Consider the following 57671-nt stretch of genomic DNA (forward strand, 5'->3'; position numbering starts at 1 on the left):
CCCGTTTTTAAACGCCCAACTGGCAAGAGAGCGTAGCAGGCGCATTACTCCCTTCTAACATTCACCCAACAACCTCTGGCAGGATGCCCAAATCCATATTAAAACGCTGTTTTTATTTTCCTTTTAGTTTGTAACATCGTATAATGCGCACCGTTTCTTAATTGAATGGTTTCAGCGCCTTGAACTATCTACTCAAACGCGTATATCTTCATTTAATCTCCTGGGCTGAACCACCAGCGCACATTCCTCTGCACGCTTTTTTGATGTCACCTATCCTTATCACGTGGCATCGCAGTTTTCGTATCACAGGTTTGACTCCGTGCTTGTACCGTTCCGGAGCGTTACCTCCATATTCTTCTCAACTTAAAGACTAAGACTGTCATGAAAAAGACCAAAATTGTTTGCACCATCGGCCCGAAAACCGAATCTGAAGAGATGCTGACCAAAATGCTCGACGCGGGCATGAACGTTATGCGTCTTAACTTCTCCCACGGTGACTATGCTGAACATGGTCAGCGCATCCAGAACCTGCGCAACGTGATGAGCAAAACCGGTAAAAAAGCGGCGATCTTGCTGGACACCAAAGGTCCGGAAATTCGTACCATCAAACTTGAAGGTGGAAATGACGTCTCCCTGAAAGCGGGTCAGACTTTTACTTTCACCACGGATAAAACCGTCGTGGGTAACACCGACACCGTTGCGGTTACTTATGAAGGCTTCACTTCTGACCTGTCCGTCGGCAACACCGTTCTGGTAGACGATGGTCTGATCGGCATGGAAGTTACCGCTATTGAAGGTAACAAAGTCATCTGTAAAGTGCTGAACAACGGCGACCTAGGCGAGAACAAAGGCGTTAACCTGCCGGGCGTTTCTATCGCTCTGCCAGCACTGGCTGAAAAAGACAAACAGGACCTGATCTTCGGTTGCGAACAGGGCGTAGACTTTGTTGCTGCCTCGTTCATCCGTAAGCGCTCTGACGTTGTTGAAATTCGCGAGCACCTGAAAGCCCACGGTGGCGAACACATCCAGATCATCTCCAAAATTGAAAACCAGGAAGGTCTGAACAATTTCGACGAAATCCTTGAAGCCTCTGATGGCATCATGGTTGCGCGTGGCGACCTGGGCGTAGAAATCCCGGTTGAAGAAGTGATTTTCGCGCAGAAAATGATGATCGAAAAATGTATTCGCGCACGTAAAGTGGTCATCACTGCTACCCAGATGCTCGATTCCATGATCAAAAACCCACGCCCGACCCGTGCTGAAGCTGGCGACGTGGCAAACGCCATCCTGGACGGTACCGATGCAGTCATGCTGTCAGGCGAATCGGCAAAAGGTAAATACCCGCTGGAAGCCGTATCTATCATGGCCACCATCTGCCAGCGTACCGACCGCGTAATGACCAGCCGTCTGGATGATAACCACGACAGCCGTAAACTGCGTATCACTGAAGCCGTATGCCGTGGCGCGGTGGAAACCGCCGAGAAACTTGAAGCTCCGCTGATCGTAGTGGCAACCAACGGCGGTAAATCTGCGCGTGCAGTCCGTAAATACTTCCCGGATGCCACTATCCTGGCACTGACCACCAACGAAGTGACCGCACGTCAGCTCGTTCTGAGCAAAGGCGTTGTGGCGCAGCTGGTGAAAGAAATCAACTCTACGGATGATTTCTACCGCCTGGGTAAAGAAGTTGCGGTAGAGAGCGGTCTGGCGCAGAAAGGCGACGTTGTCGTGATGGTTTCTGGTGCGCTGGTCCCGAGCGGCACAACAAATACGGCCTCTGTGCACGTACTGTAATTATTAACAGATATGTTAATTTGTTTAAAAAGCGTCCTCCGGGGCGCTTTTTTTATTTGCATCGTGGAAGGCTCCATTCGAAATGCAAATCGTATTTTACTATTTAAATTGCCAATTATCTAAGATGAATCCGATGGAAGCCTCCTGTTTTAACACAGTTTTTTTGATGTAACGAGGCCAGTCGATGCTTCTTTGAGCGAACGATCAAAAATAAGCGCATTCCCATCAAAAAAATATTCTCAATATAAAAAACTTTGTGTAATACTTGTAACGCTACATGGAGATTAACTCAATCTAGAGGGTATTAATAATGAATCGTACTAAACTGGTACTGGGCGCGGTAATCCTGGGTTCTACTCTGCTGGCAGGTTGCTCCAGCAACGCTAAAATCGATCAGCTGTCTTCTGACGTTCAGACTCTGAACGCTAAAGTTGACCAGCTGAGCAACGACGTGAACGCAATCCGTTCCGACGTTCAGGCTGCTAAAGATGACGCAGCTCGTGCTAACCAGCGTCTGGACAACCAGACTCGCACTTACAAAAAATAAGTGTTACTGGTCTAATAAAATGGCGCACAGTGTGCGCCATTTTTTTTGCCCTTTTTCTCCCCCTTGCTACTGCACGACCAGGCTGTTTGCCGTTACCAGCGTTCCTTCTGCCTGAGTAATGGGCGCAGGAGCCACTCTCACGCTCTGTACGGGCGTTACAGGCACCGGTTGACCCATTGTTGCATTCACCTGCACCGGATACCCTGCGCGGCGCGTAATGGCGCTGTTGATGCTGTTGCTGTCACTTCCCGCATCATCGGCAAAACGACCAAAGCTTGCGGTCACGGCAATTGGCACCGTCTGAGGATCTTCCCAGTCATTTTGTGACAGCGGCTGGTGCACTTCCACGTAACGCCGGCCATCGGGTTCAACCGAGAATTTGATCGGCTCATTGATGATTTGTACGCGTGTTCCCCATGATGCCTGTGAAAAGAGCGTCTGAATATCGGCGGCACGCATTCGCATACAGCCAGAGCTGGCGCGTAAACCCACGCTGTTACGTGCGTTGGTGCCATGAATGAGGTATTCCCCTCCTCCCTGTTCCAGACGCAGTGCAAAGCGTCCCAGCGGGTTATTTGGCCCGGCGGGGATCACTGCGGGCAGCTTAATCCCCTGCGCCAGCGAACGGGCGCGGATATTGGCCGTTGGTGTCCAGGTGGGATTGGGGATTTTCTGGATAATACGGGTGGTCATAACCGGCGTTTCTCGCCCCTGTTGGCCAATGCCAATCGGGAACACCTGCACGATATTTTTGCCCGGCGGATAATAGTACAGCCGTAGCTCAGCCAGGTTAATGACGATACCTTCTCGCGGCGCGTCAGGAAGCAGCATTTGCGAAGGAATGGTCAGCTCGCTGCCCGGCATCGGCAAAAACGGATCGACCGTGTTATTGGCCTCCAGCAACAGCAATATGCCGGTATCAAAACGCTGGGCAATCGACTCCAGATTTTTACCATCGGTCGGCACGCTATAAATCTGGTTTTGCCCGATAATCCGGCTGCCCGGAGCAGGCAACAGATAATCCACCGCCAAGGCGCTTTGTGCAGCGCTGAGCGAGCCGATAAGACTTAGCGTAATAAGAGACGCGCGTTTCATACTGGAATTCCTTAATCACTGGCTGAACGCCAGAAAGCTGAAAACCAGCGAGGCGTATAAAACGCCTCGCGTAACAGAATGAAAGCTGTTTTTTGAGTTTAGCTGAGATTTGCAGCTTTAGCGCGAATGGCGCGGATCATCGCTTCAAGTCCCTGTGAACGGGACGGGGTAAGATGCTGTGTGAGGGCCATTTTTTCAAACCAGGGGCGGACATCGAACGCGACGATATCCTGTGCGGTCATGCGATCGTAGAGGATAAACACCACGGCAATAAGGCCTTTGACAATGGCCGCATCGCTGTCACCCTGTAGTTCAATAATGCCCTCATCATTACGCTCAATGACAATCCACACCTGGCTTTGACAGCCCTGAATGGTATTTGCCGGGTTATGAGCATCTTCGCTAAGGGGAGGCAGACGCTGCCCCAGCTCAATAATATAGAGATACTTCTCTTCCCAGTTGTCACAGCGCTGGAAATTTTTCAGCAACTTTTCTCTGTCCGGTAATGCAGCCATAAAATCTCCCTGTTAACCGAGTAGCTGATGAATGCGTTTTAACCCCGCCACCAGCCGATCCACTTCTTCATGGGTATTGTACATGGCTAACGACGCCCGGCACATCGCCGGCACCTGATAATGCGCCATCAGCGGCATCGCGCAGTGGTGCCCGGTACGGACGGCAATGCCGTAGTTATCCAGAAAGCTGCCGACATCGTAAGCGTGATGCTGCCCGAGATTAAAGGCAATCACTCCCAGACGCGCCTGCGGGCCATACAACGTCAGATCGGGCACGGTCGCAAGTTCACGAAGCGCATACTGCATCAGTGCCTGCTCATAATCATGAATATTCTCAAGCCCCAGGGCGCTGACGTAATCCAGTGCCGCGCCGAGGGCGATGATCCCGCCTGTGTTGGGCGTGCCGGCTTCAAAGCGCCACGGCGCTTTAGCGAACGTCGTCCCCTGAGTCAGGCTGACGGTCGCAATCATCGAACCGCCGCCTTCCCAGGGCGGCATATCCTGAAGGATCGCTTCTTTCACGTACAGCACGCCGATACCGGTCGGCCCATAAAGCTTATGCGCCGAGAAGAGGTAAAAATCGCAGTCCAGCGCCTGGACGTCAACCGCATGATGCATCACCGCCTGTGCGCCATCGACCAGCACTTTTGCCCCGTGCTGATGCGCAGTGCGGATGATTTCCGCTACCGGATTTTCGGTGCCCAGTACGTTTGAGACATGCGTCACGGCCACTAACCGGGTTCTGGCGTCGAGAAGTCCGGGAAGCGCGTCCAGCGCAAGGGTACCCTCCGCGGTGAGCGGGATAACCCGCAGCTCGGCATTTTTACGCGCACAGAGCATCTGCCACGGCACGATATTCGCGTGATGCTCCATCTCCGTGATGATAATGTTATCACCCGCCTGAATCTGACTTTCGCCCCAGCTATTCGCGACGAGGTTAATACCCTCTGTGGTGCCGCGAACAAACACCAGTTCTTCCGGAGAACGGGCATTCAGGAAGGTCGCTGCCTTAAGCCGTACCTCCTCCATACGCTGTGTAGCTTCCGCGCTGAGCGTGTGAATGCCACGATGCACCGCCGCATAGCCGTGGCGGTAGAATTCACTTTCGGCGTCAATGACCTGGCTGGGTTTTTGTGCGCTGGCCGCGCTGTCCAGATACGCCAGCGTCTGACCGTTAACTTCACGCGACAGTACCGGGAAATCTTCCCGCACCCGCTGAACGGAAAATGTCATGCTTTGCCCCCAGGAAGACGCTGACCGATACGGGCCAGCACCTGTTGTTTTAGCGCTTCGTCGCTAATGGCTTCCGTCAGTTCAGCGGCAAAGGCATAGATAATCATCTGCTGTGCGGCCTGTTCATTAATGCCGCGCGAGCGTAAATAAAACAGTTGCTCATCGTCGATACGCCCAATCGTGGCCCCGTGGCTACACTTGACGTCATCGGCATAGATTTCCAGCTGTGGTTTGGTATCCACTTCTGACAGACGCCCCAACAGCAAGTTATTGTTGGTCATCTGACCGTCAGTTTTGATCGCATGTTGCGCCACGTTAATCAGACCGTTAAACACCGCGCGGCCTTTGTCATTAACAATAGTTTTATGCAACTGACGACTGTTACAGTAACCCTTGTTGTGTTCAAGCCAGGTACGGCTATCGCAAACCTCAGATTTTACCGGCATGGCCAGGCTGTTCAGGCGCAGCGTGGTATTTTCGCCATTCAGCTGGCTGCTGGTGTTGTGGCGCAATACGGCACTGCCCAGCAAGAAGCTGTGGCTGAAGGCTGCCGCATCCTGGCCGAGAACAATGTCATTATGCGCAAAGTGATAGCTGACCGGGGCTTCAAACGCCAGTTTCATATGATGTAACTGCGCATTCGCCGCGACGTTCATAGTGATCCTGGAGCCGGTAAAATGACGTTCGTCATTCAGGCTGACATAGTGTTCAATCAGCGTCGCCTCAGCGCCTTCAGCCAGTTCAATATGATGGCGGTAATGCGCCGTATTCATCTCTTCGCCAGAGACGCCCCGGGTAATATGCATCAGCAGTAAAGGCTTAGCCGGACGCTGATTGCGGGCGACGCGGATGGTCGTCACGCTGGCGGCCAGGCTTTCCGTCAGATGCAAAAACACCTCCGGCTGGATAGCGGCGGGCAACACAGGGCTTTCCTGACCAATACTAACGTCAAAGCCGCTATTCTCCACGCTGCCGCTCAGCGCTGCGCTAAATTGCCCGTCAATAAACACCAGCCTGAGCGCATCCACCTCCAGCGCCAGCCCGTCACGCTGAGCGGCGGTCACTTCAGAGGAAGGCAGCGTGACGAAGGTGCTGCCCAAAAGCCCATCCAGCGGCGTATATTTCCAGTTTTCATGCTTACGCGTTGGTAAACCAAGACGCAGCATCTGCTGAAGATGCTGTTGCGCCTGCGGGGAACGCTGCGCACCCTGCGCTTCAAAGAGATGATGCCACTGTTGCAGCGCGTTACTGTTGTTCGGTAAGCCAGCCATAGCCCTGCTCCTCCAGCTGTTTGACCAGGGTAAAATCACCCGATTTCACAATCCGTCCCTGATACAGGACGTGGACGTAATCCGGCTTGATATAGTCCAGAATACGCTGGTAGTGAGTGACGATAACAAAGGCCCGCTTGCCGTCACGCAGGGCATTCACCCCCTCTGAAACGATTTTCAGCGCATCGATATCCAGCCCCGAATCAGATTCGTCAAGAATGCACAGTTCCGGCTCCAGTACTGCCATCTGCAGAATGTCATTGCGCTTTTTCTCGCCGCCGGAGAAGCCTACGTTCACCGAGCGGGTCAATAAATCTTCCGGCATCTTCAGTAACTGAATTTTTTCTTCCATCAGATCCTGAAAATCAAAGCGGTCGAGCGTCTCCTGACCACGGTAGGTACGCACCGCATTCAGTGCCGTTTGCAGGAAAAACTGATTGCTGACGCCGGGGATCTCTACCGGATACTGGAAGGCCATAAAAATGCCCTCGCCCGCACGATCTTCCGGTGCCAGCTCCAGCAGATCTTTGCCCTTGAATTCCACGCTGCCGCCGGTGACTTCATAATCTTCACGCCCGGCCAGCGTCGCCGACAGCGTACTTTTACCGGAACCATTGGGTCCCATGATGGCGTGCACTTCCCCTGGCCGAACTTCAAGGTTCAGCCCGCGCAGGATTTCTTTATCTTCTACCGATACCTGTAAATCTTTAATGCTTAACATGGTTGTTCCCTTAGATACTTAACCGACGCTGTGTTCGAGACTAATAGCCAGCAGTTTTTGCGCTTCAACGGCAAATTCCAGCGGCAGTTCAGAGAAGACGTCCTTACAGAACCCGTTGACGATCATCGAGATAGCGTCATCCTCACTGATCCCACGTTGCAGACAGTAAAAAAGCTGATCCTCGCCAATCCGCGAAGTGGTCGCCTCATGCTCGAGCTGAGCACTGTTATTACGGCATTCGACATACGGGAAAGTATGCGCCCCGCTGTCCGGTCCAATGAGCATGGAATCACACTGGGTAAAGTTGCGCGCATTGGTGGCGGTCGGCATGATTTTAACCAGTCCACGGTAGCTGTTCTGGCTGTGTCCGGCAGAAATCCCTTTAGAGATAATGGTCGATTTGGTGTTTTTACCAATATGGATCATCTTAGTGCCGGTATCGGCCTGCTGATGGCCGCTGGTCAGGGCGACGGAGAAAAACTCGCCGATGGAGTTATCACCCCGCAGAATACAGCTTGGGTATTTCCAGGTTATCGCTGACCCCGTCTCGGACTGGGTCCAGGACATTTTACTGTTCTCACCTTCACACAGCGCGCGCTTGGTCACGAAATTCAGGATCCCGCCGGTATGGTTATCGCCAGGGAACCAGTTCTGCACCGTAGAGTATTTCACTTCGGCATCTTTATGGATGATCACTTCGACCACCGCCGCATGAAGCTGATAGCTGTCGCGTACCGGCGCCGAGCAGCCCTCGATATAGCTCACATAGCTACCTTCGTCAGCAACCAGAATAGTCCGCTCAAACTGACCGGTTTTTTCCGCGTTAATACGAAAATAGGTTGAGAGCTCCATCGGACAGGTGACCCCTTTAGGTACGTAGATAAACGTACCGTCCGATGCCACTGCCGCGTTCAGGGCGGCGAAAAAATTATCATTACTCGGGACAACGGTCCCCAGATATTTTTTCACCAGCTCAGCATGATCGTGGATCGCCTCACCAAATGAGCAAAAAATAATGCCCTGCTCGGCCAGTTTTTCGCGGTAGGTGGTCGCGACGGAGACCGAGTCGAAAATAGCATCCACCGCCACTTCACGGCCTTCACGAACCGGTACGCCAAGCTGGTTGAACGCCGCTTCGACTTCATCGGTCAAAAATGACGCCGGGCCGGTTTGCTGTAAGGCACCGGGCTGGGAGGCGCAGGTATCGTCACAGTTGCCGCAGGACGGCGCGGAGTAATAGCTGTAATCCTGATAATTCAGCTTATCGTAATGGGCTTTTAACCAGTGCGGCTCTTCCATTTCAAGCCAGGCCTTATAAGCGCTAAGCCGAAACTCCAGCATCCAGTCGGGCTCGTTACGTTTTGCGGAGATCGCGCGTACGACCTCTTCGCTGATACCGTGGGCCAGCTCATCTGTTTGCAGTTGAGTAAAGAAGCCCTCTTTATAATTCAGCGGGCCGGACCACATTTTGACATCGTCAGTTGCTTCAGTATTACGTGACATAGTTATTCCGCCTGCACCCCAAAACTTTCACCACAGCCACACTCGTGCTGAGCTTTTGGGTTATGAAATTTAAAGATTTGGTTTAAGCCTTCACGGACATAATCGACTTCGGTGCCATCAATAAACGGCATCGCCTGTAAGGGTACCCACAGGCGTGCGCCATCAACCTCAAAAAGAAGATCGTCTTTTTGTGGTTCACTCACCGTATCCAGCACGTAACCGAAGCCTGCGCAGCCGGTCTGCTTTACGCCCAGCCGCAACCCTTGCACGCCAGGCTGTTTGCTGACCAACTGACGAATATGCCCGGCAGCCGCCGAGGTCATCGTCAGACCATGCCAGGCAAACTCATTGGGATCAAAAGTCCCTGCTTGTAAATCCATAGGTCCACCTCACGTTAAGAGACTGAAAAGTTAACACTATGTTAGTGATAATGATTATCACTTCAACCCACTTGCAGTACGGGTATTGTTTATAGCGGCCTTTTCATTGCCCATCCATTAAGCATAGACCCTGACAGTAATCTGATAAAAGGGATTCGGGAGGAATTATCTTGCTGATTTTTATTGCCTTTTACGCTCAACGCATCGTCAGAAACGGGCAATGGAAAAGATGCATAGGCAATACCTATTTTTGAAATCAAAAAAGGCGATTATGCGATGTGGAGTAATAATTTCGTTTTAATATGCGTGCGTGATGGATAAGAAAGTGTAACATTGGCTCGTTGTAAATCATTAGAGCCGTTGTGCCTTTAAATAGTCGCCACCTTTGCAGGGGCAATGTTTGCCGTTAGCATTGATGCTAACAGGGAGAAAAAGATGACCAATATTATTTTAGGCATGATTGCCAAGATATCAAGAATGGACGCGGAAACTAAGCAACTTAGTGCGCGAATTGAAGCCCAGTCTCTTCTCCTCAGCGCCTTTTTGTTGGCCGCAGGAAAGGAAGGAGGCGCGATGGAAATGGTTGATGCGGTTAAAAAAGCCATTAACGCCGCTGTAGAACTGGCCGACAATCCGCTCAAATCAGATGCGGAAATTTTACTTAATGAGTTCAATGACATTCTTTCGATGGCTCAGTTGCTGACGAAAGTAGGTGCTGAACTGGATATTGAGGCAATGAAATCCGTCACGTCCGAGGATAATGACAAGACATGAGGTATCGGGGCCGTTGCCCCGATACACGCTACTCTTGATTAGACGTAAAGCGACGCTTCGCCCGTTGGACGGGTTTTAAACCGGCGATGGATCCACAAATACTGCTCGGGAGCACGTAAAATTTCATGCTCAATCATTTTATTGATGTAGCTTGCCGCTTCATATTCACTCCCGCGCGGAAAATCTTCCATCTTTTGTCCGATATGCAGGGCGTAACCGCGAGCGTTGTCTTTACGTACCATTGAGATCGTCAGCATTTCCGCGCCTGAAAGCCGCGAAATCACGTATGTTCCGTTGGTCGTTGCCGCATTTTCGACTGAGAAGAAAGGCGCGAAGGTGCTGCCTTTGGGACCATAATCCTGATCCGGCGCGAACCACACGGCCTCGCCGCCTTTCAGTGCATTAACCAGTCCCTTCAGATTATGTCTGTCAATCATCGACTTATTGGAGCGCAGACGACCACGCGTTTGCACCCATTCCATGACCGGGCTGTTGTGCGGACGATAGGTGGCCATCATTGGCTGGCAAAGCCCCATGACCCGACCGCCCAGTTCAAGTGACATAAAATGAACGCCAACCACCATAACGCCCTTCTGCTTGCGCTGTGCTTCCAGCAGATAATGATAACCTTCGACATCAAACCATTTGCGCACCCGGCGATCCGACCAGAACCAGGCCATCCCGGTTTCAAGCAGGGCCATTCCCAGCGAGGCAAAATTTTTCTCTATCATCATTTTGCGCTGCTGTGCATTCATGCCCGGAAAACAAAGTTCAATATTGCGGTTGGCAATAGTCGCCCGCCGCTGGAGAAAACGTTGTGACGTGCGGCCCAGTGCAGAGCCAAACCAGAACAAAAAAGGATAAGGAAGCTGGACCAGCAGCCAGAGAATGCCTAAACCAAACCAGGTCAGCCAGTGACGCGGGTGCAGGAATGCGAGTTCAAACGTGGGACGGGCCATATTTTGTCCTTAAGCGGGAGTGATGTAGCGCTTAAAGGAGAAACGAAAGTATTCATTAGTCATTACGCGATACGGTTTTAACTGAGACAATCAGAGGGGAAAACAAATCCGTCGGCGGAGAATATCACAGGCGATTTAAAGTAAAAGGATATTACAGGCGGGCACGCTTCTTTTCAGAAATGTGCCCGAGGCGTTATAGCACGGCGGTGGTGAGCCGGGATGAACAGCATAGCCGTCCCTGCTCATCCACGATCTCAATCTGCCAGACCTGATGTCTGTTGCCGAGGTGTAAGGCTTTGCATATGCCGCGTACCCGGCCGCTTCGCACGGAACGAAGGTGATTGGCATTGACCTCCACGCCAACCACCTTTTGTTCGCCGGCGGTGCACAGGTAGCCCGCCACAGAACCCAATGTCTCGGTCAGTACCACCGACGCACCGCCGTGGAGTAAACCGAATGGCTGATGGGTTCGGCCGTCTACCGGCATCGTGGCTTCCAGACTATCATCCGTGATTTTTTCAAAACGAATATCCAGCAGCCCCACCATATTATTCGTTCCCATGGCGTTCAGCGCTTCCATAGTCACCGCCCGTTTCCAGATCATCCCACGATCTCCAGCAGTGCCTGAAGCGGATGGCGCACGCCATTCCCTTCAATACGTTTTACCTGGCTGCGGCAGGAGTAGCCGGTCGCCAGACAGCGATTGCGCGGCAGGCGCTGCATCGCCTGCTGCCAGGAAAGCGCATAAATCCCCAGTGAATTCGCATGATTTTTGACTTCATGGCCGTAGGTTCCCGCCATACCGCAGCAGCCGACGTTAACGCTTTCCAGTTTTGCGCCATAGTGAGCGAAAATAGCGGCCCACTGGTTTGGCGCGCCAGGTAACGCTGTCACTTCCGTACAGTGGCCAAACAGATACCATGATTCCCCGCTTACCTCCTGGCGAGTGCCGCCGTCCAGCGCCAGCGGTAGCCATTCGTGGACCAGCATGACGTGAAAATCACCCCGCGCGTTGCCCAGCACCTGTTTATATTCATCGCGATAACAAAGTACCAGCGCCGGGTCGACGCCCACCATGGGGATCTCAAGTTGCGCGACGCGGTTAAGAAAATCTGACGTCTTACGCGCCGTTTTCGCAAAGCGGGTCATAAAGCCTTTGATGTGCTGCGCTTTACCGTTAGGGGAAAACGGCAGGAGCACCGGCTGGTAACCGAGCTTTTCCACCAGCCGGACAAAATCCTCCACCACCTGCGCATCGTAATAGCTGGTGAACGGATCCTGCACCACCAGTACTATCCGCGCCTTTTGCCCGGCATCCAGCGCTTCAAGCTCCTCAAGCGTCATATTCGCTGAACGGTGCGCCACCATTTTCTGCTGAAGCGATGGCGATGAAAGCAGAGGTAAATCAACCATTCCAATGTGGGTTTCTGAAAGCCTGCGCACCCACGGCTGGCTCATAAAAAAGTTGAAGGTCTTTGGCGCCCGCGCCATTAGCGGCGCATAGCTTTCCACCGACGCCACCAGATGATCGCGCAGCGGGCGCAGGTAGCGGGAGTGATAAAGTTGCAGGAACCGCGAGCGAAACTCCGGCACGTCGATCTTCACAGGACACTGAGTTGAACAGGCCTTACAGGCCAGGCAACCCGACATCGCCTCTTTCACCTCGTGGGAAAAATCATATTCGCCTTTACGCGCATGCCAGCTGTTGCGCGTGCGCTCAATAAGCGTGCGCAGACTGGCGCGTTGCTCAGGCAACTCTTTTTCGAGCTGGTTTGGATCGATTCCCCTGTCCGCCAGCAAGCGCAGCCATTCTCTGACCAGCGTTGCGCGGCCTTTCGGCGAATGAATGCGGTTACTGGTGATTTTCATTGACGGACACATCGGGCTTTTCACGTCAAAATTAAAGCACAGACCGTTGCCGTTACATTCCATCGCCCCGCGCCAGGCTCCGCGCACCGCAATCGGGATTTGCCGATCCCAGGTCCCGCGTTTAACCGCGTCCACTTTCATCATCGGCGCATCCACGCCTTCCGGCGGACAAATTTTTCCCGGATTTAAACGGTTATCGGGATCAAACGCGGCTTTAATTTTACGCAGCTCATCATAGAGCTGTTCGCCAAAAAACGCCGGGCTGTACTCGGCGCGAAATCCTTTACCGTGTTCCCCCCACAGCAGTCCGCCATATTTCGCCGTCAGCGCTACCACCTCATCAGAAATCTGCTTCATCAGCATTTCCTGTTGCGGATCGCACATATCCAGCGCAGGACGCACGTGCAATACGCCTGCGTCCACGTGACCAAACATCCCGTAGCTCAGCCCGTGGCCGTCCAGCAGCGCGCGAAACTCGGTAATATAGTCGGCCAGATGCTCCGGCGGTACGCAGGTGTCTTCGGCAAAAGGAATCGGTTTTGCCATCCCTTTTGCGTTCCCCAGTAGCCCCACCGCTTTCTTACGCATGGCGTAGATGCGTTCAATCCCTGCGAGATCGTCACATACCTGCCAGCCGATAACCCCTCCGGCTCCTTGCGCCATTAAGGCGTCCAGACCGGCACAGAGCCCGTCAACCTGACGGGTAATCAGCTCGTCATCATCGCCGGCAAATTCAACGATATTCAACCCGAGCATCTCTTTATCCGGCACGCTGGTGATCAGCTCGCTGACCGAATGCCAGACAATATCTTCCCGCGCCAGGTTCAGCACTTTCGAATCGACGGTTTCGACAGACAGCGCCTTCGCTTCCACCATAAACGGCGCGTTGCGCAGCGCTGAATCAAAAGAGTCATATTTCACATTGACCAGACGACGCACTTTCGGCAGCCGGGTGATATCCAGCCGTGCTTCCGTAATAAACGCAAGCGTGCCTTCCGAACCGGTCAATATGCGGGTCAAATCAAACTCGGTCATCGCGTCATTAAAGACGTGACGCAGGTCATAACCGGTGAGAAAGCGATTCAGTCTGGGGAATTTATCCAGTATCAACTGGCGATTCTCCAGACAGCGCTGATACACCGTGCGGTAAATACGTCCGGATGCGGACTGTTCTTTCGCCAGCGTTTCCGCCAGCGCCACCGGCATCGGTTGGGTATCCAGAATATCGCCGCCGGTTAATACCGCGCGTACGCCCAGGACGTGGTCGGAGGTTTTGCCATAGGCCAGCGATCCCTGCCCTGAAGCATCGGTATTAATCATGCCGCCCAGCGTGGCGCGGTTACTGGTCGATAATTCCGGAGCAAAAAAGTAGCCGTAGGATTTCAGATACTGATTGAGCTGATCCTTGATCACCCCGGCTTCGACGCGCACCCACCCTTCTTCGGGGTTAATTTCAATAATGCGATTCATATAGCGGGACATATCAACAATAATGCCCTGATTCAGCGCCTGCCCGTTGGTGCCCGTCCCGCCGCCGCGCGGCGTGAAGATCAGCGTTTTGAATCGCTCCTCCGCCGCCACCCGCGCCAGCAGCGACACGTCCGCCGTAGAGCGCGGAAAAACGATGGCATCGGGAAGAAGCTGGTAAATACTGTTATCGGTCGCCATGGTTAGCCGGTCGGCATAACGGGTGGCGGTATCACCTGTAAAACCCTGTTGCTCCAGTGACTGCAAAAAATTCAGCACCAGTTGAACGACACCTGGAGCCTGAGAAATCTGTGGGATCATTACCGTTGACCCTGCCTGACTGTTGTGATGTGAGTGATTAATCGTTTGCGTTGTGCATTCATCGTTTTACCACATTTTTTTCTTACCTGCCTGACAGAATTACGGACTATAAACGCTGTCGAAATCACTGGTATCATTAATGGTCCAGCTTTATGCCGCGCCCGCATGGTGGCGAAATTAAAAAGGTAAATTTACGTTATGGTTAATCCAAACCAGCCCAGGGATGTGCCGCAAATTTTGCTGTCGGTGCTGTTTTTATCACTCATGATTGTCGCCTGCCTGTGGATTGTACGGCCTTTTATTCTTGGCTTCGCCTGGGCAGGAACCGTGGTTATTGTTACGTGGCCGGTGTTAATCCGTTTGCAGCGATTGCTGTTTGGACGGCGCGCGCTGGCGGTACTGGTAATGACGCTGCTGCTGTTTCTGCTGTTTATTATTCCGATTGCGCTGCTGGTTAACAGTATGGTTGATAGCGGCGTGCCGCTAATCCGCTCATTATCGTCGGGAGAGATGACGCTGCCGGACTTAAACTGGCTTAATAGTATACCCATGGTCGGCGAGCGCCTTTATACCGGCTGGCATAACCTGCTTGATATGGGCGGTACGGCGATTATGGCGAAAATCCGTCCCTATATCGGCACAACGACGACCTGGTTTGTAGGCCAGGCCGCGCATATTGGCCGCTTTATGATGCACTGTGCGCTGATGCTTTTATTCAGCGCGCTGCTCTACTGGCAGGGTGAAAAAGTGGCGCGTGGCATCCGTCACTTTGCCACCCGCCTTGCCGCCAGACGCGGTGACGCGGCGGTAGTTCTCGCCGCGCAAGCCATTCGTGCGGTTGCGCTAGGGGTGGTGGTGACCGCTCTGGTGCAGGCGGTGCTTGGTGGCGTTGGTCTGGCTATTTCCGGCGTTCCTTACGCGACCATCCTCACCGTGGTGATGCTTTTCTCCTGCCTGATCCAGCTTGGCCCGTTGCCAGTGCTGGTCCCGTCAATTATCTGGCTGTACTGGAGCGGAGATACCACCTGGGGAACGGTACTGCTGGTCATTAGCTGCGTCGTCGGCACGATTGACAACGTGTTGCGTCCAATCCTGATCCGCATGGGTGCCGATTTACCGATGATCCTCATCCTCTCCGGCGTGATCGGCGGGCTGGTTGCCTTCGGTATGATCGGCCTGTTTATCGGTCCGGTGCTGCTGGCCGTCACCTGGCGTCTGTTTGATGCCTGGGTGAAGGAAGTGCCGCCGCCGCAGGATACTGTTGACGAGGTGGCAGACGAAGTTACGCCACCTGAGTCGTCCAGTTGTTGATCGCAAAACAGCCTGCTTTTTAGCAGGCTGTTTTATTTAATAGTTAAGCATGGCTAATTAAAAGTTTAGCTTTTTAATATTGCTGACGGTTATTTCCCTTGTACAAAAGGAATATAGCTTTCACATTCATCACATTCATTAAACTAATGAGATGAATCTGATCGACGCGGGAGATGGCGCACTCTACTATTAGGACACGGTTATAAATCAACGCCTTGATTTATAAGCATGGAAATCCCCTGAGTGAAACAACGAATTGCTGTGTGTAGTCTTTGCCCATCTCCTATGATGGGCTTTTTTTTATGCACTTTTATTTGATGTAATAATAAAAAAATCCCCGGCATCTCTGCCAGGGATCAATAAAGCTGCCGGATATATTATTTATTCAGTTCAGCCAGACTCAGCCAGGTTTGCACCACGGTATCTGGATTCAGGGACAAACTATCAATTCCTTCTTCCATTAACCAGGCGGCAAAATCCTCGTGGTCGGAAGGCCCCTGACCGCAAATACCGACGTATTTGCCCTGTTTTTTCGCCGCGCGGATCGCCATCGAAAGCAGCGCTTTCACCGCATCATTACGCTCGTCAAACAGCTCGGAGACTACGCCCGAGTCGCGATCCAGACCCAACGCCAGCTGCGTCATGTCATTGGAACCAATCGAGAAACCATCGAAGTGCTCAAGAAACTGCTCGGCCAGCAGCGCGTTCGACGGGATTTCACACATCATGATGATTTTCAGTCCCTGCTCGCCGCGTTTCAGCCCCTGGCGTGCCAGCTCATCCACCACGGCTTTCGCCTGATCGACGGTACGCACGAAAGGCACCATAATTTCGACGTTAGTCAGGCCCATTTCATTACGCACCCGCTTGACGGCATCGCACTCCAGCGCGAAACAGTCACGGAAGCTGTCGGAGACATAACGACCCGCACCACGGAAGCCGAGCATCGGGTTTTCTTCTTCCGGTTCGTAGCGTTCGCCGCCGACCAGATTCGCGTACTCATTCGATTTGAAATCCGACAGGCGCACGATCACCCGCTTCGGCCAGAATGCCGCGCCGAGGGTGGCAATACCTTCCGCCAGACGGCCGACATAAAACTCCTTCGGCGAGTCGTAGCCCTTGATCATTTCACGAATTTCATTTTGCAACTTCGCGTCCTGATCGTCGAACTCCAGCAGCGCACGCGGGTGAACGCCAATCATACGATTGATGATAAATTCCAGACGCGCCAGGCCGACCCCCTCGTTAGGCAGACAGGCAAAATCAAACGCGCGATCCGGGTTGCCCACGTTCATCATAATTTTCAGCGGCAGATCGGGCATTTTATCGACGCTGGAGCTTTTAACGCTGAAGTCGAGTTTTTCGGCATACACATAGCCGGTATCGCCTTCGGCGCAGGAGACGGTCACTTCCTCGTCGTCCTTCATCCGCTCGGTGGCGTCGCCGCAGCCAACCACGGCCGGAATCCCCAGTTCGCGCGCAATGATCGCCGCGTGGCAGGTTCGTCCGCCACGGTTAGTGACAATAGCAGCCGCCTTCTTCATGATCGGTTCCCAGTCCGGGTCGGTCATGTCGGTGACCAGCACGTCTCCCGGCAGGATGCGGTTCATTTCACTGATATCGTGAATGACTTTTACTTTTCCGGCACCAATGCGATGACCAATGGCGCGGCCTTCAGCAATGATTTTACCCTGCGCGTGCAGCGTATAGCGTTCCATGACCTGCCCACGCGAACGCACGGTTTCCGGACGCGCCTGTACAATAAACAGCTTGCCGGTATGACCGTCTTTCGCCCACTCGATATCCATTGGCCGGCCATAGTGCTTCTCGATCTGCACCGCCTGCTGTGCCAGCGCCTGCACTTCATCATCGGTGAGGGAGAACACATCGCGCTGCGCCTGAGGCACATCTTCGATGTCGACCTGTTTGCCATGCTCCTGACTCGGCGCATACACCATGCGGATCTTTTTTGATCCCATAGTACGGCGCACGATAGCGGGACGTCCCGCCTCCAGGGTTGGCTTATGCACATAAAATTCGTCCGGATTCACCGCGCCCTGCACCACCATCTCACCCAGTCCCCAGGCAGAGGTGATAAAGACCACCTGATCAAAGCCAGATTCGGTATCGATGGAGAACATCACCCCAGAGGAGGCCAGGTCGGAACGCACCATTCGCTGTACGCCAGCGGAAAGCGCCACGCCGCGGTGATCGTATCCCTGGTGAACGCGGTATGAGATCGCTCGGTCGTTAAACAGCGACGCGAAAACATGCTTCACGGCCACCAGCACGGCGTCGTAGCCTTGCACGTTGAGAAACGTTTCCTGCTGTCCGGCAAAGGAAGCGTCCGGCATGTCTTCTGCTGTAGCGGAAGAACGCACGGCGAAAGAGGCCTCACTATCATCAGCCGAAAGCTGGTCATAGGCTTCACGAATAGCGTGTTCCAGCTCACCCTGGAACGGAGTATCGATGATCCACTGGCGGATCTGTGCCCCGGCTTTCGCCAGTTCAGAGACGTCGTCAATGTCGGTTTCATCCAGCAGTTCATAAATGCGCTGGTTGACGCCGCTTTGATCAAGAAACTGATTAAACGCATCAGCGGTTGTGGCAAACCCGTTGGGTACGGCAACACCCACAGAGGCCAGGTTTGTAATCATTTCTCCCAGGGAGGCATTTTTGCCTCCGACTCTGTCTACATCATTCATGCCGAGTTGGTTGTACCAAAGCACCAGCGGTGACGAGCCATTGTTGGACATCGATCAATCCTTTTGTGATTTATGTGCGAGAGATAAGAATCAACTGATTCGTCATTTATCCTGACATAGTTAATCCTTTAAAAAAAACGGTGAATCGTTCAAGCACCCTATTTTTTTATTTTTTAGGAGAGTTTACCCGCTTATGCTAACGCTATGATTCAGATAGATTCCCTGCAGACCAGCGGTCTATTGTTCGTCCTGAAAATGAACCAGTCATTTCACAAAATATAAAAACAGCATTTCATTTTTAGTCAGCGACAAAAAAGTCTGGAATGTGTTTAACTTAATTCATACGACTCATTGATCACGCAAAATAATCAGGATGAATAAAATGGATAGTTCTGTCGATCGCCACGTTTTTTATATTTCTGATGGTACAGCCATTACCGCTGAAGTGTTAGGGCATGCGGTAATGTCGCAGTTTCCGGTGGCAATAAACAGTATCACGCTGCCGTTTGTGGAAAGTGAAAGCCGCGCCAGGGCCGTGAAAGATCAGATAGATGCCATTTTCCAGCAGACTGGCGTTCGTCCACTGGTATTTTATTCAATTGTGATCCCTGAAATCCGCATGATTATTTTGCAAAGCGAGGGGTTTTGTCAGGACATCGTGCAGGCGCTGGTCGCCCCTTTACAGGAGGAGCTGAAGCTCGATCCGACGCCCATTGCTCACCGCACGCATGGCCTGACGCCGGGCAATCTGACCAAGTATGATGCGCGTATCGCCGCCATTGATTACACCCTGGCACATGACGACGGAATTTCGCTACGTAATCTCGACCAGGCTCAGGTGATCCTGCTTGGCGTTTCACGCTGCGGCAAAACACCTACCAGCCTGTATCTGGCAATGCAGTTTGGCGTTCGCGCCGCTAACTACCCCTTTATTGCCGATGATATGGATAATCTCGTTCTGCCGGCGGCACTCAAGCCGTTGCAGCATAAGTTATTTGGCCTGACCATTCATCCCGAGCGGCTCGCGGCGATCCGCGAGGAGCGCCGGGAAAACAGCCGCTACGCGTCTATGCGCCAGTGCCGAATGGAAGTTGCCGAGGTGGAAGCGCTGTATCGTAAAAATCAAATTCCGTTTCTCAACAGTACCAACTTTTCCGTTGAAGAAATGGCGACCAAAATTCTCGATATCATGGGGTTAAGTCGCCGGATGTACTAACGGACTAGTACGATAGCAAAAATTCAGTTATTATCTGTCTCCAGAATTCAGACGCCACACGCCCTGCACTTGAAATCGGCAGGGATTGGTTTATCGTGATGCGCATCACTTCCCGGCACTGATGTCGCGTAAGTAAAAAATTTTTGAGACATTTAATGAATAAGACAGATGAACTGCGCTCCGCGCAGATCGATAGCCTCGTAACGCCTGCTGAACTGGCGTTACGCTATCCCGTCACGCCTGACGTCGCGGAACACGTTACCGCCTCGCGCCGTGGCATTGAGAAAATCCTCAGTGGTGAAGATCGCCGATTGCTGGTGGTTATTGGCCCGTGCTCCATTCACGATCTGGATGCCGCGATGGACTACGCGCGCCGCCTGCAACCCATGCGCGAGAAATATCAGTCGCGGCTGGAAATCGTGATGCGCACGTATTTTGAGAAACCGCGCACGGTCGTCGGCTGGAAAGGGCTGATTTCCGATCCGGACCTCAACGGTAGCTATCGTGTTAATCACGGTCTCGAGCTGGCACGTAAGCTTTTACTGCAGGTTAACGAATTAGGCGTTCCCACCGCGACCGAATTTCTCGATATGGTGACCGGTCAGTTTATCGCTGATTTGATCAGCTGGGGAGCTATCGGCGCGCGAACCACGGAAAGCCAAATCCATCGTGAGATGGCTTCGGCGCTCTCCTGCCCGGTCGGTTTTAAAAACGGCACGGACGGTAATACGCGTATTGCAGTAGACGCAATCCGCGCCGCGCGCGCCAGCCATATGTTCCTTTCGCCGGATAAAAACGGTCAGATGACCATTTATCAGACCAGCGGCAACCCCTACGGCCACATCATTATGCGCGGGGGCAAAAAGCCTAACTATCAGGCGGACGATATTGCGTGCGCCTGCGACACATTGCATGAATTTGATTTACCAGAGCAGCTGGTTGTCGATTTCAGCCATGGCAACTGCCAGAAACAGCATCGTCGGCAGCTGGAGGTTTGTGATGATATCTGTCAGCAGATCCGCAATGGTTCAACCGCCATTGCCGGGATTATGGCAGAAAGTTTCCTGCGTGAGGGAACGCAAAAAATCATCGCCGGACAGCCATTGATTTATGGTCAGTCGATTACCGACCCGTGTCTGAGCTGGGAAGACAGCGAACAGCTGCTGGAAAAATTGGCCACCGCCGTGGACAGCCGCTTTTGATATGCTGAAATAACGCCATGGCGATTGCGATGGCGTTTGCACTGTTTCTGTGGGTTCTGCGGCAATATTTCTTGCCGCCAGCCAGACTATTCGTGATAATGATTATCAATACGAAATTGATAATCATTTTATATTATTACGCTATGCAATCCACAGACCTCGCTGAAACCGGTAAACGTTACGCCCCACATCCTGAGCCAGAAGATCGACGCATTGACAGTAATGAATTGCTGGGCCGCGAAGGCCGTGTCGTCATCGAACATGATGGTCAGCAGTATTTACTGCGTCAGACCCAGGCCGGTAAGTTGATCCTCACCAAATAACGCGCGTTAACTTGAACAGCTTACTTCAAGTCGCTTGCCCCAGTCCGGCGGGCGACCAGCATAATCATCGTCTCTCTCACGGAACGGTTCCCGCAACACGGCGTGTAATCGCTCAAGCTCGCTGACATCCCCGTGTTCGGCTTGCTCAATAGCGCGTTGAGCCAGCCAGTTACGCAACACCACGCAAGGATTGACGTTTTGCATCGCCTGCTGACGCTGCGCGTCGTCAATCTGTTCCGTCTGTAACCGTTCGCGATAACGTGCAAACCAGCTGTCAAAGGCACCGCGATCGATAAACTCATCGCGCAGTGGGGAAGCCGCACTGCCCTGCTCCGTATGGCTAAGCATTCGAAAGGTGCGCGTATAATCGCTGCCTTCGCGCGCCATAAGGGCAAAAAGCGTATTTAACAGTTCGTTGTCAGCCTGTTGTTCGCTAAACAACCCCAGCTTACGGCGCATTCTCAGCCCGTACTCGGTAAAAAGCGCATGCTGATAATGATCCAGCGTCGCGTTCAGGGTATCGACATCAATAAACACGGAAAGCGTTTGCGCCAGCCGCTGAAGGTTCCACAGGCCAACGGCTGGCTGGTTATCAAAGCTATATCGTCCCTGAGGATCGGAATGATTACAGATAAAGCCGGGCTGATAATCATCAAGAAACCCGTACGGGCCGTAGTCCATCGTCAGGCCAAGAATCGACATGTTATCGGTATTCATCACGCCGTGCGCAAAGCCGACCGTTTGCCAGCGGGCAATCATTATCGCCGTGCGTTCCACTACATCGCGGAACCACAGGGCATATTTATCCGCCTCATCCTGCAAATGCGGCCAGTGATGGCGGATCGCATACTCCGCCAGTTGACGCACTTTTTCCGGCTCACGACGATAATAAAAATGTTCAAAATGGCCGAACCGGATATGGCTTTCAGCGATGCGCATTAACATCGCGCCCTGCTCAGTGGTTTCACGTTGCACTGGCGTATCGCTGGTGACAATCGACAGCGCTCTGGTTGTGGGAATGTCCAGCCAGTGCATCGCTTCAGAGGCGAGACTTTCACGAATTGTCGAACGCAATACCGCCCGCCCATCCCCCATACGGGAATAAGGCGTCTTTCCGGCCCCTTTCAGGTGCCAGTCGAATGTACGTCCATCGGGCAACTGCTGTTCGCCAAGTAAAATCCCCCGACCATCGCCAAGCTGCCCGGCCCAGACGCCAAATTGATGTCCACTGTAAACCTGCGCGAGAGGTGACATGCCGGGTAACAACGTTTCCCCACCCCAGACGCCTGCCCCTTGTTCAGGGTGAAAAAGGCGTTCAGGCACACCGAGCGTCTCTGCCAGAGCCTCATTACGCCAGATGACGCGGGCATTGCGCAACGGCGTTGGGGCCAGTGCGGTGTAAAAATCTGGCAACTCATCGCGCCAGCGGGTAATAAAAGACAGGTCCATAGATCCTCCTGCCTGTAAGTGTAGTGCCTCAGGCCGGGAGTGAACACGGAGGGTTTACAGGGTTATCACTTGACCAGCGACGTAACCTCTTCTTTATTGACCATCGGCCATAAAGTGCCCTGCATCGCACTGAAGGGAAAAGCCGTCACGCGCTGATATATTTCTTCACTGTCTATGCCAGCAATCATAACGGAAGTGCAGAAAGAACTTATCTGTGCAAACAGCGCACGCATAAAGGGTTCGAAAGCAATACCTGATAATTGTCGGTGGACAAAGTTCTTATCCAGCGCAATACGTTTGAATAGCCCGGCGAATACCGCATGGGTAGTCGCGTCTCCTGCGCCAAAATTGGCTAACACCAGAGGGTAGCACTTTGACAGGCGCACCAGCGGATGACTTTCCGTTAATGTATTTAACCCTGGATAATTCTCATTTAAGGTCAATTCGAGAAAAGGAAATCGTTCAATTACGCAAGCCAATTCAGCATCCGTTAACAGCGCATCGACAATGGCCGGAGTAATTGAAATCCAGGCTAATAATTGTTGCTGAATAAAAAATATCTGACAGGTTTCCAGTAGCGCCAGCTTTTCCAGAAAAAGGCTAATTTCCTGTTCCGCACTAAGAAGAGGAGAAAGGAGTTCGACGGGGAAGCGGACGTCGGCCCTGACTGCAGAAAAGGTGGCGACGATTTCAAGACCAACCAATTCGCCACTACCATTTCTGGCAGGCAGAAATAATAGATCTGAACGATAATCATTATCCAGAGAAACTATCATTGGACCAACCCCTCATTAAGGGTAAGAACAGGCTTTTTAGTATGATAAGTTAAGTGGCTCTGCCAACAGGCTTTTAATGAAGAGTGTTGCATATTGTCCATTTTCATTACGGATTTTCCCTACCCTTTGCGTTTCAGTGTAATCTATGTCGGGTAAGTAATACAATTAAAGCATCTGGTGGAAATATCTGAATTCAACGGAGCTTTTTATTGCCACCGTGACAGTGACATTACTTAGCAGGCTCTCTTTTTCAACGTCGGTCCCGTCACCGGGAGGTGCTTATAAATTAAAGTAAAAATCAGGACGAATGCAGAGTGTTGCTGATTAACCCACCCAGGAAAACCAGAAACTGATAATACGTTCAGAATTAGTTAAGGAATTTGCGTTAAATCATCTTTTATTGCGTTGAGAGAAATCGCATATACCCTTCCCCCCGTTAAATGCGTCGCGCCTGCCAGAAATTTTTGCTCCAGTAGACGTTATCCAGCGAAGAACGCATCACCCCGCGGCTGGTGGAAGCATGGATAAAGGTATTATCGGTATCGTAGATGCCTACATGAAGTCCGCTCGCACCCGATCCGGTTTTGAAAAAAACCAGATCGCCCGGAAGAAGGTCGTCTTTATCAATTTCAGTACCTATTTTGGCCTGCTGCCGGGTTTCTCTGGGCAGCCTGAGGGCAAATTTGTCGCGAAATGTCATCAGCACAAATCCCGAACAATCGACCCCGCGATGGCTCATGCCACCATAGCGGTAAGGCGTACCTCGCCAGTCATGGAGCTGCTCGTTAAGATTAGCAATAACGATAATGGGGTCCGCGAGTCGCGGATTTGGCGGAGGTGCCCGATGCGAGCTACAACCCGCTAAAAGGAGTGCCGTAAATAAAATAAACCAGCAACGCATGTCCGTGCGATCCTTCTACGCTTTTGATGACGGAATAATTTACCCTGTTAATTATCTGACTGGCAAGAGACCAATCACACTAGCTGCCAGAAAGCAGAATACCATGGCCTTCAACGTCCAGACGACGAAACGGCACTCTGTAGGCGGTCGCAAGCCATGCTGGCGTCAGCGCCTCATCAGGCGTTCCGCAGGCGATCATTTGGCCATCACGCAGTAACCAGACGCGATGCGCATGACGCAACGTATGATTGAGGTTGTGACTGCTCATCACAATGGCTATTCCGGCCTGACATAACTCACCGAGTAGAGTATCCAGCGCGGTCTGCTGCGCCACATCCAGGCTATTCATCGGTTCGTCGAGTAATAATAGCTGCCCGTGGGAATTGCCGCCGGGATGAATTTGCAAAATGACAGCACATAGTCTGACGCGCTGCCATTCACCGCCGGACAGATGATTTACCTGACGGCCCAGCTTATCGCATAACTCAAGCCTGGTAGCGACATCCTTAAGCAGCCCCGGCTGTGCATGAGCTGCCTGATGTAGCTTCAGGTAATGCCATACCGGCATGGCAAACGGCGGCGTTTGTAGCTGGGCCAGAAAAGCGCGATGGCGGGCCAGCGCGGTGGCAGGCCACAGTTCCAGCGGCCGATGGTTCAACGCTATCGTACCGCAGCCTGAACTAAGACCGGCAATGCGGGTTAATAACGTGCTTTTACCGGCACCGTTTGGCCCGACCAGATGAACAATCTCTCCGGGATTAACATCGGCGGAGAACGGGCCAACCCGCCCGGCCTCCACGACATTACGTATCTCTAACAACACGGACATTATTTGGCTAAGGCCAGTTTAATCGCTTCCATAACAATAGGATCTTCCGGCAGCATATCCGGTGAGAAACGTTGCACCACCTGACCGTCGCGGCCGATGAGGAACTTTTCAAAATTCCATAAAATATCGTCAGGATAAAGCGGCGCGCGCCCTTTACTTGCCATCCGCTCGTAAAATCCGCTGCTTTCCGGTGCGACGGCCGTTGGTGCGGCCGCGATCAGTTTCTGATACAGCGGGTGACGGTTTTCGCCATTGACATCGATTTTGCTGAACAGCGGGAAAGTGACGCCATAGGTTGTGCTGCAAAAGGTTTTAATCTCCTCTTCACTACCCGGCTCCTGCCCCAGAAACTGATTGCAGGGGAATCCCAGCACCTTAAAACCTTCTTTTGCCCATGCAGCGTGGATGTTCTCCAGGCCTTCATATTGCGGCGTCAGCCCGCATTTTGAGGCAACGTTGACTATCAACAGAACATCGCCTTTATAGTGCTCAAGCGTAGTGTTCTCTCCATCAATGGTGGTCACACTGGTATTCAGAATATCGTGTTGCATAGCGTCCCCTTAGTTGATTTCCCGGATCTTATCGCCCGGCCTTTAATAATAGCCAGATAAAAACAGGTGCGCCCAGTGTTGCTGTAACCACTCCAATAGGTAATTCAGTTGAAGCTAACGCCAGGCGGGCGATAATATCGGCGATTAACAATGCTATCGCGCCTGCCAGCGCGCTGGCGGGTAACAGCACACGATGATCGGTCAGGCCACATAAACGTAATATATGCGGGATCACCAGGCCAATAAAGCCTATCGCGCCAGCAAGCGCCACGCTGACGCCGACCATCCAGCCGGTCGCTACCACCAGCAGATTTCGCCATAGCCCCAGCGGTAATCCCAGCTGGCGGGCGGAGGTTTCGCCCAGTGCCAGTAAATTGAGGGCGGAGGACTGAAAACAAACCCATGCCATGACCGGTACCAGGGCCACCATCAACCAGCTTTGCTGCCAGTCAACGCCGCCGAAACCGCCCATCATCCAGTACATCAACTGCCGCAGGTCGAAAGAGGTTGAAAAATAGATGGCCCAGGTCATGAAGGCGCTGCAGATAATCCCCAGCGCCACGCCCGCAAGCAATAAACGGCTGGTGGAAAGATGACGCCTGGCAAACCGCAGCAGAATAAGCGTGATGATAAGCGCTCCGGCAATGGCGCACAGCCCCAGCGCCCATTGCGGCAACCTGCCGCCGCCTGTTAACACCGCCGCGATTAACCCTACGCCCGCGCCGTTTGAAACACCGAGTAATCCTGGCTCGGCCAGTGGATTATCAAAAAGCGCCTGCATAATGGCGCCGGAGAGCGCCAGCGCAGCCCCCACCAGGATCACAGCCAGCGTGCGGGGTAATCGTATTTGCCAGACGAAGAGGTGCCCCTGCGGGGTGGACCAGGAGGCGGGACCGATCCACTGCTCGCCTGCACAAATGCCGAGTATCACGACCAGGACCAGCGCCAGGATCAGACTGATAATCCAGTATCGGTCGCGCCGCTGTTGTCGTTGTTCCCAGACAAGCATGTGAATGTCTCCGTAGAAAAAAACTCCATCCTCATGGAGAAGAAACGACTGGAATATACTGGATTACAGGATGAATAGGAACACCGGCCCGGCCGCAGAGTACACAAGAAAAAAGGCCGCATAAGCGGCCTTTTTGATTAGTTCAGATTACTCTGCTTTGGGCGAAGCGTTTTCGACACGGCTTTTTAACTTCTGACCGGGTCTGAAGGTCACTACGCGCCGGGCTGTAATGGGAATATCTTCGCCCGTTTTCGGGTTACGTCCCGGGCGTTGATTTTTATCACGCAAATCAAAGTTACCAAAACCGGACAGTTTTACCTGCTCACCATTTTCCAGAGCGCGACGGATCTCTTCGAAAAACAGCTCAACCAGCTCTTTGGCATCCCGTTTGCTAAGCCCAAGCTTATCAAACAGATATTCTGACATTTCAGCTTTTGTAAGCGCCATAGGTTCAATCCCTCAATGATGCCTGGAATCGCTCTTTCAGTGCCTCTACGCATCTGGCAACGGTAGCGGCAATCTCCTCTTCTTCGAGTGTACGGCTGGTATCCTGAAGGATGAGGCTAATAGCGAGGCTCTTGTAACCCTCCGCTACGCCCTTACCGCGGTACACATCAAACAAGTTTACGCCAACTATCTGATTTACGCCAACTTTCTTACATTCTGCCAAAACATCTGCTGCGGCGACGTTTTCAGCCACTACAACAGCGATGTCGCGGCGGTTTGCCGGGAAGCGAGAAATCTCCTGTGCCTGAGGCACCACGCGGTCTGCAAGCTTGTTCCACTCCAGTTCAAACACCAACGTGCGACCGTTAAGATCCAGTTTACGTTCAAGCTCAGGATGAACAACGCCAATAAAACCAATACGTTCATCTTTCAGATAAATCGCTGCTGATTGACCAGGATGCAGTGCCGGATTGGCTTCTGCTTTGAACTGAATTTCAGCTAATTTGCCGGTCAGGTCGAGAATCGATTCCAGATCGCCTTTCAAATCATAGAAATCAACGCCCTCTTTCGCCAGATTCCAGTGCTCATCATAGCGGTTACCACAGATAACCCCTGCCAGCATAAGATCCTGACGAATACCCAGATTGGCCTGCGTATCCGGAACAAAGCGTAAGCCGGATTCAAAAATACGTACCCGGTTTTGCTGACGGTTCTGGTTATACACCACGGTGCCAAGCTGACCCGTCCACAGCGACAGACGCATCGCTGACATCTCAATAGAAATCGGGCTTGGCAGGATCAGCGCCTCTTCTGCCGGATGAATCAGCTGTTGCAGCTTAGGATCGACAAAGCTGTAGGTGATAACTTCCTGATAGCCTTTATCGTTAAGCAGCGTTTTCACACGCTTCAGCGACAGGTTAGCTTCACGATGGTTACCCATGATCAGACCCGCCTGTACTGGCGCATTCGGAATATTGTCGTAGCCGTAGACGCGCGCCACTTCTTCGACCAGATCCTCTTCGATTTCCATGTCGAAACGCCAGCTCGGGGCGACAGCCTGCCATTGGTTCTGGCCTTCCGTCACGTCACAACCCAGGCGACGCAGAATATCGCTGACCTGCTCGTCAGCAACAGGATGACCAATCAGGCGGTCCAGTTTGCTACGACGCAGGGTAATGGTGGCGCGTTGTGGCAGCGTGGCTTCGTGGGTAACATCAATCACCGGACCGGCTTCACCGCCGCAGATATCAATCAACAGACGCGTGGCACGCTCCATTGCTTTGTATTGCAGTGCCGGATCGACGCCACGTTCGTAACGGTGAGAGGCATCCGTATGCAGGCCGTGACGGCGTGCACGGCCGGTGATGGACAGCGGGCTGAAGAAAGCACATTCCAGCAGCACGTTTTGCGTTTCTCCGTTGACGCCTGAATGCTCGCCGCCAAAGATTCCGCCCATCGCCAGCGCTTTTTGATGGTCGGCGATAACCAGCGTATCGGCGCTGAGTTTGGCTTCGCTGCCGTCGAGCAGTACCAGCGTTTCACCCTCTTTCGCCATGCGCACCACGATCCCGCCTTCGATGCGATCTTTATCGAACGCATGCATCGGCTGTCCCAGTTCAAGCAGGACGTAGTTGGTGACGTCCACTACCGCATCAATAGAGCGAATACCACAGCGGCGCAGTTTCTCTCGCATCCACAGCGGCGTCGGTGCGCTAACGTTGATGCCTTTAACCACGCGGCCCAGGTAACGCGGACACGCCTCCGGTGCGTCAACGGTAATCGGCAGCACATCGCCAATCGTTGCTGACACAGGAGTAATTTCTGGCTCAATCAGCGGTGACTGGTTCAGGACTGCGACATCACGCGCCACGCCAATGATGCTCAGACAGTCGGCGCGGTTCGGCGTAACGCTGATTTCAATGGTGTTATCATTAAGCTTCAGATAGTCACGAATATCCGTCCCAATCGGTGCATCCGCTGGCAGTTCGATAATGCCGCTATGATCGTCGGAAATACCCAGCTCAGAGAAAGAGCACAGCATCCCTTCCGACGGCTCACCGCGCAGTTTGGCGGCTTTAATTTTAAAATCGCCCGGCAACACTGCGCCAATCATTGCCACAGCGACTTTCAGCCCCTGACGGCAGTTCGGCGCGCCGCAGACGATATCAAGCAGACGCTCACCACCAACGTTGATTTTGGTTACTCGCAGCTTGTCCGCATTCGGATGCTGAGCGCATTCAACGACTTCACCGACCACAACACCGTTGAAGGTTCCTGCGACCGGTTCCACGCCATCGACCTCAAGGCCCGCCATGGTAATTTGATCGGATAGCGCGACGCTATCAATAGCCGGGTTCACCCATTCGCGTAACCACAGTTCACTAAATTTCATTGTTTTATCCTGCCCTTATTTAAACTGTTTGAGGAAACGCAGATCGTTTTCGAAGAACGCACGCAAATCGGTGACACCGTAACGCAGCATGGTCAGACGTTCCATCCCCATACCAAAGGCGAAACCAGAATAGACTTCCGGATCGATACCCACATTGCGCAGTACGTTTGGATGCACCATGCCGCAGCCCAGCACTTCCAGCCACTTCCCGTTTTTGCCCATCACGTCGACTTCCGCAGAAGGTTCAGTAAACGGGAAATAGGACGGACGGAAACGGATCTGTAAGTCTTCCTCAAAGAAGTTACGCAGGAAATCGTGCAGCGTCCCTTTCAGGTTGGTAAAACTGATATTGGTATCAACAATCAGTCCTTCCATCTGATGAAACATCGGGGTATGGGTCTGATCGTAGTCGTTACGATAGACACGGCCCGGGGCGATGATGCGGATTGGGGGCTGCTGGTTTTTCATGGTGCGGATCTGTACACCTGAGGTTTGGGTACGCAGCAGACGGGTGGCATCAAACCAGAAGGTATCGTGATCGGCGCGCGCGGGATGATGGCCCGGAATATTCAGCGCGTCAAAGTTATGATAGTCATCTTCAATCTCCGGGCCAGTCGCCACGGTAAAACCCAGCTCGCCAAAGAAGCTCTCGATGCGATCGATGGTACGGGTCACCGGATGCAGCCCACCGTTTTCGATACGACGGCCAGGCAGCGAGACATCAATGGTTTCCTGCGCCAGACGTGCGTTTAATGCGGCGCTTTCGAGGTCCGCCTTACGCGCGTTCAGCGCCTGCTGAACCTGCTCCTTGGCCTCGTTGATCACCGCACCTGCCGCCGGACGCTCTTCTGCTGGCAGTTCACGCAGGGTCGTCATTTGCAGGGTCAAATGCCCTTTTTTGCCCAAATATTCAACGCGTACGTTATCTAACGCGGCAACATCTGACGCCTGGTTAATGGCTGCCTTCGCACTGGCAACCAGCTCTGCGAGATGTGACATGATTTTCCTCATTATGTGACGATATATAAACGCCAGATACAAAAAAAGCCTCCACTGGGAGGCTTTCTGGCGCTGTTTTCCGTTTCTTTTCTCACGCGCTAGCCTCCCGGTTTCAGGTGCTAAAGTAAAAAAAGAAGCGGAAAATAGCAGCATTCATGCTTGCGTTACCTTGTGTAAGTCGAAACTCTAAGGCTTCATTGAAAAGGCTTAGCAGAAAAATGTCAATCAAAACAAAAAAGAGGGAGCCAGGCTCCCTCTTCTCAACTGGCTTATGCCAGAGCTGATTTCGCTTTTTCGACCAGAGCGGTGAACGCTACTTTGTCGAATACTGCGATGTCAGCCAGGATCTTACGGTCGATTTCAACAGAGGCTTTTTTCAGGCCATTGATGAATTTGCTGTAAGAGATACCGTTCTGACGTGCTGCTGCGTTGATACGCGCAATCCACAGTTGACGGAACTGACGCTTACGTTGACGACGGTCACGGTAAGCATACTGACCAGCTTTGATAACAGCCTGGAAGGCAACGCGGTAGACGCGTGAACGCGCACCGTAGTAGCCTTTGGCTTGTTTCAAAATTTTCTTGTGACGTGCACGGGCAACTACACCACGTTTTACGCGAGCCATATGTGCTCTCCTGTATCTATTCTAATTAAAAAGTTAAAAGGGTTAACGACTTATGCGTACGGCAGGCACGCGATGACCAGGCCCAGATCGCCTTTAGAAACCATGGCTTTCGGACGCAGGTGACGTTTACGCTTGGTAGCTTTTTTGGTCAGAATGTGACGCAGGTTAGCGTGCTTGTGCTTAAAACCACCTTTACCGGTTTTTTTGAAGCGCTTAGCAGCACCGCGTACGGTCTTAATTTTTGGCATTTTAATAACTTCCACTTCGCATTGTTAATAAACGAAACAAAGGCGAATCCACCTGTGGACCTGAGCCCACAGGTAAGATTACTTGATGGCCTTACTGTTTCTTCTTAGGAGCGAGCACCATGATCATCTGGCGGCCTTCGATCTTCGTTGGGAAGGATTCGACTACTGCCAGTTCACTCAGATCGTCACGGACGCGCGTCAGCACTTCCATACCAATCTGTTGGTGGGCCATTTCACGACCGCGAAAACGCAGCGTGATTTTAGCCTTATCGCCATCTTCCAGAAAGCGAACCAGGCTGCGGAGTTTTACCTGGTAGTCGCCATCATCGGTGCCAGGACGGAATTTAATTTCCTTGACCTGGATAACTTTCTGTTTCTTCTTCTGTTCCTTAGAAGACTTACTCTTTTCATAAAGGAACTTGCCGTAGTCCATAATACGACAAACTGGCGGTTCGGCGTTAGGGCTGATTTCAACTAAATCTACTCCAGCTTCTTCAGCCTTTTCGATAGCTTCTCTCAGACTCACAATACCCAAAGCTTCGCCTTCAAGACCTGTTAAGCGAACTTCCAGGGCGCGAATCTCGCCATTGATACGATTCGGACGTGCCGTTTGAACTCGTTTTCCGCCTTTAATACCTTATTCCTCCAGTTGTTGAAGACTGCGGCTGCGAATCTCTTGTTGCAGCTTCTCGATAACTTCATTTACGTCCAGGCTGCCCAAGTCTTTACCACGACGGGTGCGCACAGCAACTTTGCCGGCTTCAACCTCTTTGTCGCCACAGACCAACATGTAAGGGACACGACGTAAAGTGTGCTCGCGGATTTTAAAGCCTATCTTCTCATTTCTCAAGTCCGCTTTTACGCGAATGCCTGCATTTTGCAGTTTTCGCGTTAATTCACTGACATATTCGGACTGAGAATCGGTAATATTCATGACCACAACCTGCACGGGTGCAAGCCAGGTTGGGAAGAAACCGGCAAATTCTTCAGTCAGGATGCCAATAAAGCGCTCCAGTGAACCAAGAATAGCACGGTGGATCATTACCGGAACCTGACGTTCGTTGCTTTCGCCGACATAAGAGGCGTTCAAGCGCGCAGGTAACGAGAAATCCAGCTGTACCGTTCCGCACTGCCATGCACGATCGAGGCAGTCATACAGGGTAAATTCAATTTTCGGACCGTAGAACGCCCCTTCACCAAGTTGATACTCGAAGGGGATATTGTTCTCTTCCAGCGCGACGGCCAGGTCCGCCTCAGCACGATCCCACATCTCGTCGCTGCCAATACGTTTTTCCGGACGAGTGGAGAGTTTGACGACGATCTTCTCGAAGCCAAAGGTGCTATACATATCATAGACTAAACGAATGCAGCCGTTAACTTCATCACGCACCTGCTCTTCCGTACAGAAGATGTGAGCATCATCCTGAGTAAAGCCGCGAACACGCATCAGGCCGTGCAGCGCGCCTGATGGCTCGTTACGGTGGCAGCTACCAAATTCAGCCATACGCAGCGGCAGATCGCGGTAAGACTTCAGCCCCTGATTGAAGATTTGCACGTGGCCCGGACAGTTCATCGGCTTGATGCAGTATTCACGATTCTCTGAAGAGGTAGTGAACATCGCATCTTTGTAGTTTTCCCAGTGTCCAGTTTTTTCCCACAGTACACGGTCCATCATAAACGGACCTTTAACTTCCTGATACTGGTACTCTTTCAGCTTAGAGCGAACAAACGTTTCCAGCTCGCGGAAGATAGTCCAGCCATCGTTATGCCAGAAGACCATACCCGGCGCTTCTTCCTGCATATGGTACAGGTCAAGCTGCTTACCAATTTTACGGTGATCGCGTTTGGCCGCCTCTTCCAGGCGCTGCAGATAAGCATTCAGCGCTTTTTTATCTGCCCAGGCCGTACCGTAAATGCGCTGCAGCATTTTGTTGTCGCTATCGCCACGCCAGTACGCGCCTGCGGTTTTCATCAGTTTAAAATGATGGCAAAAACGCATGTTTGGCACGTGCGGTCCACGGCACATATCAACGTATTCTTCGTGATGATAAAGACCAGGCTTATCATCATGGGAGATGTTTTCATCAAGAATGGTGACTTTATAAATTTCACCGCGCTGGACAAACGTTTCACGCGCTTCGTGCCAGCTTACGTTCTTCTTAATGACGTCGTAGTTTTTCTCGGCGAGCTCGTGCATCCGCTTTTCGAGCGCGTCAATATCTTCCTGGGTCAGCGTATGGTCGAGATCAACGTCATAGTAGAAACCGTTGTCGATAACCGGTCCGATCGCCATTTTGGTATGAGGCCAAAGTTGCTTGATGGCATGGCCTAACAGATGTGCGCAGGAGTGGCGAATGATCTCCAGACCTTCTTCATCTTTTGCGGTAATGATGGCTAACTGAGCATCGCTTTCAATAAGATCGCAAGCATCTACCAGCTCACCGTTAACGCGACCAGCGATACAGGCTTTTGCCAGACCAGGTCCGATATCAAGGGCAACATCCAGCGGGCTTACGGGGCGGTCGAATTGGCGTTGGCTGCCATCAGGAAGAGTAATTACAGGCATTCTATGTCCTTATTTGCAGTGGTGACCCACACGAAAGATCACATACAAAGAGAATAATCGTTTATGAACAGTAAATTGCGACGCCATCTAACCAACAATTGCTAAATTGGGACGCAATTTGAAAACCCGGTGCGCATTATTTTTCACACCGTCAGAGAATAATAACATTAAAAAAAGAGCGTGTGCACCACTGTATTTCCTGGCGGTTCTATTGATTTTTCAGGTATAGCGCAATAGTTAATCGTGGATTTGTAAAGATAAAAGCAGATCAAAAAACAGCGTCAGAACGACCAGCGAGGAAAACATCAGACGATCGGGCCGGTGTTATTCGGCCCGATAATATTACATTTTGTAGCCCAGCGAGAGCGTCGTACGGCGATCGGTATGTTCTGGCGCAGAGTCAGGCGGGTTGGAGTTCCAGGTCAGGTTGTACGCAACCTTCAGACCGAAATGCTCGTTAATGGCGACATTAAGCGCGCTTTCAGAGTTGACGGTGGTATCTTCGGCACCAAACACGGAAACACCCTGGGTAAATTTGGCGTTATCCGTCAACTGCCACGCATACGTGCCAGACGCGTAACCCAACGGTTGCGTTTCATTGCCGCCGTCGGTGTATTCATCGTAGCGAACGCCAGGACCAAATTCAAAACGCAGGCTGTGTACCGGACCGTTTAAGAACTGGCGACCATAACCAGCCGTCACGATATCACGTTCCTGATAACCATTGTAACGGTCAGTTAACCAGCTACCCTGCCCAAAGAGATAGTTTACATCTGACAGGTTATAGCGGGTACGACCACCGACAGCATACTTCTCAGAAGAACGCTCGTCGTTGGATGAAGTGTTACTGGCGTTTCCCCATAAAGACCAGGCGGTAGTATTGCCGTACCAGGTCAGGGTTGAGTCGGCGGTAAGCGAGGAACTTTTGGTATTCCCTGACTGAGACAGATAACCCGCGTTGACATTACCTTCAAACGGTTTTTTCGCAGTAGAGGGATCGTCCATGACAGTAAAAACGGTATCGTCGGCTGCTGCGTACATTGACGCAAACACGCCTCCCGCCAACAGCACAGCGGCGGGAACTGTCTTTAAGAGCTTCATTTATAATAAGTCCGTACAACAAAAAAAGAGACCATCACGGTCCCGGAAACTTTCATGAGGATCAATGTTAACAACCCAGAGAAAGGTAACAAATTATAAAAAGGCTCAATTAACATAGCAATGAAATATTGCAGGATTTTTTGAATAAGAACGGTCCCAAATCGACGGTGGTTTATTAGATAGTTCAGTACGGTAAGGCACGTATTTATTTGTAAAATCATGCTGTTGCCCTACCGTTCTTTGCGTTTCGGTGCCAGACTTAATGAAATCCGTTCCCGGACTTCGCTTCAAAAGAATGCAAAGGAGGTACGATTATGGTTAAAATTTATACCCTCACTTTCGCTCCATCGCTGGATAGTGCAACCCTGACACCACAACTTTATCCTGAAGGGAAATTACGCTGTAGCGCGCCGGTCTTTGAATCCGGCGGCGGAGGCATTAACGTTGCCAGGGCAATCACCTTCCTCGGCGGCACTGCCACCGCCATTTTTCCGGCGGGCGGCGCAACGGGCGAGCATCTGGTCAATTTGCTGGCCGATGAACACGTCCCGGTTCAGGCCGTTGAGGCGCAAGACTGGACCCGACAAAATCTGCACGTTCACGTAGAGTCCAGCGGTGAGCAGTACCGCTTTGTGATGCCGGGCGCATCGCTCACGGACGATGAGTTCCGCCAGCTTGAAGAGCGCGTGCTGGAGATTGAACCCGGTTCCCTGCTGGTCATCAGCGGTAGCCTGCCACCCGGCGTGAAAATCGATCGGCTGATACAACTGATAAAAGCCGCCCAACATCATCGCATTCGTTGCATTATGGACAGCTCCGGAGAGGCCCTTGCCGCCGCGCTGGAGGTGGGCAACATTGAACTGGTGAAACCCAATCAGAAAGAATTAAGTGCCCTGGTCCAGCGTGAGCTCACTCAGCCTGATGATGTCCGCGAAGCCGCTCAGGAAATTATCAACAGCGGAAAAGCATTACGCGTCGTCGTTTCTCTGGGACCACAGGGCGCGCTGGCAGTAGAGCGTGACAGCTGCGTACAAATCGTTCCGCCACCGGTTAAAAGCCAGAGCACCGTTGGCGCTGGCGACAGTATGGTCGGCGCAATGACGCTAAAAATGGCCGAAAACGCGTCGCTGGAAGAAATGGTCAGCTATGGCGTGGCCGCCGGTAGCGCCGCAACTATTAACCAGGGTACCCGGCTATGCTCGCGCGAAAATACGCAGAAAATTTATGAGTACCTGCGCCGGGTATGATCCCGACGTCAGGATCTTACTGTGCAGGTAACATCAGCGATACTAAAAAATTTAAGCTAACTAACGAGGTAGATCATGAGCGAAGGCGATATAAAACGTTATGTCGTAACGGTGAAGTTTCATGAAGAAACGCTGACCCAAATTAATGAACTGAATAATGCGCTTACCCGCGCAGGCTTTACGCTCACGCTGAGTGATGACGAAGGCAAAGTGCATGAACTCGGAACCAACACGTTTGGTTTTATCACGCCGCAGCGTGAGCAAGAGGTCAACGCGCTCACGACCGGCCTCGCTGAAAGCGCGCTGGGCGTCGCCCCTGACGTCGAGGTTACGACGTTTGAGACATGGCTGACGGATAAACAATAAGTGCCATTGCCCCCGGCAGTCTTTTCAATTGTGCGTGAGTTCGGTTTTTTCAAAGCATTTGTGCGCTAACGTTATGATATGGCAACAAACATGGGAGAAAGAACATGTGGCAGGCTATCAGTCGACTGTTAAGTGAGCAACTTGGCGAAGGTGAGATCGAACAACGTAATGAACTGCCGGGCGGTGAAATTCATGCCGCATGGCATATTCGCTATGCCGGACGTGATTTTTTCGTTAAATGCGATGAACGCGAATTATTGCCCTGCTTCACCGCAGAAGCCGATCAGCTGGAACTGTTGTCGCGCAGTAAAACCGTTACCGTTCCCCATGTCCGGGCTGTAGGTTATGAGCGGGATTCTGCCTTTCTGGTAATGGATTATTTGCCCGCCCGCCCCCTGGACGCGCATAGTGCCTTTCAGTTAGGACAGCAGCTGGCGCATCTCCATCAGTGGAGCGATCAGCCACAGTTCGGTCTTGATTTCGACAACGACCTCTCCACCACGCCGCAACCCAATGCCTGGCAACGTCGCTGGTCGACCTTTTTTGCCGAGCAGCGAATAGGCTGGCAACTCGAACTCGCCGCCGAAAAAGGACTCGAGTTTGGCAACATTGACGCTATCGTTGCGCAGATCCAGCAGCGGCTAAGTGGCCATCAGCCCCAGCCCTCGTTATTACACGGCGATTTATGGTCGGCGAACTGCGCATTAGGGCCGGAAGGTCCATTTATCTACGATCCCGCCTGTTACTGGGGAGACCGGGAGTGCGATCTGGCTATGCTGCCGCTGCACCCCGATCAACCGCCGCAGATTTATGACGGGTACCAGTCAATCTCTCCTCTGCCGACAGGCTTTCTGGAGCGCCAACCTGTTTATCAGCTATATACGTTACTTAACCGTGCGATTTTATTTGGCGGGCAGCATCTTGTCACCGCGCAGAAAGCGCTGGAGCGGGTGCTGGGATCCTGAGCCTCCCGGGTGGGAGGCCTGGCTGGGTTTGTTAATTGATCTGAACGCCGCCGTTGATGCGGAATTCGATATTCATGATAAGCCCACTGCCAGGCTTACCTGATTGATAGCGCCATTTACGCATCGCCGTTTTGACTTCGCGCTCAAACATGTTCGCCGGTTGCGCAGAGAGAATTTGTACGTTATCCACCCGACCATCAGCGGTGACATCGAATTTCACCCGTACTTTACCCTCCACCCGCAACGCCAGCGCGCGAGCCGGATAAGAGGGCTGATTACGCGTTAAAGCACGCGGCCCGGTTGGCGTCGTAACGGCAGGTTTTGCCGCAGGCGGCGTACTATTGTTTACCGGACGCGTTGGCGCGGTGTTTTCAAACGGCGACGCCGGACGCGGCTCAGCGGGTTTCACGTCGCGTTTCGGTTGCTCCACCTTTTTCACCGGCTTTGGTTTTGGCTTCGGCTTAGGTTTAGGCTTTGGCTTCTCGATCACTACCGGCGTTTCTTTCGGCGGCTCAGGAACAGGTTCCGGCTCGGGCTCGGGCTCGGGTTCGACGACAGGTTCCGGTGCCGGAGGCTGAACGACAGGCTCTGGCTCTGGCGGTGCGACCAGCGTGATGGAAATCGGCTGAGCGGGCGCGGGCAATTCAATAACCTGATTTACCGAGGAATAAAGCAAACCTGCTATTACAGCGCCGTGGATAGACAAAGCAAGCAATGTAGGCCACGGAAAGCGGCGTGGTAAATCAAGGGCCATTGAAGTCATAGTCGTTACTGTTGAAAAATGATGGACTAATTTTAAATGCAAATAGCAATCATATTCAATAAGCCTTTCTCACTTCGACCGCTTTTTGCCAAAATCGGCACTGTTTTTCCCTGTTTTTTACCGGGTTTTTCATCTTCATCAAGGAGGATGATTGCAGTCTGCCCCACTTTCACTTACCGTATTTCAGCAAACTGTGGATAAGGAGTTCTTACCGTGCTGTACGTTATTTATGCTGAAGATGTCGTTGATTCACTGGAGAAACGCCTGTCAGTGCGCCCGGCCCATCTGGCCCGCTTGCAGTTATTACATGATGAAGGACGGCTTTTGACGGCAGGTCCAATGCCTGCTGTTGACAGCAACGATCCTGGCGCCGCAGGTTTTACCGGCTCGACCGTAATCGCGGAATTTGAATCAAGTGAAGCGGCAAGAGAATGGGCTGATGCCGATCCGTATGTCGCAGCGGGTGTTTATCAGAATGTGACGATAAAACCGTACAAGAAAGTATTCTAGGATGATGGGCACCTTTACCGGTGCCCTTTTTACTTAAAGGTCGTAAATCGCAAACAGCAGAATATTGCGGTGCTGATTAAGTAGACACTTCCTGATGGAGTGAATACGCATATTGCGACGAGACTGTCCTTCAAGCCAGCGGGATTTGCGGCGGCTTGCCTGTCTCAGCATGCGCCAGCGCCCCACTTCCGTTCTACTACGCTTCATTTTTACCGCTCTTATAAAGGAAGAACGTGCATTATAAACCCTTGCCGCGCCCAGAACAGCGCTTTTCATCTCCGCTTTTTATTTGCCAGACGTTTCTGTCCGCGTACACTCATAACAATACGCTATCAAAAGGATTTTTTTACTTATGACAACCTTCTACACGGTCGTGAGCTGGATGCTAATCCTGGGATACTGGTTACTCATCGCGAGTATAACCTTACGCATCCTGATGAAGCGCCGTGCAGTTCCTTCCGCGATGGCATGGCTGTTAATTATCTATATCCTGCCACTGGTCGGTATAATCGCTTATCTATCCGTAGGTGAACTGCATCTTGGCAAGCGACGCGCTGAGCGTGCCAGAGCCATGTGGCCTTCCACCGCGAAATGGCTCAACGATCTTAAAGCCTGCAAACATATCTTCGCCCAGGAAAACAGCGCCGTTGCCTCATCGCTGTTCAAACTCTGTGAGCGCCGCCAGGGCATTGCCGGCGTGAAGGGTAACCAGCTACAGCTGTTGACGACGTCCGATGACGTCATGCAGGCGCTTATACGTGATATTCAACTGGCGCGGCATAATATAGAAATGGTCTTTTATATCTGGCAACCAGGTGGGATGGCCGATCAGGTTGCTGAATCGCTGATGGCCGCCGCCCGGCGCGGAGTGCACTGCCGCCTGATGCTGGATTCTGCGGGCAGCGTCGCCTTCTTTCGCAGCCCGTGGGCGAATATGATGCGCAACGCCGGTGTCGAAGTGGTCGAGGCGTTGAAAGTGAATATCATGCGTGTGTTTCTGCGCCGTATGGACCTGCGTCAGCACCGCAAAATGATTATGATCGACAACTACATCGCTTATACCGGCAGTATGAATATGGTTGATCCCCGCTTTTTTAAACAGGATGCCGGTGTTGGTCAGTGGGTTGATTTGATGGCCCGCATGGAAGGACCCGTCGCCACGGCAATGGGCATTGTTTATTCATGCGACTGGGAAATTGAGACGGGTAAGCGCATTTTACCGCCTACGCCTGATAACAATATCATGCCGTTTGAAGAAGCGAGCGGGCACACGATCCACACCATCGCCTCGGGTCCTGGCTTCCCGGAGGATCTTATCCATCAGGCGCTACTCACGGCAACCTATGCTGCGCGCGAATATTTAATTATGAGTACGCCCTATTTCGTTCCCAGCGACGACCTGTTACATGCCATTTGCACTGCCGCCCAGCGTGGCGTCGATGTCAGCATTATATTACCGCGCAAGAATGATTCCCTGCTGGTTGGCTGGGCCAGCCGCGCCTTCTTCACCGAATTACTGGCAGCAGGCGTTAAAATTTATCAGTTTGAAGGCGGACTGCTGCATACTAAAAGCGTGCTCGTCGATGGGGAACTCAGCCTGGTGGGTACGGTAAACCTGGATATGCGTAGTCTGTGGCTTAACTTTGAAATTACGCTGGTTATTGATGATGCCGGATTTGGCGGCGACTTAGCCGCGGTTCAGGATGATTACATTTCTCGCTCGCGGTTACTGGATATTCGACTGTGGGTAAAACGTCCTCTGTGGCAGAGGATCACTGAGCGACTGTTTTACTTCTTCAGTCCGTTGCTGTAAAACGAGCGCAATAGATAGCTAACAGGTGTACTTATTATGGATATGGATCTCAATAACCGTCTGACCGAAGACGAAACGCTTGAGCAGGCATACGATATTTTTCTTGAGCTGGCGGCGGATAACCTCGATCCAGCTGATATCATCCTGTTCAATTTACAGTTTGAAGAGCGCGGCGGCGCGGAACTGTTCGATCCTGCTGAAGACTGGCAGGAGCATGTGGACTATGATTTGAACCCGGATTTCTTTGCCGAAGTGGTAATCGGTCTTGCTGACACCGATGGCGGCGAGCTTAACGATATTTTTGCACGCGTGCTCTTATGTCGGGAAAAAGATCACAAGCTATGCCATATTCTGTGGCGTGAATAATTTCAGGGCAGCATGGCTGCCCTTTTCATTTCTCTTCTGCCAGCGAATGCCCGCACGCCTTACAGTATTTTGCCGTCATCTCATGACCATGCTGATGGCAATGCGGACATATTCTCGCCAGACGACGTTTTTGTATTTCACTGGTCATCTGTGAAGTAATGATACCCGTCGGGATGGCAATCACGGAATAGCCAATCAGAATAAGTATTGACGCGACGATTCTGCCCGCAGGCGTATGTGGCGTAATATCCCCATAGCCGACCGTTGTGACGGTAACGATAGCCCAATAGACAGACGTACTGAGCGTGGTAAAACCATTCACCGGCCCTTCTATGCCGTACATTAATGCCCCGGCAATTATCATCACGATAGCGATAAAAGAATAAAACAGGATGAGCTGATGACGAGAATTCACTACCGCTGCCCACAGCCCACTTAGTGCCGGCATCAGCCGCAGTAATTTCAGGATCCTCAGTACGCGAATGACGCGCAACGCTCGCCAGGCAAACACATATTCAATGCCAATCTGCGGCCACAGAAGAATAACGAAGAGTGGCAGGATAGTGACCAGGTCGATGATGCCCCAGAAGCCGAAGACATATTTCGCAGGCGTCGGCCAGCTCATCACTCTCAGGCAGTATTCCAGGGTAAAAATAAGGGTAAATCCGGCTTCCAGCCAGAGGAAAAAATGCCATTCACTCAAGGATAAACGAAAGGTGGTGCCGATCCCGGACTCAAAGAAAATGGAAATGACGCTAAGCAGCGCCAGGAAACCACACAGCGCTTCGAAGCGGCGTCCCGAACGACTATGGTGATCGAACAATGAATGATAAATGCGCTGACGAATTGTGCGAACAGTAGCCACGCAGCAACCTCATTAAAATAAGGGCCGACAAATGTCGGCCCTTTTTATTATAACGGGTCGACCTTCAGACAAGACACCGCGTGGCGGAAGCTTCCTTCCAGCACGGGGCGCGTTTTGGCGCATTCCGGTCCGGCAATAGGACAACGAGTGCGGAAAACGCAGCCAGAAGGCGGATTAATAGGTGAAGGTAACTCCCCCTCCAGCAACTGGATAGTTTTATTCTTTTCCAGATCTGGATCGGGCACCGGCACCGCCGACATCAGCGCCTTAGTATAAGGATGCAGCGGATTATGATACACCTCGTCATACGTACCCAGTTCTACGGCATGCCCAAGGTACATCACCAGCACACGATCGGAAATGTGTTTGACCACCGCCAGATCGTGCGCGATGAAAATCAGCGACAGCCCCATCTCGCGCTGCAACTGCTGAAGCAAGTTGACGACCTGCGCCTGAATTGATACATCCAGCGCCGACACGGGCTCGTCACAGATGATCAGTTTCGGCTCAAGAATTAACGCACGCGCAATACCGATACGCTGGCATTGTCCGCCGGAAAATTCATGCGGATAACGGTTGATGAGGTTAGGCAATAATCCCACTTTCATCATCATGGTTTTCACCCGATCGCGTACTTCCTGGCGCGGCATTTTCGGATGATAGGTGCGCAGCGGTTCGGCAATAATTTCACCAATGGTCATACGCGGATTCAGGGAAGCCAGCGGATCCTGAAAAATCATCTGAATATCGCTACGTACCGCCCGCCATTCATCCGGCTTCATGCCCAGCAAATCTTTACCCAGCCATGCCACTTTGCCACCGGTAGCGTTGACCAGACCGATGATGGCGCGGGCGAAGGTTGACTTACCGCAGCCCGATTCGCCCACGACGCCCAGCGTTTCGCCTTCGTACAGGCGTAACGTAACGCCATCGACGGCCTTGAGCGTTTTAGAAGGCTGCCAGAACCACTGTTTGCCATCTTTAATGTCGAAATGCACCTTTAAATCGGCAATTTCGAGCAGCACATTTCTGTTTTCAGTTACGGCATTCATACCAGTTCCTCCACCGGCTTAAAGCAGGCACGCAGGCGGCCCGGCGCAAACTCCACCAGCGGTGGTGCGCTATTGCAGATTTCCATCGCGTGCGGACAACGTGGCTGGAACGGGCATCCTTTCGGCAGGCGCAGCAGGTTTGGCGGATTGCCGGGAATGGTCAGCAACGACTCGCCTTCAGCATCAAGACGCGGAACGGCGTTCAGCAGGCCAATTGAGTACGGATGGGCGGGCTGATAGAAGACGTCACGGGCGTGACCATATTCCATCGTGCGCCCGGCGTACATCACCAGCACCTTATCGCAAATACCGGCAACAACGCCGAGATCGTGGGTGATCATAATAATCGCGGTGTTAAACTCGCGCTTCAGTTCATTCAGCAGGGTCATGATCTGTGCCTGAACGGTGACGTCCAGTGCGGTGGTCGGTTCGTCCGCGATGAGTAGCTTAGGCCTGCACAGCAATGCCATCGCAATCATCACGCGCTGACGCATACCGCCGGAAAATTCATGCGGGTACATGCGCATACGCTTACGCGCTTCCGGCATTTTTACCGCATCCAGCATTTTCACCGACTCTTCAAACGCTTCGGCCTTCCCGATGCCTTTGTGCAGCATCAGCACTTCCATCAGTTGCTCATCCACCCGCATATAAGGGTTAAGCGAGGTCATCGGATCCTGAAAAATCATTGAAATTTGCTTCGCGCGCAGCATGTTCAGCTCTTTCTCGGGCAAATTCAGGATCTGCTTACCGTTAAAGAGTGCGGAGCCATCAATGCGGCCATTCGACGCCAGAAGCCCCATTAACGCGAACGCCGTCTGTGATTTGCCCGAGCCGGACTCGCCCACGATCCCCAGCGTTTCGCCAGCCCGCAGGCTAAAATTAAGATCGTTGACGGCGGTCACATCGCCATCCGGCGTTTTAAACGTCACGCGCAGGTCTTTTACATCCAGCAGCAGGCCAGATTTCTGTTCCACCGGAGAAGTGGCAATAATACTCATGGCGGTGCTCCTTAACGATCTTTCGGGTCGAGGGCATCACGCAGGCCATCGCCGATAAAGTTAAAACAAAACAGGGTCACAACCAGAAAACCTGCCGGAAAGAGTAACAGCCACGGAGAAACTTCCATTGAGTTTGCCCCATCGCTCAACAGCGCTCCCCAACTGCTTAACGGCTCTTGCGTGCCAAGGCCGAGGAAGCTCAGGAAGGATTCAAACAGGATCATGCTTGGCACCAGCAGTGAAGCGTAAACCACCACGACCCCCAGCACGTTAGGCACAATATGCCGCACCACGATATTGGCCGTGGAAACGCCACCGACCTGCGCCGCTTCAATAAATTCTTTCCGTTTCAGGCTCAGCGTCTGGCCGCGCACGATACGCGCCATATCCAGCCAGGAAACCATACCGATGGCGACAAAAATCAGCAGGATGTTCTGACCAAAGAAGGTCACCAGCAGAATGACAAAGAACATGAACGGAAAGGAGTTCAGGATCTCCAGCAAACGCATCATCACCGAGTCCACTTTGCCGCCAAGGTAGCCAGAAAGTGAACCATACAGCGTACCGACAATAACCGCCACCAGCGCGGCCGCGATACCGACCATCAGCGAAATGCGCCCGCCGATAGCGACGCGTACCAGCAGATCGCGTCCCGAGGAGTCGGTGCCAAAATAGTGTCCTGACGCCATATCCGGTGCCGCTGACATCATCTCCCAGTCGGTATCAAAATAGGTAAATTGCGACAATACCGGGGCTAAAATGACAAACAATGCGATAATAATCAGCATAATCAAGCTGGCGACTGCCGCACGGTTATGAACAAAACGCCGCCGTGCGTCCTGCCATAAACTGCGCCCTTCAATGTCGAGTTTTTCACTGAAGTTTTCCAGCGCCTCGCTGTTTTTCTTACTTAACATCATGGCGAACTCCAGCGTCAGTAACGAATTTTCGGGTCGATAACGGCATACAGCACGTCAACTACCGCGTTAAACAAAATAGTCAGCGCACCGACCAGGATCGTCAGGCTCAACACCAGCGAATAATCGCGGTTCAACGCGCCATTAACGAATAACTGACCGATCCCCGGCAGGCCATAAATGGTTTCAATAACCATTGAGCCGGTAATGATGCCGACAAAGGCCGGACCCATATACGACAATACTGGTAACAGCGCAGGTTTTAACGCATGGCGGAGAATAATACGCCGCATTGGCAATCCCTTGGCTTTCGCGGTGCGGATAAAGTTGGAATGCAGCACTTCAATCATCGAGCCGCGGGTGATACGCGCAATGCTGGCAATATAGGCCAGTGATAACGCGACCATCGGCAGGATCATATAAATAAGTGCCCCACCGTTCCAGCCGCCACCGGGTAACCATTTAAGGGTAATGGCAAATATCATTACCAGTAACGGCGCGACGACAAAGCTCGGGATAACCACCCCGGTCATCGCTATCCCCATAACTGAATAATCCCATCTCGTATTTTGCTTCAGGGCAGCAATAACGCCGGCGGATACCCCGAGGATCACCGCGAGGAAAAATGCCGCCGCGCCAAGCTTCGCGGAAACCGGAAAGCTGGCTGCAACCAGATCGTTAACCGAATAATCTTTGTACTTAAACGACGGTCCGAAATCACCGTGCGCGAGCTGCTTCAGATAATTGAAGTATTGCGTGGAGATAGGATCGTTCAGGTGATATTTCGCTTCAATATTCGCCATCACTTCCGGCGGCAGCGTACGTTCCCCGGTGAAAGGACTTCCCGGTGCGAGGCGCATCATAAAGAACGAAATTGTAATAAGAATAAATAGCGTCGGAATCGCTTCCAGACAGCGACGGAGAATAAATTTCAACATTGCCCATACCTTCTGGCGTGTGCCTTTGTGGTGCGATGAAATAAGACACTGCGGGGCAGATACACGCTGCCCCGCTTATTGCCATTAGTGCTTAATAATGTACATATCTTTGGTGTAGAGATCGTCCATCGGATCTTTACCGGAATAGCCGCCGACCCATGGTTTTACCAGGCGCGCATTCACGTAGTAATAGACCGGAACAATGGCGCTATCTTTACCCAACTGCTGTTCAGCTTTGTCGTACAGCTCAGTACGCTTGGCTTCGTCAGTTGCCTTGACGGCATCGGCCATGATGCTGTCGAACGCCGGGCTCTTATAATGGGCGGTGTTCATTGAGCTGCCGGAGAGCATGGTATTCAGGAAAGAGGTAGGTTCGTTATAGTCCGCACACCATCCCGCACGCGCAACGTCATAGGTGCCCTGATGGCGGGTATCGAGGAATGTTTTCCACTCCTGGTTAACCAGTTTAACGTTCACACCCAGATTTTTCTTCCAGATAGAAGCAGCGGCAATGGCCAGTTTCTTATGCAGATCGGAGGTATTGTACAGCAGGTTAAACGTCAGAGGCTTATCTGCCGTGTAACCCGCTTCGGCCAACAGTTTTTTAGCTTCTTCATTACGCTTAGCCTGAGTCCAGGTAAACCATTCCGGCTTGGTCAGTTTAGCACCATCGGTATACGGCGGCGTATAGCCGTAGGCCGGCAAATCGCCCTGGGCTTTTACTTTATTCGTGATGATATCGCGATCCAGGCCCAGCTTGAGCGCAGTACGAACCCGTGCATCGGTAAACGGCGCTTTCTGGTTATTGATTTCGTAATAATAAGTACACAGATACGGGTCAACATGCACTTCATTCGGGATCTCTTTCTTCAGTTTCTGAAAGAGTTCGATCGGCAGGTTGTTATAGGTCATATCGATTTCGCCGCTGCGGTAGCGGTTAACATCGGTGACTTCTGAAGAGATAGGCAAATAGGTAACCTGATCGATGGCGGTTTTCGCGTTATTCCAGTAGTTGGTGTTACGCTCCATCACGATACGTTCGTTGACGACCCAATCTTTTAGTTTATAAGCACCGTTAGAAACAATGTTCGCCGGCTGGGTCCACTTCTCACCGAATTTATCAATGGCAGCTTTATTAACCGGCGACATTGCCGGGTTAACCAGCAGCTTGTAAAAATAAGGCACCGGCTCGCTGAGGGTCACTTCCAGCGTATTGGCATCAATCGCTTTTACACCCAGTTCGGACGGCTTTTTCTTACCCTCAACGATTTCATCCACGTTAAGGATATGGCCGTACTGCGGATAACTGGCATAGGGAGATGCGGTATTAGGATCGACCAGACGCTGCCAGCTGTAGACAAAATCCTCGGCAGTAACGGGCTCGCCGTTAGACCATTTGGCGTCTTTACGTAAATGGAAGGTCCAGACTTTAAAATCTTTGTTTTCCCAGCTTTCGGCCACGCCCGGAACCGGGTGTCCGTCAACGGGTGATGTTACCAGCAGACCTTCAAACAGATCGCGGCTCACGTTTGCCTCAGGAACCCCTTCAATCTTGTTTGGATCCAGCGATTGCGGTTCAGCGCCGTTGTTACGGATCATGGTTTGCTTTTCAGCAAGCGTAACACCTGCCGGAATATCGGCTGCCAGTGCAACATTTCCTGCGATTAGCGCTGCCAGAACGCCTGCCGCAACCAGACTTTTTTTTGTGATGATGGACATTGTGTTAAGACTCCAATAATTATAATTACTGGCCCGGGGCCAGCCTCTTCAGTTCCCGTTAGGGTTCCCGGTCAATGCAGGAGCTTGTGGCGACTGCCGGGCTGCTTTTCTTGCTGCTATCACCGACTTATTTATTACGGTTGGCTCTAGTGGCAACCTTATGTCGATTCCTTTATATGTCTCCCCTGTCGAGACATATTCATTTACGGCGTAAGACAAGCTATTTGAAAATAATTCTCATCTACGCAAGTTCTGCTGCAAATTAGCTGGCCGGAAAGTATCAAATGCCTACGGCCGCCGCCAATATAATTTGCAAAATTGTTAACCAATTCTCTTTTATGTCATGTCAACCAGTCATAAAAATGGCTTTAAAATAGACAATTTAACTAAAAAATACTTGTTTTTCAATCAAATAACATCTATTCCAGCGCAGAAACGTCACATCATGATGTCATGAGGCGGCATTTTGCAAAAAATTAACATTTGCTTACTATTTAGCACATTTGTCTGTAAGAACGTTGAAATAACTAATATCATTTCAATTATCCGGGAGCAAGCCCCAGAGTGTGATGTGAGAAAAATAACAGTCTGCCCGCTGATAATCCAGGCAACATGCAACACGCGATGATTTTAACTTATTGATATGCAATGAGGTTGCCTGTTAATGGATTTTATTATGTATAAGTAGAAATCCGGCTTTATATATACGCTTTGCTAATAATGGCGCATACGATGGTAACCTCGTTTGCGCCTGTGAGGACGTTGAGGAAGGCGTTAGTGGACAAGACCCGGGAAGATGCTTTTTATGCCGGTGACAATAAACTCAATGCCCAGCGCCATTAGCAATAACCCCATAATACGCGTAATAACGTTGATGCCTGTCTGGCCCAGCAGCCTGACCAGCCACGGTGCCATACGGAAAACGCTCCAGCAGCAAAACGCAAAGAGTGCAATGGCCAGTGAGAAACCCAGCAGATGCATAAAATTGTGGTAGCGAGCCCCCCAGACAATCGTCGAACTGATCGCCCCCGGCCCCGCCATTAATGGTAATGCCAGAGGAACTACCCCAACACTCTCGCGAATAGCTGTTTCTGATTTTTCCTGTTTGTTCTGTTTATCTTCACCCAGTTTCCCGCTAATCATCGACATGGCGATGGTCACCACCAGGATCCCGCCGGCAATACGGAAAGAATCAATGGAGATACCAAACAGCTGAAGGATGCTGTCGCCAAGAAAGAGTGAAGTCCACAGAATGATGGCGACGGAGAGATTGGCGGTCAGGTTGGTTTTGTTACGCGCCACTGCCGTCTGGTAACTGGTCATGCTTATAAAGACCGGCATGATGCCGATTGGGTTAACCAAAGCGAAAAGACCAATAAAAAACTTAAAGTAAGTAGGGAAATCGAACAGCGATTGGCTCACGACGGGCTCCGCACCTTCATCAAAAGTGGTAGTTGACGACACATTATTATCATTGCGCGCCGAAGATACGCTTTTTGTCAGGACACTTCACCACAAATCTGCCTAAAAAACCTGATATTCCATCGTGTTATATATTTGTATTGATTATGATAATGTGGATTATGTTAACGCCGTAAATATTTAACACTTGATACATTATCTCTAAAACAGCCTGCTGAAAGGTGTCAGCTTTGCGTAAACTTGATATAGATCACGTATTTCATACTCAGAAGTGAGTAACCTTACTGACACCGCCAGGGAGAAAAATGAAATGCAAGGTGGTGCGTCAAGTGAAGCTGTTTTAGTAAATCAGTAAATCAAGTGTAAGAAAGCCTTTGTTTTGTAAGCGCTTACGCAAGCCGTGCCGGGTCTGACTATACTTACCAATTGGGCCAGTGATTTACTAAAAAAGTTTAACATTATCAGGAGACCATTATGGCTGTTACTAATGTCGCTGAACTTAACGCACTCGTAGAGCGTGTAAAAAAAGCCCAGCGTGAATACGCCAGTTTCACTCAAGAACAAGTCGATAAGATCTTCCGCGCTGCCGCTCTGGCCGCTGCTGACCATCGTATCCCTCTCGCTAAAATGGCCGTTGCCGAATCTGGCATGGGTATCGTGGAAGATAAAGTGATTAAAAACCACTTTGCTTCTGAGTATATCTACAACGCCTATAAAGATGAAAAAACCTGTGGTGTTCTGTCCGAAGATGACACTTTTGGTACCATCACTATTGCTGAACCTATCGGTATCATCTGCGGTATCGTCCCGACGACTAACCCAACCTCTACCGCCATCTTTAAATCTCTGATCAGCCTGAAGACCCGTAACGCTATCATCTTCTCTCCACACCCGCGTGCTAAAGATGCAACCAACAAGGCTGCTGATATCGTTCTGCAAGCCGCTATCGCTGCTGGTGCACCGAAAGATCTAATTGGCTGGATCGACCAACCGTCTGTTGAACTGTCTAACGCCTTAATGCATCACCCGGATATCAACCTGATCCTCGCGACCGGTGGTCCGGGCATGGTTAAAGCAGCGTACAGCTCGGGTAAACCGGCTATCGGCGTTGGTGCAGGTAACACGCCTGTCGTGATTGATGAAACAGCGGATATTAAACGTGCTGTCGCTTCTATCCTGATGTCCAAAACCTTCGATAACGGCGTTATCTGCGCATCTGAACAGTCTGTCATCGTTGTTGATTCAGTCTATGACGCGGTGCGTGAGCGTTTTGCCAGCCACGGCGCGTATATGCTCCAGGGCAGCGAACTGAAAGCAGTTCAGAACGTGATTCTGAAAAATGGCGCGCTGAACGCGGCCATCGTTGGTCAGCCAGCCTATAAAATTGCTGAACTGGCAGGCTTCAGCGTCCCGGCTAACACCAAAATTTTGGTCGGCGAAGTGACCGTTGTTGACGACAGCGAGCCGTTTGCTCACGAAAAACTGTCCCCGACGCTGGCAATGTACCGCGCGAAAGATTTCGACGATGCGGTCGTTAAAGCAGAAAAACTGGTTGCCATGGGCGGTATCGGTCACACCTCTTGCCTCTACACCGATCAGGATAACCAGCCTGAGCGCGTGCAGAAGTTTGGCGCAGAGATGAAAACCGCGCGTATCCTGATTAACACCCCGGCTTCACAGGGTGGTATCGGTGACCTCTACAACTTCAAACTCGCACCTTCCCTGACTCTGGGTTGTGGTTCCTGGGGTGGTAACTCCATCTCCGAAAACGTTGGTCCAAAACACCTGATCAACAAGAAAACCGTTGCTAAGCGAGCTGAAAACATGTTGTGGCATAAACTTCCGAAATCTATCTACTTCCGCCGCGGCTCCCTGCCGATCGCGCTGGATGAAGTGATTACTGATGGTCACAAACGCGCCATGATCGTGACTGACCGTTTCCTGTTTAACAACGGTTACGCCGACCAGATCACTTCCGTGCTGAAAGCCGCGGGCGTTGAAACTGAAGTCTTCTTTGAAGTAGAAGCGGACCCGACGCTGACTATCGTACGTAAAGGCGCTGAGCTGGCCAACTCCTTCAAACCAGACGTGATCATCGCACTGGGCGGTGGTTCCCCGATGGACGCAGCAAAAATCATGTGGGTGATGTACGAACATCCGGAAACTCACTTTGAAGAACTGGCGCTGCGCTTTATGGATATCCGTAAACGTATCTACAAGTTCCCGAAAATGGGCGTGAAAGCGAAAATGATCGCTATCACCACCACTTCTGGTACGGGTTCAGAAGTTACGCCGTTCGCGGTAGTAACAGACGATGCCACCGGTCAGAAATACCCGCTGGCAGACTATGCGCTGACGCCGGATATGGCCGTTGTTGATGCGAACCTTGTGATGGACATGCCGAAGTCACTGTGTGCATTCGGTGGTCTGGATGCGGTAACTCACGCCCTGGAAGCTTACGTTTCCGTACTGGCGTCCGAGTTCTCTGACGGTCAGGCTCTGCAGGCTCTGAAACTGCTGAAAGAAAACCTGCCGGCGTCTTACCATGAAGGTTCTAAAAACCCGGTTGCCCGTGAACGCGTTCACAGTGCAGCGACTATCGCCGGTATCGCGTTTGCCAACGCCTTCCTCGGGGTATGTCACTCTATGGCACACAAACTGGGCTCGCAGTTCCACATTCCGCACGGTCTGGCTAACGCCCTGCTGATCGGCAACGTTATTCGCTATAACGCGAACGACAACCCGACTAAGCAGACTGCATTCAGCCAGTACGACCGTCCGCAGGCACGTCGTCGTTACGCTGAAATCGCTGACCATCTGGGTCTGAGCGCACCGGGCGACCGTACCGCAGCGAAAATTGCTAAGCTGCTGGCATGGCTGGAAGAGATCAAAGCTGACCTGGGTATTCCTAAATCTATCCGCGAAGCTGGCGTACAGGAAGCAGACTTCCTGGCTCACGTTGACAAGCTGTCTGAAGACGCATTCGATGACCAGTGTACCGGTGCTAACCCGCGCTATCCGCTGATCGCCGAGCTGAAACAGATCCTGCTTGATACCTACTACGGTCGTGAATACAGCGAAGGTGCTCCTGCTGAGAACGCTGCTGTCGCTCCGGCAATAAAAGCTGATAAAAAAGCGAAAAAAACCGCTTAAGTATTAGCAAACCATCGTAATAAAAAGCCCCATCTCTGATGGGGCTTTTTTTATGCCTGAAAGCGCGCCTGTAACGACTTGCTACAGGCGCAAAGGGTTAGCGTGCGCTACGACGGTGGCGCTCCTGTATTGCGCTCAGAGAGCCTGTATGGAGCGCTTCTTTATAATGTTTACGGCACACCGAGATATAACGCTCATTGCCTCCGATCACCACCTGCTCACCTTCGTTATACGGTCGCCCTGCCTGGTCGAGGCGCAACACCATGCTGGCTTTGCGCCCGCAGAAGCAAATGGTTTTCAGCTCAACCAGTTTATCTGCCCAGGCCAGAAGATACTGGCTGCCCATAAACAACTCACCGCGAAAATCAGTCCTGAGTCCATAACACAGTACCGGAATATCGAGGCTATCCACGACCTCAGAAAGCTCGAGAACCTGCTGACGCGTAAGGAACTGGCACTCATCAACCAGAACGCAGTGAACGCTTTCCTGCGCATGCTCCGCGCTAATTTCAGCCAGTAATGACGTATTCTGGTTAAACAGCTTAGCGGGCGACGACAGGCCAATTCTGGAACTTACCTTACCTGAACCAAAGCGGTTATCAATTTCTGCGGTATATACTACCGCCCGCATACCACGTTCCTGGTAATTGTATGATGACTGCAGCAACGCAGTCGATTTCCCTGCATTCATTGCTGAATAGTAGAAATATAGTTGTGCCATTGGCCGCATAACCCCAATCAAAGTGTATTAATAGCGGCCGCGAGTGTAGCATATTTTTTGCCTGCACTATGTGACGGCGTTAAACAGAAAACACCTGCACCAGATGGTGCAATGCCGGGAGATATAGTGATAACCAGCCCTGTTATGATGCAATTGCTCATTAATGCCGGGATCCTCTTTGACATTACATTCTTCTAACAACCCTGACCTTTCTTTGATTTTCGCCCACGATAGCGGTACCGGCTATTTTGCTTTTCTGCTTGCAAATGTATCGATTTGCTAATACACAGGCACCGTATTTATCCGTGAAGACAATAATTTGTTGTAAAACAGTGCAAAAAAATCATCTGCCATCAGGGGTTAACGATGTTGTTTATCGAACGCTATATGAATAGTGAAAGCGTGATAGCGAGCAAAATTTAAGTTAACAGGAATTTGAATCATGAAAAATAATAGACAATTTTGAGTTCCTTACATTTCTCCCTATTGCACAACGCCAATTATCGCTCTATTATTAGCTTAACAAACCACCCCACAATATAAGTTTGAGATTACTACAATGAGCGAAGCACTTAAAATTCTGAACAACATCCGTACTCTTCGTGCTCAGGCCAGAGAATGCACCCTTGAGACACTGGAAGAGATGCTGGAAAAATTAGAAGTAGTTGTTAACGAACGTCGTGAAGAAGATACCGCTGCTGCCGCGGAAGTTGAAGAGCGTACGCGTAAACTGCAGCAATATCGTGAAATGCTGATTGCTGATGGTATCGATCCTAATGAATTGCTGAACAGCATCACTGCAGCAAAAACCGGTACTAAAGCAAAACGCGCTGCGCGTCCGGCTAAATATAGCTACACCGATGAAAACGGCGAAACCAAAACCTGGACCGGCCAGGGTCGTACTCCTGCTGTAATCAAAAAAGCAATGGACGAGCAAGGTAAACAGCTGGACGATTTCCTGATTAAAGGCTAATCTCGCTGCTTCCACAATCCCGCTATGGCGGGATTTTTTTTGCCTGAATAAAGAATGATTAGGTCATTCCCACGCTCATTTTAAGCGGAATGTCTATTTTACAGGCATAAAAAAACCGGGATCGTACGTCCCGGTTTTTTCTGTTACTAAAAGATTACTTTGATACGCCCACGGTCTCTTCGAGCCAGGCTTTAAATTCTTCGCCCAGTGAGTTATGGCGGATACCATACTCAACGAAAGCTTGCATATAACCCAGTTTATTACCGCAGTCGTGGCTTTTGCCTTTCATATGATAGGCTTCAACGGTTTCTTTTTCGATTAACATATCAATCGCGTCCGTCAGCTGAATTTCATCACCTGCACCTGGAGGCGTTTTTGCCAGCAAAGCCCAAATTTCAGCGCTAAGCACATAACGGCCTACAACCGCAAGATTTGACGGCGCAACGTTTGCTTTTGGTTTCTCGACAACGCCTACCATCGGCACGCTTTCACCCGCCTGGAGCGCGACGCCTTTACAATCAACGACACCGTAAGCGGTAACGTCATCAACCGGCTCAACCATGATCTGACTACAGCCCGTCTCATCAAAACGTTTAATCATTTCAGCCAGGTTATCCTGAGAGAGATCGGATTCAAACTCATCCAGAATAACGTCTGGCAGAATAACGGCGACGGGCTCATCACCTACTACCGGTTGTGCGCAAAGTACTGCATGACCCAGCCCTTTCGCCAGCCCCTGGCGCACCTGCATAATAGTGACGTGAGGAGGGCAAATAGATTGTACTTCTTCCAGCAGCTGACGTTTAACACGTTTTTCCAGCATCGCTTCAAGTTCAAAGCTGGTATCGAAGTGGTTTTCGATCGAATTTTTGGAGGAGTGCGTGACCAGTACGATTTCAGTAATACCTGCCGCAATGCATTCATTGACTACATATTGGATGAGCGGTTTATCAACCAGCGGTAACATCTCTTTGGGGATAGCCTTGGTTGCTGGCAACATCCTCGTGCCCAATCCCGCAACCGGGATAACGGCCTTTTTGACTTTTGAATTTAAAGCAGCCATTGAACTCTCCTGAAGTGTTCGAAATCTGAACTTCTCATTAATAAATTAACGCGTTGAGTATATCAGTACCGGAAGACAATCCTGGTCTGAAACAGACGCGGTAAGCTCGAATTAGGATTTTTACGCATTAACATAAGCATAGTACCACTGCGGTACATTGGCAGGTAAACCTATCGCAAGCGTAAAATTCATTTGCTCATTCTGCAGACAGCATTAAACGCAAACGGCCACCAGCGCCCCATATCTGACACTGCCATGCCTCGCTGCGCTGGCTGATTTGATTGAAATACGTATTACCCAGCGTTCCGAGCGGAACGCCCGTACTGATCTGTACCTGATGGTCGCCGGTATTTAATGTTCCATTAAGACCAGCAGAGACGAGAATTAAATTTTTTAATCCGCTGTGATAATAACCAATAAATAGCGGAAACTGGCCGGGCAAATTGGCCTGACGCAACAGATTATTCACCTGCTTAAGCAAACTGCCCATTTCTGGCAGACGCTGACCCTGTTGTGACAGTTGTTCCTGAAGTAGCCCGTTAAATAGCGCCCGTAATAACAGCGCGGCCAGCACGCCGTTGTCGCCTGCTCGCGTGACATCAAGACAGTAGAAGGCAAGATCGTCATCTGAAAGCGGAGCGATATCCAGCACCAGCCCCGGTTGCTCGGCGGCGACCAACTGGCGGTAATTGATACGACAGTGCGAAAGCACCTGCTGAACGGGTGGCTGCAGCTCCTGGAGTAATTTTGCGGCAGCCGCAGGATCGCTAACCAGTGCATCCCAGTCCTCAAACAGGCGCTCTTCTTCTTCAACCCTGGAATTAAACAAATCAGGATAGAGACAGGCAAAAACCGTTTCGCGCAGGCGCTGGAAATCTTTGACCGGCTTTAACAGGACATCCTGGACTCCGATACGCAGCGCGCGCGCGATGTCTGACATGTTCTCAGTCGCCGAGATAACAAGAATAGGCAGCGGATTGCCCGCATTGCGCAAATGCTCAATCAGCTTAAGCCCGTTCATCCGTGGCATCGCGATGTCGCAGATCATCAGATCGATCTGCTGGTTGGTCATTTTCTCAATGGCGTCCATACCATCCTCGGCGAGCAGCGTGGTCGCCCCCAATGACAATAACCAACTGTCCAGCAAAGTGCGGAAAACGGGCTCGTCTTCAACTATGAGTATATGTTTTCCCGCCAGTGGCTGCGTCATGGTATCTCCTCTGACTTGCGATAACTTAATACTGGCATGCTATCTGCGCTATCGCTTGTCAGAATTTGCTGAAGTATTCTTAAAAACACAGCACGCTTAAACATTGCTAACAACCACAGATTTGTTATTTAGAATTTTTTCTCCAGCGGACAACATCATGGCTGCACGAAAAGGTACATACGTAAGCGATTCGCCGGAACAAATATCATGATGGAAAAGTTGTAACAAAATATCAACCTTTTGCTGATATTTGCCTGCAACTTTTTGCCACCCGCCTGCACTGCCAGACAATCCGCCATGACGGGCGCGGTGCAGCGAATGAAAGCGCTTACCATCATACCGTTGCGGAGCAAAAAAATAAGGTGAAGAAAAGAAGCTGGCGGTGGGGGACATTACACCTGCAGAAAATAGCCTTGTAAATAACGCGGAAATAAAATAAATGACAACACAGCTTTCTGTCAGCAAACAAACTAAAAAATTTGCGCCGCTATAAATGTGATCATCTGATTTTGGCGGAAGTTCAACCGTCGTGGACGGTGAACGACCCCGGATAACACCACAATTACGCGTTATCTCCATCGTCATTGTTTTCATTATGTCAGGCTAACATCTCTCCAGCTTCTCGCGTGCAACATTGGCATCGCTCAGTTAACATAACGCTACCAGGCGCATTGACGCCGTTATCATTTTTTGCAAGGTGACAATTTTGTTAAAACTCTGTCCCTGTGGCAGCGCTGTCGAGTATAGCCTATGTTGCCAACAATTTGTGTCCGGCGAGCGGGATGCGCCGGATCCATCACATCTTATGCGCTCTCGTTACAGCGCGTTTGTGATGAAAAATGCGGACTACCTGATTAATACCTGGCACCCTTCCTGCCAGGCGAGCGCGTTTCGCCAGGAAATCGAAAACGGATTTGCCCATACCCAATGGCAGGGGCTGACGGTTTTCTCTACGGAAGATAGCGCTTCAGCAGACGAAGGCTTCGTCAGCTTCGTGGCAAAATTCAGTGAGAACGGCAAACCCGGCGTCATCATTGAACGGTCGCGATTCTTAAAGGAGGGCGGAAAGTGGTATTATATCGACGGGACCCGTCCGCAGTTTGGTCGAAACGACCCCTGCCCTTGCGGGTCAGGTAAAAAATTTAAAAAGTGCTGTGGACATTAAGCCTGGCCCCGCACAACAAACACCAACACCTTCAACAGGATTTTCCCTGCAATGCATTCACTACAACGTAAAGTTCTGCGCACCATTTGCCCCGATCAAAAAGGATTAATCGCGCGGATCACTAATATTTGCTACAAGCACGAACTTAATATTGTGCAGAACAACGAATTTGTCGATCACCGTACCGGGCGCTTTTTTATGCGCACTGAACTCGAAGGGATCTTCAACGACACGACCCTGCTTGCCGACCTCGACAGCGCCTTGCCGGAAGGATCGGTACGTGAATTAAATCCCGCCGGTCGCCGCCGCATTGTTATTCTGGTCACCAAGGAAGCACATTGC

Annotated in this window: 56 protein-coding genes, 1 other RNA gene and 1 other annotated feature (1 of these 58 cut by a window edge); of the genes, 18 read left to right on the plus strand and 39 right to left on the minus strand. The window is 51.5% G+C overall.

What is annotated here, in order from left to right; translation table 11 throughout:
- Positions 1 to 381 precede the first annotated feature (381 nt).
- Entirely contained in the window at positions 382 to 1794 is a 1413-nt protein-coding gene (pykF, locus tag P0H77_RS11845) for a pyruvate kinase PykF (protein ID WP_276157120.1), read from the plus strand.
- 310 nt (positions 1795 to 2104) lie between these two features.
- Complete coding sequence (locus P0H77_RS11850; RefSeq protein ID WP_049840772.1) at positions 2105 to 2341, plus strand: major outer membrane lipoprotein; 237 nt, start codon at positions 2105 to 2107, stop codon at positions 2339 to 2341.
- 66 nt (positions 2342 to 2407) lie between these two features.
- Here P0H77_RS11850 and P0H77_RS11855 read toward each other — a convergent pair whose 3' ends face one another.
- The 7 genes from P0H77_RS11855 to sufA all read right to left on the minus strand — a co-directional run bounded on the left by P0H77_RS11855 (position 2408) and on the right by sufA (position 9059).
- Entirely contained in the window at positions 2408 to 3436 is a 1029-nt protein-coding gene (locus tag P0H77_RS11855; protein ID WP_276157121.1) for a L,D-transpeptidase family protein, read from the minus strand.
- Between the two features lie 98 nt (positions 3437 to 3534).
- Positions 3535 to 3951, minus strand: coding sequence for a cysteine desulfuration protein SufE (gene sufE / locus P0H77_RS11860; protein WP_276157122.1), 417 nt, complete (start codon positions 3949 to 3951; stop codon positions 3535 to 3537).
- Between the two features lie 12 nt (positions 3952 to 3963).
- Positions 3964 to 5184, minus strand: coding sequence for a cysteine desulfurase SufS (gene sufS / locus P0H77_RS11865; RefSeq protein WP_276157123.1), 1221 nt, complete (start codon positions 5182 to 5184; stop codon positions 3964 to 3966).
- On the minus strand, positions 5181 to 6455 hold the full coding sequence (gene sufD, locus P0H77_RS11870) for a Fe-S cluster assembly protein SufD (protein WP_276157124.1): 1275 nt from the start codon (positions 6453 to 6455) through the stop codon (positions 5181 to 5183). The genes sufS and sufD overlap by 4 nt, the downstream gene beginning before the upstream one ends.
- Positions 6430 to 7176, minus strand: a complete 747-nt coding sequence (gene sufC / locus P0H77_RS11875; protein ID WP_276157125.1) for a Fe-S cluster assembly ATPase SufC — start codon at positions 7174 to 7176, stop codon at positions 6430 to 6432. Before sufC ends, sufD begins: the two co-directional genes overlap by 26 nt.
- Before the next feature lie 18 nt (positions 7177 to 7194).
- Positions 7195 to 8679 carry a Fe-S cluster assembly protein SufB gene (gene sufB, locus P0H77_RS11880; protein ID WP_276157126.1) on the minus strand — a complete coding sequence of 495 codons (1485 nt, stop codon included), beginning with the start codon at positions 8677 to 8679 and terminating at the stop codon, positions 7195 to 7197.
- Positions 8680 to 8681: 2 nt separating this feature from the next.
- Entirely contained in the window at positions 8682 to 9059 is a 378-nt protein-coding gene (gene sufA / locus P0H77_RS11885; RefSeq protein ID WP_276157127.1) for a Fe-S cluster assembly scaffold SufA, read from the minus strand.
- A 435-nt stretch (positions 9060 to 9494) separates the two neighbouring features.
- Between sufA and iraP the strand changes: the two genes are divergently transcribed.
- Positions 9495 to 9833, plus strand: coding sequence for an anti-adapter protein IraP (gene iraP / locus P0H77_RS11890; RefSeq protein WP_276157128.1), 339 nt, complete (start codon positions 9495 to 9497; stop codon positions 9831 to 9833).
- 38 nt (positions 9834 to 9871) lie between these two features.
- Here the strand turns inward: iraP and lpxP are convergent, their stop codons facing one another.
- The 3 genes from lpxP to P0H77_RS11905 all read right to left on the minus strand — a co-directional run bounded on the left by lpxP (position 9872) and on the right by P0H77_RS11905 (position 14449).
- Positions 9872 to 10792, minus strand: coding sequence for a kdo(2)-lipid IV(A) palmitoleoyltransferase (lpxP, locus tag P0H77_RS11895; RefSeq protein ID WP_276157129.1), 921 nt, complete (start codon positions 10790 to 10792; stop codon positions 9872 to 9874).
- A gap of 193 nt (positions 10793 to 10985) precedes the next feature.
- Positions 10986 to 11396, minus strand: a complete 411-nt coding sequence (gene menI / locus P0H77_RS11900; protein ID WP_276157130.1) for a 1,4-dihydroxy-2-naphthoyl-CoA hydrolase — start codon at positions 11394 to 11396, stop codon at positions 10986 to 10988.
- Positions 11393 to 14449, minus strand: coding sequence for an FAD-binding and (Fe-S)-binding domain-containing protein (locus P0H77_RS11905; protein WP_276157131.1), 3057 nt, complete (start codon positions 14447 to 14449; stop codon positions 11393 to 11395). Before P0H77_RS11905 ends, menI begins: the two co-directional genes overlap by 4 nt.
- A gap of 198 nt (positions 14450 to 14647) precedes the next feature.
- On the opposite strand from P0H77_RS11905, the gene ydiK reads away from it, so the two are divergent.
- A complete protein-coding gene (gene ydiK, locus P0H77_RS11910) occupies positions 14648 to 15760 on the plus strand; it encodes an AI-2E family transporter YdiK (RefSeq protein ID WP_276157132.1) in 1113 nt (370 codons plus the stop codon).
- A gap of 196 nt (positions 15761 to 15956) precedes the next feature.
- An RNA gene (gene rprA, locus P0H77_RS11915) (antisense sRNA RprA) lies at positions 15957 to 16064 on the plus strand.
- A gap of 73 nt (positions 16065 to 16137) precedes the next feature.
- On the opposite strand, the gene ppsA is transcribed toward rprA, so the two are convergent.
- Complete coding sequence (gene ppsA / locus P0H77_RS11920; protein ID WP_276157133.1) at positions 16138 to 18516, minus strand: phosphoenolpyruvate synthase; 2379 nt, start codon at positions 18514 to 18516, stop codon at positions 16138 to 16140.
- Positions 18517 to 18847: 331 nt separating this feature from the next.
- Here ppsA and P0H77_RS11925 point away from each other — a divergent pair, with 331 nt between their 5' ends.
- From P0H77_RS11925 to hemP, 3 genes are all read left to right on the plus strand, one after another.
- On the plus strand, positions 18848 to 19681 hold the full coding sequence (locus P0H77_RS11925; protein WP_194205835.1) for a pyruvate, water dikinase regulatory protein: 834 nt from the start codon (positions 18848 to 18850) through the stop codon (positions 19679 to 19681).
- A 155-nt stretch (positions 19682 to 19836) separates the two neighbouring features.
- Entirely contained in the window at positions 19837 to 20883 is a 1047-nt protein-coding gene (gene aroH, locus P0H77_RS11930; protein WP_276157134.1) for a 3-deoxy-7-phosphoheptulonate synthase AroH, read from the plus strand.
- Positions 20884 to 20981: 98 nt separating this feature from the next.
- On the plus strand, positions 20982 to 21206 hold the full coding sequence (hemP, locus tag P0H77_RS11935; protein ID WP_276165114.1) for a hemin uptake protein HemP: 225 nt from the start codon (positions 20982 to 20984) through the stop codon (positions 21204 to 21206).
- A gap of 6 nt (positions 21207 to 21212) precedes the next feature.
- Here hemP and selO read toward each other — a convergent pair whose 3' ends face one another.
- The 15 genes from selO to P0H77_RS12010 form a co-directional block, all read right to left on the minus strand.
- The gene (gene selO / locus P0H77_RS11940; RefSeq protein ID WP_276157135.1) at positions 21213 to 22655 is read right to left on the minus strand and encodes a protein adenylyltransferase SelO; all 1443 of its coding nucleotides are present in this window, start codon (positions 22653 to 22655) and stop codon (positions 21213 to 21215) included.
- A 65-nt stretch (positions 22656 to 22720) separates the two neighbouring features.
- Positions 22721 to 23431: an EAL domain-containing protein gene (locus P0H77_RS11945; RefSeq protein WP_276157136.1), complete on the minus strand. Its 711-nt coding sequence runs from the start codon at positions 23429 to 23431 to the stop codon at positions 22721 to 22723.
- Positions 23432 to 23867: 436 nt separating this feature from the next.
- Entirely contained in the window at positions 23868 to 24332 is a 465-nt protein-coding gene (locus P0H77_RS11950; RefSeq protein ID WP_276157137.1) for an NlpC/P60 family protein, read from the minus strand.
- Between the two features lie 79 nt (positions 24333 to 24411).
- Positions 24412 to 25161, minus strand: coding sequence for a vitamin B12 ABC transporter ATP-binding protein BtuD (gene btuD / locus P0H77_RS11955; RefSeq protein WP_276157138.1), 750 nt, complete (start codon positions 25159 to 25161; stop codon positions 24412 to 24414).
- Positions 25161 to 25712 (minus strand): glutathione peroxidase, encoded by a 552-nt coding sequence (locus tag P0H77_RS11960; RefSeq protein WP_276157139.1) that lies wholly within the window; start codon positions 25710 to 25712, stop codon positions 25161 to 25163. The genes btuD and P0H77_RS11960 overlap by 1 nt, the downstream gene beginning before the upstream one ends.
- Positions 25713 to 25740: 28 nt before the next feature.
- On the minus strand, positions 25741 to 26721 hold the full coding sequence (btuC, locus tag P0H77_RS11965) for a vitamin B12 ABC transporter permease BtuC (protein ID WP_276157140.1): 981 nt from the start codon (positions 26719 to 26721) through the stop codon (positions 25741 to 25743).
- A 147-nt stretch (positions 26722 to 26868) separates the two neighbouring features.
- Positions 26869 to 27168 carry an integration host factor subunit alpha gene (ihfA, locus tag P0H77_RS11970; RefSeq protein WP_006820203.1) on the minus strand — a complete coding sequence of 100 codons (300 nt, stop codon included), beginning with the start codon at positions 27166 to 27168 and terminating at the stop codon, positions 26869 to 26871.
- A 4-nt stretch (positions 27169 to 27172) separates the two neighbouring features.
- Positions 27173 to 29560, minus strand: coding sequence for a phenylalanine--tRNA ligase subunit beta (pheT, locus tag P0H77_RS11975; protein ID WP_276157141.1), 2388 nt, complete (start codon positions 29558 to 29560; stop codon positions 27173 to 27175).
- A gap of 15 nt (positions 29561 to 29575) precedes the next feature.
- Positions 29576 to 30559 carry a phenylalanine--tRNA ligase subunit alpha gene (pheS, locus tag P0H77_RS11980; RefSeq protein WP_276157142.1) on the minus strand — a complete coding sequence of 328 codons (984 nt, stop codon included), beginning with the start codon at positions 30557 to 30559 and terminating at the stop codon, positions 29576 to 29578.
- 38 nt (positions 30560 to 30597) lie between these two features.
- Positions 30598 to 30721: a sequence feature (Phe leader region), on the minus strand.
- Complete coding sequence (gene pheM / locus P0H77_RS11985) at positions 30672 to 30716, minus strand: pheST operon leader peptide PheM (protein ID WP_001386830.1); 45 nt, start codon at positions 30714 to 30716, stop codon at positions 30672 to 30674. Its footprint overlaps the feature before it by 45 nt.
- Positions 30722 to 30828: 107 nt before the next feature.
- Positions 30829 to 31185, minus strand: a complete 357-nt coding sequence (rplT, locus tag P0H77_RS11990) for a 50S ribosomal protein L20 (protein WP_002440151.1) — start codon at positions 31183 to 31185, stop codon at positions 30829 to 30831.
- 50 nt (positions 31186 to 31235) lie between these two features.
- Entirely contained in the window at positions 31236 to 31433 is a 198-nt protein-coding gene (gene rpmI / locus P0H77_RS11995; RefSeq protein WP_001124225.1) for a 50S ribosomal protein L35, read from the minus strand.
- Between the two features lie 91 nt (positions 31434 to 31524).
- Positions 31525 to 32067, minus strand: a complete 543-nt coding sequence (gene infC / locus P0H77_RS12000) for a translation initiation factor IF-3 (protein ID WP_071828920.1) — start codon at positions 32065 to 32067, stop codon at positions 31525 to 31527.
- Between the two features lie 3 nt (positions 32068 to 32070).
- Positions 32071 to 33999 (minus strand): threonine--tRNA ligase, encoded by a 1929-nt coding sequence (thrS, locus tag P0H77_RS12005; protein ID WP_276157143.1) that lies wholly within the window; start codon positions 33997 to 33999, stop codon positions 32071 to 32073.
- Positions 34000 to 34341: 342 nt separating this feature from the next.
- Positions 34342 to 35100, minus strand: a complete 759-nt coding sequence (locus P0H77_RS12010) for a YdiY family protein (protein ID WP_276157144.1) — start codon at positions 35098 to 35100, stop codon at positions 34342 to 34344.
- A gap of 314 nt (positions 35101 to 35414) precedes the next feature.
- Between P0H77_RS12010 and pfkB the strand changes: the two genes are divergently transcribed.
- From pfkB to P0H77_RS12025, 3 genes are all read left to right on the plus strand, one after another.
- The gene (pfkB, locus tag P0H77_RS12015; protein WP_276157145.1) at positions 35415 to 36347 is read left to right on the plus strand and encodes a 6-phosphofructokinase II; all 933 of its coding nucleotides are present in this window, start codon (positions 35415 to 35417) and stop codon (positions 36345 to 36347) included.
- A 75-nt stretch (positions 36348 to 36422) separates the two neighbouring features.
- A complete protein-coding gene (gene ghoS / locus P0H77_RS12020) occupies positions 36423 to 36713 on the plus strand; it encodes a type V toxin-antitoxin system endoribonuclease antitoxin GhoS (RefSeq protein WP_276157146.1) in 291 nt (96 codons plus the stop codon).
- A 104-nt stretch (positions 36714 to 36817) separates the two neighbouring features.
- The gene (locus P0H77_RS12025; protein WP_276157147.1) at positions 36818 to 37678 is read left to right on the plus strand and encodes a fructosamine kinase family protein; all 861 of its coding nucleotides are present in this window, start codon (positions 36818 to 36820) and stop codon (positions 37676 to 37678) included.
- A 31-nt stretch (positions 37679 to 37709) separates the two neighbouring features.
- Here P0H77_RS12025 and tonB read toward each other — a convergent pair whose 3' ends face one another.
- Positions 37710 to 38432 carry a TonB system transport protein TonB gene (gene tonB, locus P0H77_RS12030; RefSeq protein WP_276165117.1) on the minus strand — a complete coding sequence of 241 codons (723 nt, stop codon included), beginning with the start codon at positions 38430 to 38432 and terminating at the stop codon, positions 37710 to 37712.
- A gap of 222 nt (positions 38433 to 38654) precedes the next feature.
- Between tonB and P0H77_RS12035 the strand changes: the two genes are divergently transcribed.
- Positions 38655 to 38951 (plus strand): YciI family protein, encoded by a 297-nt coding sequence (locus P0H77_RS12035; protein WP_276157148.1) that lies wholly within the window; start codon positions 38655 to 38657, stop codon positions 38949 to 38951.
- Between the two features lie 33 nt (positions 38952 to 38984).
- Here P0H77_RS12035 and P0H77_RS12040 read toward each other — a convergent pair whose 3' ends face one another.
- Complete coding sequence (locus tag P0H77_RS12040; RefSeq protein ID WP_133159223.1) at positions 38985 to 39158, minus strand: YciY family protein; 174 nt, start codon at positions 39156 to 39158, stop codon at positions 38985 to 38987.
- A 145-nt stretch (positions 39159 to 39303) separates the two neighbouring features.
- Here P0H77_RS12040 and cls point away from each other — a divergent pair, with 145 nt between their 5' ends.
- Positions 39304 to 40764 carry a cardiolipin synthase gene (gene cls, locus P0H77_RS12045; protein ID WP_276157149.1) on the plus strand — a complete coding sequence of 487 codons (1461 nt, stop codon included), beginning with the start codon at positions 39304 to 39306 and terminating at the stop codon, positions 40762 to 40764.
- A 36-nt stretch (positions 40765 to 40800) separates the two neighbouring features.
- Positions 40801 to 41130, plus strand: coding sequence for an HI1450 family dsDNA-mimic protein (locus tag P0H77_RS12050; protein WP_276157150.1), 330 nt, complete (start codon positions 40801 to 40803; stop codon positions 41128 to 41130).
- A gap of 25 nt (positions 41131 to 41155) precedes the next feature.
- On the opposite strand, the gene P0H77_RS12055 is transcribed toward P0H77_RS12050, so the two are convergent.
- The 7 genes from P0H77_RS12055 to P0H77_RS12085 all read right to left on the minus strand — a co-directional run bounded on the left by P0H77_RS12055 (position 41156) and on the right by P0H77_RS12085 (position 49044).
- Positions 41156 to 41995, minus strand: coding sequence for an ion transporter (locus P0H77_RS12055; RefSeq protein ID WP_276157151.1), 840 nt, complete (start codon positions 41993 to 41995; stop codon positions 41156 to 41158).
- Between the two features lie 47 nt (positions 41996 to 42042).
- Positions 42043 to 43047 carry a murein tripeptide/oligopeptide ABC transporter ATP-binding protein OppF gene (oppF, locus tag P0H77_RS12060; RefSeq protein WP_276157152.1) on the minus strand — a complete coding sequence of 335 codons (1005 nt, stop codon included), beginning with the start codon at positions 43045 to 43047 and terminating at the stop codon, positions 42043 to 42045.
- Complete coding sequence (locus tag P0H77_RS12065) at positions 43044 to 44048, minus strand: ABC transporter ATP-binding protein (protein WP_276157153.1); 1005 nt, start codon at positions 44046 to 44048, stop codon at positions 43044 to 43046. Before P0H77_RS12065 ends, oppF begins: the two co-directional genes overlap by 4 nt.
- A gap of 11 nt (positions 44049 to 44059) precedes the next feature.
- Positions 44060 to 44968, minus strand: coding sequence for an oligopeptide ABC transporter permease OppC (gene oppC, locus P0H77_RS12070; protein WP_276157154.1), 909 nt, complete (start codon positions 44966 to 44968; stop codon positions 44060 to 44062).
- Positions 44969 to 44982: 14 nt separating this feature from the next.
- The gene (oppB, locus tag P0H77_RS12075; RefSeq protein WP_276157155.1) at positions 44983 to 45903 is read right to left on the minus strand and encodes an oligopeptide ABC transporter permease OppB; all 921 of its coding nucleotides are present in this window, start codon (positions 45901 to 45903) and stop codon (positions 44983 to 44985) included.
- Positions 45904 to 45987: 84 nt separating this feature from the next.
- On the minus strand, positions 45988 to 47622 hold the full coding sequence (gene oppA, locus P0H77_RS12080) for an oligopeptide ABC transporter substrate-binding protein OppA (RefSeq protein WP_276157156.1): 1635 nt from the start codon (positions 47620 to 47622) through the stop codon (positions 45988 to 45990).
- A gap of 774 nt (positions 47623 to 48396) precedes the next feature.
- Positions 48397 to 49044 (minus strand): YchE family NAAT transporter, encoded by a 648-nt coding sequence (locus P0H77_RS12085; RefSeq protein WP_276157157.1) that lies wholly within the window; start codon positions 49042 to 49044, stop codon positions 48397 to 48399.
- 474 nt (positions 49045 to 49518) lie between these two features.
- On the opposite strand from P0H77_RS12085, the gene adhE reads away from it, so the two are divergent.
- Positions 49519 to 52197, plus strand: coding sequence for a bifunctional acetaldehyde-CoA/alcohol dehydrogenase (gene adhE / locus P0H77_RS12090; protein WP_276157158.1), 2679 nt, complete (start codon positions 49519 to 49521; stop codon positions 52195 to 52197).
- A gap of 97 nt (positions 52198 to 52294) precedes the next feature.
- On the opposite strand, the gene tdk is transcribed toward adhE, so the two are convergent.
- Positions 52295 to 52918, minus strand: coding sequence for a thymidine kinase (gene tdk / locus P0H77_RS12095; protein ID WP_276157159.1), 624 nt, complete (start codon positions 52916 to 52918; stop codon positions 52295 to 52297).
- 559 nt (positions 52919 to 53477) lie between these two features.
- Here tdk and hns point away from each other — a divergent pair.
- Complete coding sequence (gene hns / locus P0H77_RS12100) at positions 53478 to 53891, plus strand: histone-like nucleoid-structuring protein H-NS (protein WP_276157160.1); 414 nt, start codon at positions 53478 to 53480, stop codon at positions 53889 to 53891.
- 154 nt (positions 53892 to 54045) lie between these two features.
- Here hns and galU read toward each other — a convergent pair whose 3' ends face one another.
- The 3 genes from galU to P0H77_RS12115 form a co-directional block, all read right to left on the minus strand.
- Positions 54046 to 54954, minus strand: a complete 909-nt coding sequence (gene galU / locus P0H77_RS12105; protein WP_276157161.1) for a UTP--glucose-1-phosphate uridylyltransferase GalU — start codon at positions 54952 to 54954, stop codon at positions 54046 to 54048.
- A 196-nt stretch (positions 54955 to 55150) separates the two neighbouring features.
- Positions 55151 to 56164: a two-component system response regulator RssB gene (gene rssB / locus P0H77_RS12110; protein ID WP_276157162.1), complete on the minus strand. Its 1014-nt coding sequence runs from the start codon at positions 56162 to 56164 to the stop codon at positions 55151 to 55153.
- A 96-nt stretch (positions 56165 to 56260) separates the two neighbouring features.
- Entirely contained in the window at positions 56261 to 56758 is a 498-nt protein-coding gene (locus tag P0H77_RS12115; RefSeq protein WP_276157163.1) for a hypothetical protein, read from the minus strand.
- 112 nt (positions 56759 to 56870) lie between these two features.
- On the opposite strand from P0H77_RS12115, the gene P0H77_RS12120 reads away from it, so the two are divergent.
- Positions 56871 to 57329: a YchJ family protein gene (locus P0H77_RS12120; RefSeq protein ID WP_276157164.1), complete on the plus strand. Its 459-nt coding sequence runs from the start codon at positions 56871 to 56873 to the stop codon at positions 57327 to 57329.
- A 51-nt stretch (positions 57330 to 57380) separates the two neighbouring features.
- Positions 57381 to 57671: the 5' end (the start) of a formyltetrahydrofolate deformylase gene (gene purU, locus P0H77_RS12125; protein ID WP_276157165.1), read on the plus strand. It continues 552 nt past the right edge of the window; 291 of the gene's 843 nt are visible here — the first part of the coding sequence; its start codon is at positions 57381 to 57383; the stop codon falls past the right edge of the window.

It is taken from the genome of Superficieibacter sp. HKU1, assembly GCF_029319185.1.
Lineage (GTDB): Bacteria > Pseudomonadota > Gammaproteobacteria > Enterobacterales > Enterobacteriaceae > Superficieibacter.

Coding starts and splice junctions, on each gene's coding strand:
- pykF (WP_276157120.1), top strand. CDS start 382: ATGAAAAAGACCAAAATTGTTTGCACCATCGGCCCGAAAACCGAATCT.
- P0H77_RS11850 (WP_049840772.1), top strand. CDS start 2,105: ATGAATCGTACTAAACTGGTACTGGGCGCGGTAATCCTGGGTTCTACT.
- P0H77_RS11855 (WP_276157121.1), bottom strand. CDS start 3,436: ATGAAACGCGCGTCTCTTATTACGCTAAGTCTTATCGGCTCGCTCAGC.
- sufE (WP_276157122.1), bottom strand. CDS start 3,951: ATGGCTGCATTACCGGACAGAGAAAAGTTGCTGAAAAATTTCCAGCGC.
- sufS (WP_276157123.1), bottom strand. CDS start 5,184: ATGACATTTTCCGTTCAGCGGGTGCGGGAAGATTTCCCGGTACTGTCG.
- sufD (WP_276157124.1), bottom strand. CDS start 6,455: ATGGCTGGCTTACCGAACAACAGTAACGCGCTGCAACAGTGGCATCAT.
- sufC (WP_276157125.1), bottom strand. CDS start 7,176: ATGTTAAGCATTAAAGATTTACAGGTATCGGTAGAAGATAAAGAAATC.
- sufB (WP_276157126.1), bottom strand. CDS start 8,679: ATGTCACGTAATACTGAAGCAACTGACGATGTCAAAATGTGGTCCGGC.
- sufA (WP_276157127.1), bottom strand. CDS start 9,059: ATGGATTTACAAGCAGGGACTTTTGATCCCAATGAGTTTGCCTGGCAT.
- iraP (WP_276157128.1), top strand. CDS start 9,495: ATGACCAATATTATTTTAGGCATGATTGCCAAGATATCAAGAATGGAC.
- lpxP (WP_276157129.1), bottom strand. CDS start 10,792: ATGGCCCGTCCCACGTTTGAACTCGCATTCCTGCACCCGCGTCACTGG.
- menI (WP_276157130.1), bottom strand. CDS start 11,396: ATGATCTGGAAACGGGCGGTGACTATGGAAGCGCTGAACGCCATGGGA.
- P0H77_RS11905 (WP_276157131.1), bottom strand. CDS start 14,449: ATGATCCCACAGATTTCTCAGGCTCCAGGTGTCGTTCAACTGGTGCTG.
- ydiK (WP_276157132.1), top strand. CDS start 14,648: ATGGTTAATCCAAACCAGCCCAGGGATGTGCCGCAAATTTTGCTGTCG.
- ppsA (WP_276157133.1), bottom strand. CDS start 18,516: ATGTCCAACAATGGCTCGTCACCGCTGGTGCTTTGGTACAACCAACTC.
- P0H77_RS11925 (WP_194205835.1), top strand. CDS start 18,848: ATGGATAGTTCTGTCGATCGCCACGTTTTTTATATTTCTGATGGTACA.
- aroH (WP_276157134.1), top strand. CDS start 19,837: ATGAATAAGACAGATGAACTGCGCTCCGCGCAGATCGATAGCCTCGTA.
- hemP (WP_276165114.1), top strand. CDS start 20,982: ATGATTATCAATACGAAATTGATAATCATTTTATATTATTACGCTATG.
- selO (WP_276157135.1), bottom strand. CDS start 22,655: ATGGACCTGTCTTTTATTACCCGCTGGCGCGATGAGTTGCCAGATTTT.
- P0H77_RS11945 (WP_276157136.1), bottom strand. CDS start 23,431: ATGATAGTTTCTCTGGATAATGATTATCGTTCAGATCTATTATTTCTG.
- P0H77_RS11950 (WP_276157137.1), bottom strand. CDS start 24,332: ATGCGTTGCTGGTTTATTTTATTTACGGCACTCCTTTTAGCGGGTTGT.
- btuD (WP_276157138.1), bottom strand. CDS start 25,161: ATGTCCGTGTTGTTAGAGATACGTAATGTCGTGGAGGCCGGGCGGGTT.
- P0H77_RS11960 (WP_276157139.1), bottom strand. CDS start 25,712: ATGCAACACGATATTCTGAATACCAGTGTGACCACCATTGATGGAGAG.
- btuC (WP_276157140.1), bottom strand. CDS start 26,721: ATGCTTGTCTGGGAACAACGACAACAGCGGCGCGACCGATACTGGATT.
- ihfA (WP_006820203.1), bottom strand. CDS start 27,168: ATGGCGCTTACAAAAGCTGAAATGTCAGAATATCTGTTTGATAAGCTT.
- pheT (WP_276157141.1), bottom strand. CDS start 29,560: ATGAAATTTAGTGAACTGTGGTTACGCGAATGGGTGAACCCGGCTATT.
- pheS (WP_276157142.1), bottom strand. CDS start 30,559: ATGTCACATCTCGCAGAGCTGGTTGCCAGTGCGAAGGCAGCCATTAAC.
- rplT (WP_002440151.1), bottom strand. CDS start 31,185: ATGGCTCGCGTAAAACGTGGTGTAGTTGCCCGTGCACGTCACAAGAAA.
- rpmI (WP_001124225.1), bottom strand. CDS start 31,433: ATGCCAAAAATTAAGACCGTACGCGGTGCTGCTAAGCGCTTCAAAAAA.
- thrS (WP_276157143.1), bottom strand. CDS start 33,999: ATGCCTGTAATTACTCTTCCTGATGGCAGCCAACGCCAATTCGACCGC.
- P0H77_RS12010 (WP_276157144.1), bottom strand. CDS start 35,100: ATGAAGCTCTTAAAGACAGTTCCCGCCGCTGTGCTGTTGGCGGGAGGC.
- pfkB (WP_276157145.1), top strand. CDS start 35,415: ATGGTTAAAATTTATACCCTCACTTTCGCTCCATCGCTGGATAGTGCA.
- ghoS (WP_276157146.1), top strand. CDS start 36,423: ATGAGCGAAGGCGATATAAAACGTTATGTCGTAACGGTGAAGTTTCAT.
- P0H77_RS12025 (WP_276157147.1), top strand. CDS start 36,818: ATGTGGCAGGCTATCAGTCGACTGTTAAGTGAGCAACTTGGCGAAGGT.
- tonB (WP_276165117.1), bottom strand. CDS start 38,432: ATGGCCCTTGATTTACCACGCCGCTTTCCGTGGCCTACATTGCTTGCT.
- P0H77_RS12040 (WP_133159223.1), bottom strand. CDS start 39,158: ATGAAGCGTAGTAGAACGGAAGTGGGGCGCTGGCGCATGCTGAGACAG.
- cls (WP_276157149.1), top strand. CDS start 39,304: ATGACAACCTTCTACACGGTCGTGAGCTGGATGCTAATCCTGGGATAC.
- P0H77_RS12050 (WP_276157150.1), top strand. CDS start 40,801: ATGGATATGGATCTCAATAACCGTCTGACCGAAGACGAAACGCTTGAG.
- oppF (WP_276157152.1), bottom strand. CDS start 43,047: ATGAATGCCGTAACTGAAAACAGAAATGTGCTGCTCGAAATTGCCGAT.
- P0H77_RS12065 (WP_276157153.1), bottom strand. CDS start 44,048: ATGAGTATTATTGCCACTTCTCCGGTGGAACAGAAATCTGGCCTGCTG.
- oppC (WP_276157154.1), bottom strand. CDS start 44,968: ATGATGTTAAGTAAGAAAAACAGCGAGGCGCTGGAAAACTTCAGTGAA.
- oppB (WP_276157155.1), bottom strand. CDS start 45,903: ATGTTGAAATTTATTCTCCGTCGCTGTCTGGAAGCGATTCCGACGCTA.
- oppA (WP_276157156.1), bottom strand. CDS start 47,622: ATGTCCATCATCACAAAAAAAAGTCTGGTTGCGGCAGGCGTTCTGGCA.
- adhE (WP_276157158.1), top strand. CDS start 49,519: ATGGCTGTTACTAATGTCGCTGAACTTAACGCACTCGTAGAGCGTGTA.
- tdk (WP_276157159.1), bottom strand. CDS start 52,918: ATGGCACAACTATATTTCTACTATTCAGCAATGAATGCAGGGAAATCG.
- hns (WP_276157160.1), top strand. CDS start 53,478: ATGAGCGAAGCACTTAAAATTCTGAACAACATCCGTACTCTTCGTGCT.
- galU (WP_276157161.1), bottom strand. CDS start 54,954: ATGGCTGCTTTAAATTCAAAAGTCAAAAAGGCCGTTATCCCGGTTGCG.
- rssB (WP_276157162.1), bottom strand. CDS start 56,164: ATGACGCAGCCACTGGCGGGAAAACATATACTCATAGTTGAAGACGAG.
- P0H77_RS12115 (WP_276157163.1), bottom strand. CDS start 56,758: ATGAAAACAATGACGATGGAGATAACGCGTAATTGTGGTGTTATCCGG.